The sequence below is a fragment of the Staphylococcus gallinarum genome, from assembly GCF_000875895.1.
Classification (GTDB): domain Bacteria; phylum Bacillota; class Bacilli; order Staphylococcales; family Staphylococcaceae; genus Staphylococcus; species Staphylococcus gallinarum.
In genome coordinates, this window is the sequence record NZ_JXCF01000026.1 from 112,532 (window position 1) to 170,202 (window position 57,671).

50 protein-coding genes and 1 pseudogene (2 of these 51 running past the window's edge) are annotated in these 57,671 nt (G+C 33.2%); 33 read left to right on the plus strand and 18 right to left on the minus strand.

From position 1 onward, the window contains the following. The 3 genes in view from dltB to dltD are tightly spaced (at most 22 nt apart) and all read left to right on the plus strand, a layout consistent with a single transcriptional unit that may run on beyond the window. A protein-coding gene (gene dltB / locus SH09_RS11345; RefSeq protein WP_042739760.1) for a D-alanyl-lipoteichoic acid biosynthesis protein DltB crosses the window boundary here: on the plus strand, nucleotides 1–342 show its final stretch. The gene continues 873 nt to the left of window position 1, outside the view; 342 of the gene's 1,215 nt are visible here — the last part of the coding sequence; its start codon lies off the left edge, out of view; its stop codon occupies nucleotides 340–342. 22 nt (nucleotides 343–364) lie between these two features. Further along, nucleotides 365–601, plus strand: a complete 237-nt coding sequence (gene dltC, locus SH09_RS11350) for a D-alanine--poly(phosphoribitol) ligase subunit 2 (RefSeq protein WP_042739761.1) — start codon at nucleotides 365–367, stop codon at nucleotides 599–601. Continuing rightward, nucleotides 598–1,821 (plus strand): D-alanyl-lipoteichoic acid biosynthesis protein DltD, encoded by a 1,224-nt coding sequence (gene dltD / locus SH09_RS11355; RefSeq protein WP_042739762.1) that lies wholly within the window; start codon nucleotides 598–600, stop codon nucleotides 1,819–1,821. The genes dltC and dltD overlap by 4 nt, the downstream gene beginning before the upstream one ends. 192 nt (nucleotides 1,822–2,013) lie before the next feature. Here dltD and SH09_RS11360 read toward each other — a convergent pair whose 3' ends face one another. Next, entirely contained in the window at nucleotides 2,014–2,256 is a 243-nt protein-coding gene (locus tag SH09_RS11360) for a NifU family protein (protein ID WP_042739763.1), read from the minus strand. Nucleotides 2,257–2,364: 108 nt separating this feature from the next. Here SH09_RS11360 and SH09_RS11365 point away from each other — a divergent pair, with 108 nt between their 5' ends. Beyond that, nucleotides 2,365–2,679, plus strand: a complete 315-nt coding sequence (locus tag SH09_RS11365) for a YuzD family protein (protein ID WP_042739764.1) — start codon at nucleotides 2,365–2,367, stop codon at nucleotides 2,677–2,679. Between the two features lie 265 nt (nucleotides 2,680–2,944). Here SH09_RS11365 and SH09_RS11370 read toward each other — a convergent pair whose 3' ends face one another. Further along, nucleotides 2,945–4,009: an NAD(P)/FAD-dependent oxidoreductase gene (locus SH09_RS11370; protein ID WP_042739765.1), complete on the minus strand. Its 1,065-nt coding sequence runs from the start codon at nucleotides 4,007–4,009 to the stop codon at nucleotides 2,945–2,947. Between the two features lie 465 nt (nucleotides 4,010–4,474). Between SH09_RS11370 and SH09_RS11375 the strand changes: the two genes are divergently transcribed. From SH09_RS11375 to SH09_RS11400, 6 genes are all read left to right on the plus strand, one after another. Then, the gene (locus SH09_RS11375) at nucleotides 4,475–4,711 is read left to right on the plus strand and encodes a YuzB family protein (RefSeq protein ID WP_042739766.1); all 237 of its coding nucleotides are present in this window, start codon (nucleotides 4,475–4,477) and stop codon (nucleotides 4,709–4,711) included. A 13-nt stretch (nucleotides 4,712–4,724) separates the two neighbouring features. Further along, nucleotides 4,725–5,084 (plus strand): HesB/IscA family protein, encoded by a 360-nt coding sequence (locus tag SH09_RS11380; RefSeq protein WP_042739767.1) that lies wholly within the window; start codon nucleotides 4,725–4,727, stop codon nucleotides 5,082–5,084. Nucleotides 5,085–5,307: 223 nt separating this feature from the next. Continuing rightward, entirely contained in the window at nucleotides 5,308–6,516 is a 1,209-nt protein-coding gene (locus SH09_RS11385) for an NAD(P)/FAD-dependent oxidoreductase (RefSeq protein WP_042739768.1), read from the plus strand. Nucleotides 6,517–6,650: 134 nt separating this feature from the next. Next, entirely contained in the window at nucleotides 6,651–8,132 is a 1,482-nt protein-coding gene (locus tag SH09_RS11390) for a M17 family metallopeptidase (RefSeq protein WP_042739769.1), read from the plus strand. A gap of 203 nt (nucleotides 8,133–8,335) precedes the next feature. Then, the gene (locus SH09_RS11395; protein WP_042739770.1) at nucleotides 8,336–9,652 is read left to right on the plus strand and encodes a Na+/H+ antiporter family protein; all 1,317 of its coding nucleotides are present in this window, start codon (nucleotides 8,336–8,338) and stop codon (nucleotides 9,650–9,652) included. A gap of 30 nt (nucleotides 9,653–9,682) precedes the next feature. Further along, on the plus strand, nucleotides 9,683–10,057 hold the full coding sequence (locus tag SH09_RS11400) for a PaaI family thioesterase (protein ID WP_042739771.1): 375 nt from the start codon (nucleotides 9,683–9,685) through the stop codon (nucleotides 10,055–10,057). An 85-nt stretch (nucleotides 10,058–10,142) separates the two neighbouring features. Here SH09_RS11400 and SH09_RS11405 read toward each other — a convergent pair whose 3' ends face one another. From SH09_RS11405 to kapB, 9 genes are all read right to left on the minus strand, one after another. Further along, nucleotides 10,143–11,294, minus strand: a complete 1,152-nt coding sequence (locus SH09_RS11405; protein ID WP_042739772.1) for an NAD(P)-binding domain-containing protein — start codon at nucleotides 11,292–11,294, stop codon at nucleotides 10,143–10,145. Between the two features lie 692 nt (nucleotides 11,295–11,986). Then, on the minus strand, nucleotides 11,987–12,343 hold the full coding sequence (locus SH09_RS11410; protein ID WP_042739773.1) for a Na+/H+ antiporter subunit G1: 357 nt from the start codon (nucleotides 12,341–12,343) through the stop codon (nucleotides 11,987–11,989). Further along, the gene (gene mnhF1 / locus SH09_RS11415; protein ID WP_042739774.1) at nucleotides 12,321–12,617 is read right to left on the minus strand and encodes a Na+/H+ antiporter Mnh1 subunit F; all 297 of its coding nucleotides are present in this window, start codon (nucleotides 12,615–12,617) and stop codon (nucleotides 12,321–12,323) included. Before mnhF1 ends, SH09_RS11410 begins: the two co-directional genes overlap by 23 nt. Continuing rightward, nucleotides 12,617–13,093, minus strand: a complete 477-nt coding sequence (gene mnhE1, locus SH09_RS11420) for a Na+/H+ antiporter Mnh1 subunit E (RefSeq protein ID WP_042739775.1) — start codon at nucleotides 13,091–13,093, stop codon at nucleotides 12,617–12,619. Before mnhE1 ends, mnhF1 begins: the two co-directional genes overlap by 1 nt. A gap of 1 nt (nucleotide 13,094) precedes the next feature. After that, entirely contained in the window at nucleotides 13,095–14,591 is a 1,497-nt protein-coding gene (locus SH09_RS11425) for a Na+/H+ antiporter subunit D (RefSeq protein WP_042739776.1), read from the minus strand. Then, on the minus strand, nucleotides 14,578–14,925 hold the full coding sequence (gene mnhC1 / locus SH09_RS11430) for a Na+/H+ antiporter Mnh1 subunit C (protein WP_042739777.1): 348 nt from the start codon (nucleotides 14,923–14,925) through the stop codon (nucleotides 14,578–14,580). The genes SH09_RS11425 and mnhC1 overlap by 14 nt, the downstream gene beginning before the upstream one ends. After that, the gene (gene mnhB1, locus SH09_RS11435) at nucleotides 14,925–15,353 is read right to left on the minus strand and encodes a Na+/H+ antiporter Mnh1 subunit B (RefSeq protein WP_042739778.1); all 429 of its coding nucleotides are present in this window, start codon (nucleotides 15,351–15,353) and stop codon (nucleotides 14,925–14,927) included. Before mnhB1 ends, mnhC1 begins: the two co-directional genes overlap by 1 nt. Beyond that, entirely contained in the window at nucleotides 15,334–17,751 is a 2,418-nt protein-coding gene (locus SH09_RS11440) for a Na+/H+ antiporter subunit A (RefSeq protein ID WP_042739779.1), read from the minus strand. Before SH09_RS11440 ends, mnhB1 begins: the two co-directional genes overlap by 20 nt. Before the next feature lie 128 nt (nucleotides 17,752–17,879). Further along, nucleotides 17,880–18,260 (minus strand): sporulation phosphorelay system protein KapB, encoded by a 381-nt coding sequence (gene kapB, locus SH09_RS11445; RefSeq protein ID WP_042739780.1) that lies wholly within the window; start codon nucleotides 18,258–18,260, stop codon nucleotides 17,880–17,882. A 67-nt stretch (nucleotides 18,261–18,327) separates the two neighbouring features. Between kapB and SH09_RS11450 the strand changes: the two genes are divergently transcribed. The 6 genes from SH09_RS11450 (at nucleotide 18,328) to SH09_RS11470 (ending at nucleotide 24,263) form a co-directional block, all read left to right on the plus strand. Beyond that, on the plus strand, nucleotides 18,328–18,921 hold the full coding sequence (locus SH09_RS11450; RefSeq protein ID WP_042739781.1) for a peptidylprolyl isomerase: 594 nt from the start codon (nucleotides 18,328–18,330) through the stop codon (nucleotides 18,919–18,921). A 289-nt stretch (nucleotides 18,922–19,210) separates the two neighbouring features. Continuing rightward, nucleotides 19,211–19,591, plus strand: coding sequence for a S1 domain-containing post-transcriptional regulator Ygs (gene ygs / locus SH09_RS11455; protein WP_042739782.1), 381 nt, complete (start codon nucleotides 19,211–19,213; stop codon nucleotides 19,589–19,591). Between the two features lie 280 nt (nucleotides 19,592–19,871). Continuing rightward, nucleotides 19,872–21,005 (plus strand): NADH-dependent flavin oxidoreductase, encoded by a 1,134-nt coding sequence (locus tag SH09_RS11460; RefSeq protein ID WP_042739783.1) that lies wholly within the window; start codon nucleotides 19,872–19,874, stop codon nucleotides 21,003–21,005. A 246-nt stretch (nucleotides 21,006–21,251) separates the two neighbouring features. Beyond that, nucleotides 21,252–21,380 carry a hypothetical protein gene (locus tag SH09_RS17260; RefSeq protein WP_257211149.1) on the plus strand — a complete coding sequence of 43 codons (129 nt, stop codon included), beginning with the start codon at nucleotides 21,252–21,254 and terminating at the stop codon, nucleotides 21,378–21,380. Nucleotides 21,381–21,719: 339 nt separating this feature from the next. Continuing rightward, nucleotides 21,720–22,910, plus strand: coding sequence for an ornithine--oxo-acid transaminase (locus SH09_RS11465; RefSeq protein ID WP_042739784.1), 1,191 nt, complete (start codon nucleotides 21,720–21,722; stop codon nucleotides 22,908–22,910). Nucleotides 22,911–23,018: 108 nt separating this feature from the next. Next, nucleotides 23,019–24,263, plus strand: a complete 1,245-nt coding sequence (locus tag SH09_RS11470) for a Glu/Leu/Phe/Val family dehydrogenase (protein ID WP_042739785.1) — start codon at nucleotides 23,019–23,021, stop codon at nucleotides 24,261–24,263. A gap of 249 nt (nucleotides 24,264–24,512) precedes the next feature. Here the strand turns inward: SH09_RS11470 and SH09_RS11475 are convergent. From SH09_RS11475 to SH09_RS11485, 3 genes and pseudogenes are all read right to left on the minus strand, one after another. Then, a pseudogene (locus SH09_RS11475) lies at nucleotides 24,513–25,478 on the minus strand (glycerophosphodiester phosphodiesterase); the annotation flags it as partial. 883 nt (nucleotides 25,479–26,361) lie between these two features. Beyond that, nucleotides 26,362–27,741, minus strand: a complete 1,380-nt coding sequence (gene argH, locus SH09_RS11480) for an argininosuccinate lyase (protein ID WP_042739786.1) — start codon at nucleotides 27,739–27,741, stop codon at nucleotides 26,362–26,364. Then, entirely contained in the window at nucleotides 27,731–28,936 is a 1,206-nt protein-coding gene (locus SH09_RS11485) for an argininosuccinate synthase (RefSeq protein ID WP_042739787.1), read from the minus strand. The genes argH and SH09_RS11485 overlap by 11 nt, the downstream gene beginning before the upstream one ends. Nucleotides 28,937–29,284: 348 nt before the next feature. On the opposite strand from SH09_RS11485, the gene SH09_RS11490 reads away from it, so the two are divergent. The 9 genes from SH09_RS11490 (at nucleotide 29,285) to SH09_RS11530 (ending at nucleotide 43,334) form a co-directional block, all read left to right on the plus strand. Beyond that, entirely contained in the window at nucleotides 29,285–30,616 is a 1,332-nt protein-coding gene (locus SH09_RS11490; RefSeq protein WP_042739788.1) for a glucose-6-phosphate isomerase, read from the plus strand. Nucleotides 30,617–30,908: 292 nt separating this feature from the next. Then, nucleotides 30,909–31,484 carry a TVP38/TMEM64 family protein gene (locus SH09_RS11495; protein ID WP_042739789.1) on the plus strand — a complete coding sequence of 192 codons (576 nt, stop codon included), beginning with the start codon at nucleotides 30,909–30,911 and terminating at the stop codon, nucleotides 31,482–31,484. 4 nt (nucleotides 31,485–31,488) lie between these two features. After that, nucleotides 31,489–32,010, plus strand: a complete 522-nt coding sequence (gene lepB / locus SH09_RS11500; RefSeq protein WP_042739790.1) for a signal peptidase I — start codon at nucleotides 31,489–31,491, stop codon at nucleotides 32,008–32,010. 18 nt (nucleotides 32,011–32,028) lie between these two features. Then, entirely contained in the window at nucleotides 32,029–32,604 is a 576-nt protein-coding gene (lepB, locus tag SH09_RS11505; RefSeq protein WP_042739791.1) for a signal peptidase I, read from the plus strand. A gap of 386 nt (nucleotides 32,605–32,990) precedes the next feature. Continuing rightward, nucleotides 32,991–36,455, plus strand: a complete 3,465-nt coding sequence (gene addB / locus SH09_RS11510) for a helicase-exonuclease AddAB subunit AddB (protein ID WP_042739792.1) — start codon at nucleotides 32,991–32,993, stop codon at nucleotides 36,453–36,455. Beyond that, nucleotides 36,452–40,105 (plus strand): helicase-exonuclease AddAB subunit AddA, encoded by a 3,654-nt coding sequence (addA, locus tag SH09_RS11515; protein WP_042739793.1) that lies wholly within the window; start codon nucleotides 36,452–36,454, stop codon nucleotides 40,103–40,105. Before addB ends, addA begins: the two co-directional genes overlap by 4 nt. 22 nt (nucleotides 40,106–40,127) lie before the next feature. Next, the gene (locus SH09_RS11520; RefSeq protein WP_232154868.1) at nucleotides 40,128–41,276 is read left to right on the plus strand and encodes a DUF418 domain-containing protein; all 1,149 of its coding nucleotides are present in this window, start codon (nucleotides 40,128–40,130) and stop codon (nucleotides 41,274–41,276) included. Nucleotides 41,277–41,393: 117 nt separating this feature from the next. Further along, entirely contained in the window at nucleotides 41,394–42,296 is a 903-nt protein-coding gene (locus SH09_RS11525) for a fumarylacetoacetate hydrolase family protein (protein ID WP_042739795.1), read from the plus strand. Nucleotides 42,297–42,944: 648 nt separating this feature from the next. Then, a complete protein-coding gene (locus SH09_RS11530; RefSeq protein ID WP_042739796.1) occupies nucleotides 42,945–43,334 on the plus strand; it encodes a YisL family protein in 390 nt (129 codons plus the stop codon). 265 nt (nucleotides 43,335–43,599) lie between these two features. On the opposite strand, the gene SH09_RS11535 is transcribed toward SH09_RS11530, so the two are convergent. Then, nucleotides 43,600–44,922, minus strand: a complete 1,323-nt coding sequence (locus SH09_RS11535) for a CoA-disulfide reductase (RefSeq protein WP_042739797.1) — start codon at nucleotides 44,920–44,922, stop codon at nucleotides 43,600–43,602. Between the two features lie 33 nt (nucleotides 44,923–44,955). Continuing rightward, nucleotides 44,956–45,798 carry a Cof-type HAD-IIB family hydrolase gene (locus SH09_RS11540; RefSeq protein ID WP_042739798.1) on the minus strand — a complete coding sequence of 281 codons (843 nt, stop codon included), beginning with the start codon at nucleotides 45,796–45,798 and terminating at the stop codon, nucleotides 44,956–44,958. Nucleotides 45,799–45,910: 112 nt separating this feature from the next. On the opposite strand from SH09_RS11540, the gene SH09_RS11545 reads away from it, so the two are divergent. The 3 genes from SH09_RS11545 (at nucleotide 45,911) to clpB (ending at nucleotide 51,468) form a co-directional block, all read left to right on the plus strand. Next, nucleotides 45,911–46,219 carry a metal-sulfur cluster assembly factor gene (locus SH09_RS11545; RefSeq protein WP_042739799.1) on the plus strand — a complete coding sequence of 103 codons (309 nt, stop codon included), beginning with the start codon at nucleotides 45,911–45,913 and terminating at the stop codon, nucleotides 46,217–46,219. 350 nt (nucleotides 46,220–46,569) lie between these two features. Next, entirely contained in the window at nucleotides 46,570–48,375 is a 1,806-nt protein-coding gene (locus SH09_RS11550) for an acyltransferase family protein (protein ID WP_042739800.1), read from the plus strand. Nucleotides 48,376–48,855: 480 nt separating this feature from the next. Beyond that, nucleotides 48,856–51,468 (plus strand): ATP-dependent chaperone ClpB, encoded by a 2,613-nt coding sequence (gene clpB / locus SH09_RS11555; protein ID WP_042739801.1) that lies wholly within the window; start codon nucleotides 48,856–48,858, stop codon nucleotides 51,466–51,468. 575 nt (nucleotides 51,469–52,043) lie between these two features. Here clpB and SH09_RS11560 read toward each other — a convergent pair. Then, nucleotides 52,044–52,235, minus strand: coding sequence for a YjzD family protein (locus SH09_RS11560; protein ID WP_042739802.1), 192 nt, complete (start codon nucleotides 52,233–52,235; stop codon nucleotides 52,044–52,046). Nucleotides 52,236–52,464: 229 nt separating this feature from the next. On the opposite strand from SH09_RS11560, the gene SH09_RS11565 reads away from it, so the two are divergent. After that, entirely contained in the window at nucleotides 52,465–53,406 is a 942-nt protein-coding gene (locus tag SH09_RS11565; protein WP_042739803.1) for a beta-ketoacyl-ACP synthase III, read from the plus strand. Nucleotides 53,407–53,417: 11 nt separating this feature from the next. Further along, nucleotides 53,418–54,662, plus strand: a complete 1,245-nt coding sequence (gene fabF, locus SH09_RS11570) for a beta-ketoacyl-ACP synthase II (protein ID WP_042739804.1) — start codon at nucleotides 53,418–53,420, stop codon at nucleotides 54,660–54,662. Between the two features lie 46 nt (nucleotides 54,663–54,708). Here fabF and SH09_RS11575 read toward each other — a convergent pair whose 3' ends face one another. Then, a complete protein-coding gene (locus SH09_RS11575; RefSeq protein WP_042739805.1) occupies nucleotides 54,709–55,083 on the minus strand; it encodes a DUF3899 domain-containing protein in 375 nt (124 codons plus the stop codon). A gap of 245 nt (nucleotides 55,084–55,328) precedes the next feature. Here SH09_RS11575 and opp3b point away from each other — a divergent pair, with 245 nt between their 5' ends. The 3 genes in view from opp3b to SH09_RS11590 are tightly spaced (at most 17 nt apart) and all read left to right on the plus strand, a layout consistent with a single transcriptional unit that may run on beyond the window. Beyond that, a complete protein-coding gene (gene opp3b / locus SH09_RS11580) occupies nucleotides 55,329–56,255 on the plus strand; it encodes an oligopeptide ABC transporter permease (protein WP_042739806.1) in 927 nt (308 codons plus the stop codon). Continuing rightward, nucleotides 56,255–57,322 carry an oligopeptide ABC transporter permease gene (gene opp3C, locus SH09_RS11585; RefSeq protein WP_042739807.1) on the plus strand — a complete coding sequence of 356 codons (1,068 nt, stop codon included), beginning with the start codon at nucleotides 56,255–56,257 and terminating at the stop codon, nucleotides 57,320–57,322. The genes opp3b and opp3C overlap by 1 nt, the downstream gene beginning before the upstream one ends. 17 nt (nucleotides 57,323–57,339) lie before the next feature. Then, nucleotides 57,340–57,671 carry the start of an ABC transporter ATP-binding protein gene (locus SH09_RS11590; protein WP_042739808.1) on the plus strand. 754 nt of this gene lie beyond the right edge of the window, so the window shows 332 of its 1,086 coding nt (coding positions 1–332); its start codon is at nucleotides 57,340–57,342; its stop codon lies beyond the right edge, outside the window.

Sequence of the window (57,671 nt, forward strand, 5' to 3'; positions counted from 1 at the left end):
AGATGGCATATGTCATTATCATTTTGGTTTAGAGATTGTATTTATATGAGAGCATTATTCTTTATGTCTAAGAAAAGATTATTAAAGAGTCAATTTGCGATGTCTAATATCGCATTTTCTTTAAATTTTATTATCATGGGAATTTGGCATGGTATCGAAAGCTATTATATTTTGTATGGCATGTATCATGCTGCATTATTTATAGGTTATGGTTATTACGAAAGATGGCGTAAACAACATCCACCACGTTGGCAAAATCAATTTACAACTGTAATGAGTATTATCATAACGTTCCATTTCGTAGCATTTGGATTTTTAATCTTTTCAGGGAAACTGTATTAAAACATAGGAGGAATTTAAAAGTATGGAATTTAAAACACAAGTATTAGATTTATTAGAGGAAGTTACTGAAAATAACATTGTAAAGGAAAATCCCGATATTGCGCTGTTTGAAGAAGGTATTATTGATTCATTCCAAACTGTTGGTTTATTATTAGAAATTCAAAATAAATTAGATATTGAAGTTTCAATTATGGATTTTGATAGAGATGAATGGGCAACACCGAATAAGATTATTACGGTATTAGAAACATTAAGATGAAGTTAAAAGCATTTATTCCTATCATTGTAAGTCTCATTCTATTTGGTGTATTTCTTATATTACCAGCTAGTTGGTTTACAGGTTTAATCAATAATAAAACACTTCAAGAACAACGACTAAATATAACTGATCAAGTGCTAAAGGGTACACAAATACAAGATAAAATGTATAAATCTGATAAATACTATCCTATATACGGTTCAAGTGAACTTGGAAAAGATGATCCGTTTAATCCAGGTTTATTGTTAGATGATAAGAAAAAGGCGCCAATGCAACCGTTTCTAATTGGAACAGGAGGTTCTACTGATCTTGTCAATGCAGTTGAAGCCGCATCACAATTTCAGAATTTAAAAGGGAAAAAGATGGCATTTATTATATCACCTCAATGGTTTACAAATAATGGTTTAACAAATGTAAACTTTAAAGCGCGTATTTCAGATGCTCAAGTGAACCAATTATTTCAACAATCTGGGATGAGCGATAAATTGAAACAACGATATGCGGATCGATTATCCAAATTTAAAGATGTCAAGAATAAGTACTATTTAAAGGAAATGAAGAAACATCCTAACAAGGTTAAGGATAATTATTTATCATCATTTAAAGCACAACAATTAATGAAGATAGAAGCGATTAAGTCAATCTTTCCAGCAAAACCATCTCCTTTGTCACAAGTTAAGCCTATAGATAGTAAAAATAAATCATGGAAAGATTTATCTAAAGAAGCGGAAAAGCTTGGAAAAGACAGTACTAAAACTAATAAATACGGAATTAGAGATGAATATTGGAAGTTGATCAATAGTCATAAGAGAAAAATTAATCGTGATTACGAATTTAATGTAAATTCTCCAGAGTTTCAAGATTTAGCACTCTTTGTGGATACAATGAATGAAGCAGGTGCAGATGTGCAGTACATTATTTTACCATCAAATGGTAAGTGGTATGATCGTATCGGTATTAAGCAAGACCGCCGGCAAAAGGTGTACGATAAGATTAATAACACAATCACACAACGAGGTGGTAGTGTTTATAATATGACCGATAAAGATTATGAACCATATGTAATAAGCGATGCTGTTCATGTAGGCTGGAAAGGTTGGGTCTATATTAGCGAACAAATTGCACATCATATGAAAGGTGAAACGCATCATCATAAACATCATAAACCAGACGATAATGCACCAGTTCAGCATAACAATAAAGCACCAAGTGTAAGCTAAATATTATTTAATAAATCAAAGTAAAAGACAATCCATTTTTATTGAATGGTTGTCTTTTTTTCTATAAAAAAACTGCTATCCATTGTCGGATAACAGTCTTTGTCATAAATTATCATGAGATAATTCTAGATGATAGAAAACAAACTCATGTCTATTATTGATGTGCATGTGATGGTCTTAACATATATGTTGTTAGAAAACTTGTTCTACTTCGATAACGCCAGGTACCTCTTCGTGTAAAGCACGCTCAATACCCGCTTTTAATGTGATTGTAGAACTAGGGCATGTACCACAAGCACCATGTAATTGTAACTTAACAATTCCATCTTCTACATCTACGAGTGAGCAGTCACCACCATCACGTAGTAAGAATGGACGCAATCTTTCGATAACCTCTGCTACTTGATCAAACATCGTTGCGTTTTCAGTTGGCATGGAAATGCCTCCCTTCCAAGTAAATAATTTCATGTTATACTTATCTTTTTATTATAATAGAAATGTGTTGAAAAATCTATAAATGAAAACAAAAGGGGATAGTAAAATATGAATAAAGCGAGTGTAGTTGTTTATGGCGCCGATATCGTGTGTGCAAGTTGTGTTAATGCACCGACTTCTCGTAATACGTTTGACTGGTTACAACCATTGTTAAAAAGAAAGTATCCAGAAATTTCGTTTGAATTTACTTATATTGATATAGAAAAAGATACCGAAAATTTAACTGACCATGATCAACAATTTATAGAACGTATTCAAGAGGATGAATTGTTTTATCCTTTAGTGACAATCAACGATGAATACGTTGCAGATGGTTATATTCAATTGAATACGTTAACAAAGTTTATGGATCAATTTGGGTAAGAGGTATGTAACATTACTATTTTTAACAAAAGGCTAAGATACATTTAAGAAAGACTGAGCCACCAATATGAAAAACCAGTAAATGACGATTATCATCATTTACTGGTTTTTTACTTGGATTTTAGTCCTACTAAATGCTATAACAATAAAAACATATCTATGGAAAGTCTATCATTATTGATAGCTTCACAGCTATGTTTAGTATATTTCAATAGGAATTATAGTACATCTCAATTAATACCATTGATACGGCTCCTTGAAATGATTAGCCGTTGTGATATTTGTATAACCAAAGTACTCCGGATTTCAAGATTGATGCTAAGCGGCCTGTCACAGTTCTGTCCATGATATAGGCGAAACCTTTCTTATCACCTAATGAGCCTAAGAAACCTTGAATTTTAATTTCAGGCATTTTTTCTGGTAGAGGTTTATTTTGCCATTGTAATTTCATGACATCGGCAATTTGATCACCCTGTGCTTCAGCGAGTTGTGCACTAGGTGCATGTGGTAATTCAGCACAATCACCCACGACATAGACATTTGGATATGTTGGAACTTGATGATATTGATTCAAGATAACTCGACCACTCTTACTAATATCAATAGGTAAGTTTCTCACTAATTCAACTGGTTGAATACCAGCAGTCCAAACGATTGAGTCTAATTCTTCTGGTACATCGTTGTTGTAAATACGCCCAGGCTCTACACGATTGACATCTGAATTAGGGATAACCTTTACGTTATTCTTTTTGAACCATTTTTCAATATAAGTACTTAATTTTTCAGGGAAACGACTTAGGATGCGTTCACCTCTGTCATATAAGTAGATTTCTAAGTCTTCACGACTTTCACGTAATTCACTAGCAAGCTCAATGCCACTTAAGCCAGCGCCAACAATACCGACCTTCGCTCCATTTGGAAGTTCGCTAATGTGATGGAATGTTTCTCGAGATTTCGACAATGTCTGAATACTGTGTGTATACTCTTCAGCACCAGGCACATTGTGATATTTATCTTCACAACCAAGACCGATAACTAGTTCATCGTAGTCTACTTTTGTATTCCCAACTGAAACAATTTGATCGTCGAGATTAATATCATTAATTTCTCCGTAAACATTGTTTAAACGGTCAGAGTTTGGAAAGTTCATACGAATATCTTTATCAGATTTCGTACCTGCAGCTAACTCATAGAACTCTGGTTTTAACCCATGATAAGGCATACGATCGATTAGTGTAATGTTATAATTTTCCGGAAGCGCATTTGGTAAAATGTGTGACATAATGCGCATATTTCCGTATCCGCCACCTAAAAGAACTAAATTTTTCATTATTAGATACCCCTCTAGTAAAAATTGTATTGAACATTTGATAAAACGTTGCGAGTTGAGCTGTGAAAAGCATTGTATTTTTATCAATTATGCATCAATGTAAGTTATTAAATATAATGTGGTTAAATCATATTTCGCTTATATTGATATACCAATTTTCTATAAACAGCTTACTTAAATACATTATATGCTTTTTTGTATCGTTCTACAAATAAGTTATGGTAATAAAGGGTTATCATGAAATCGTTTTAACAATCAATTAAAGTAGTAAGTAAACCTAACTATTGGCTAAGTAATGCATAGTTCATAGATTTTTATATAAGGATGTTAAATTACACAAAAAAATTTATTGTAAAAAGACGATTAAATTTAAAATGATACTTTCTTAAATATAAGCACGTATGTGTTAAAACATAGTTGTGTTTGTTATAATTATATGACTGATAATTAATGAGAGGGTGTATTATGAATCCAATAGTAGAGTTCTGCATTTCGAATTTAGCGAAAGGTGGAGACTATGTATACAATCAACTGGAGAATGATCCTGGTATAGATGTATTAGAATACGGTTGTTTACAAAATTGTGGCTTATGTTCTAGTGGCTTGTATGCATTAGTGAATGGTGATATTGTTGAGGGTGAATCGCCAGATGATTTATTACAAAATATTTATGCGCATATAGAAGAAACGTGGATTTTTTAGGGAGGTAATCATAATGGCAGTAATTAACGTTACAGAAGCGGCAGCATATGAAGTTAAAGATATGTTAGAGCAAAATGAAATGGCAGATGGCTATTTAAAGGTCAAGGTTAACGGTGGTGGATGTACTGGTTTAACTTATGGTATGTCTGCTGAAGCTGAGCCTGGTGACAATGATGAAGTGTATGAATTTCACGGTCTTAAGGTATTAGTAGATAAAATGGATGTACCAGTACTACAAGGTACAACAATAGATTTTAAACAATCTCTTATGGGTGGCGGATTCCAAATAGACAATCCAAATGCGATTGCATCATGTGGTTGTGGAAGCTCATTTAGAACTGCAAAGGTGGCAGGAACACCTGAAGATTGTTAATAAATAAAAGGTTATAGTTTTATCGATTGAATGATAAACTATAGCCTTTTAATAGTTTATGTGAAAAAATAAACAATATGTGCGTTAGCGCTTGAAAATCAAGCATAAAAACTATAAAATTAGTATTGGATGAAAAATGTCTTTTTTGTGACTTACATATGTATAATTAGGGTATAAAAAAGACTTATGCAACAAATAATATATGAAAGCTTAGGTGAATGAAATGGCTCAAGATCGTAAAAAGGTATTAGTTTTAGGCGCTGGTTACGCAGGTTTACAAACTATTACAAAATTACAAAAGCAAATTTCAGCAGATGAAGCTGAAATTACGTTAATTAATAAAAATGATTACCACTATGAAGCTACATGGTTACATGAAGCATCAGCAGGTACAATTAGCTATGAAGATTTACTATATCCAGTTGAAAGTGTTTTAAATAAAGACAAAGTAAACTTTGTTAAAGCTGAGGTTACTAAAATTGACCGTAATGCTAAAAAAGTTGAAACTGACGCTGGAATCTTTGATTTTGATATCTTAGTTGTAGCATTAGGCTTTGAAAGCGAAACATTTGGTATTAAAGGTATGAAAGAACATGCTTTCCAAATTGAAAATGTATTAACTGCTCGTAAATTATCTCGTCACATCGAAGATAAATTTGCAAACTATGCATCTTCTAAAGAAAAAGACGACAATGACTTAGCTATCTTAGTTGGTGGCGCAGGTTTCACTGGTGTTGAATTCTTAGGTGAATTAGCTGATCGAATTCCAGAATTATGTAACAAATATGGCGTAGAACAAAGTAAAGTTAAAGTTACTTGTGTTGAAGCTGCTCCTAAAATGTTACCACAATTCTCTGATGAATTAGTTAACCATGCAGTTAGCTACTTAGAAAGTAAAGGTGTAGAATTCAAGATTGCTACGCCAATCGTTGCTGCTAACGAAAAAGGTTTCGTTGTTAAAGTTAACGATGAAGAACAACAATTAGAAGCAAACACTGCTGTTTGGGCAGCTGGTGTACGCGGTAGCCAATTAATGGAAGCTTCATTCGAAGGCGTTAAACGTGGTCGTATCGTAACTAAACAAGATTTAACTATCGAAGGTTATGACAACATTTTCGTAATCGGTGATGTTTCAGCATTTATTCCTGCTGGTGAAGAGCGTCCATTACCAACAACTGCTCAAATCGCTATGCAAGAAGGTGAACATACAGCTAAAAACATTAAAAACATTTTAGAAGGTCAACCAACTCAAGAGTTCACATACGTTGATCGTGGAACAGTATGTTCATTAGGTTCTGGAGACGGTGTTGGTGTTGTTTACGGTAAAGATATCCAAGGTAAAAAAGCTGCTTTCATGAAGAAAGTTATTGATACACGTGCTGTATTCAAACTTGGTGGTATCGGATTAGCATTCAAAAAAGGTAAATTTTAAGATTTAAATTAATAAATCACATAGGCGTTATGCATGTGAATCATTAAGCAAAAAGACCTGTCTTTCAATAAGATAGGTCTTTTTCTTAAATCTAAATGATTAAATTATTTCAATACCAAAGTGAGGGATTTTAAATGAAAGCATTGTTACAATCTACTGATAAATTATTATTTGAAACATTAATCATAGGGATACCGGATCATTTAAATCAGTTGGAAGACATAAAGATAAACGGTGAAGTTATTAATGAAAATCTAGCATCATTAAAAAAGGCACATATTATTAGTAGTAATGTTGGTAAAGTAACTGCTACACATTTTACAGTAGATAATCAACTCATAAAGTTAATTGCTGTTGGTCTAGGTAATTTGAAGTCAACGACACAATTACAGTATTTATCTGTGTTTGGCTCATTATTCCAATATTTGAAGCAAGAGCGAATCGTAGAAGGGGACATATATTTCGAGAGCTTTAAAGCGAAAGATTTTGATCTCTTAAATATTGCTACATTACTAGGGCAACAAAGTGAAGCGTCTGTCTACCAATTTGACGGATATAAGACAAATAAAGGTGCGCCATATGAATTAACATTGAATCTACATACGATACAAGATCAAACTCAAATAAATGCAGCAATCGATAAGGGGATAGCGTTAGCTCGTGCCATCAATTTAGCACGAGATTATAGTAATATCCCACCCAATATATTAACGCCGGCTTATTATGCAGAATTGATTACTAATCACTTTAAAGGAAGTTCAGTATCTGTAGATGTGAAAGACGGAGAGACATTACAGCGTGAAGGTTTTGGATTAATACACGCTGTAGGTAAAGGGTCTAAGTATACACCACGATTAATTACTTTAACTTATCAAGGTGCTAATAAAGACAAAGCGCCGATAGCACTTGTAGGTAAAGGGATTACCTATGATTCAGGTGGCTATTCAATAAAATCAAAAACAGGTATGCAAACTATGAAGTTTGATATGTGTGGCTCAGCTAATGTAATTGCTATGATAGAAGCTGCGAGACAGCTAAACCTTAACATTAATATTGTGGGTGTAATTGCTGCTGCAGAAAATATGGTTAATGAATTAGCAATGAAACCTGATGATGTTTATACGGCACTCAGCGGTGAGTCTGTAGAAGTCTTGAACACTGATGCAGAAGGTCGTTTAGTCCTAGGTGATGCTGTATTCTATGCAAGACAATTTCAACCGGAACTGATTTTAGATTTTGCCACTTTAACAGGGGCAGCAATTGTTGCATTAGGTGAGGATAAAGCTGCAGTATTCAATAATCATGCTTCGACACAACTTGCAGATATACTGTCAATTGCCGAACGACAAGGAGAATATGTATTTGAATTACCTATGACAGATACAGAAAGAAAGTTAATTAGAAAAAGTGATGTGGCAGATCTTGTCAATCATACAAATGGACAAGGTAAAGCATTATTTGCAGCTACCTTTATAAATCACTTTGCAGGTGATGTACCACATATGCATTTTGATATAGCTGGTCCAGCAACTACGAATCATGCTAGTTATAAAGGACCTAAAGGACCAACAGCATTTTTAGTAACGACTATTGTTGAATGGTTATCAAATCAATAATCAATAAATATATGCGTGAGTTGGAATTGTATAACTCGCGCATAAATTATATAGTTTAAGTAAACGGAAATGTTAGATGATATAGTTTAACCTCATGGATGATACATTTAAGCTGTAACATAGCATTGACATTTATAATTGAAATTGTTACGATTATTCTCGTGATACTTTAGTTCGATAATGTGATAAAGGAGTTATGTTTTGTGATTAATGCAGTTGTTATAGCAGTTGTGCTGATGATTATACTTTGCTTATGTAGACTTAATGTAGTAATCAGTTTATTTGTCAGTGCATTAGTAGGCGGGCTGGTTGCAGGTATGAGTATACCTGAAATCGTGTCTGTGTTTGGTAAGAATATTGTCGATGGTGCAGAAGTTGCACTAAGTTATGCCTTATTGGGAGGCTTTGCGGCACTGATTTCATATAGTGGAATTACGGATTATTTAGTAAATAAGATTATTAACAGTATCCACGCTGAAAATAGCAAGATGTCTCGAGTAAAGGTAAAAGTAATTATTATCATTGCTTTATTAGTATTAAGTATAATGAGTCAAAACTTAATTCCGGTTCATATTGCATTTATACCAATTGTTATACCACCTTTAATTAGTTTATTTAATGACTTGAAGATAGATCGTAGACAAATTGGTATTATTATTGGATTTGGTCTTTGTTGGCCATATGTTCTTTTACCATTTGGTTTTGGTCAAATTTTCCACCAAATTATTGATAATGGTTTCACCAAAGCACATCACCCAATAGAGATGAGCATGATTTGGAAAGCTATGATTATTCCTTCTTTAGGGTATATTGTTGGATTGATTTTGGGTGTGTTCTATTACAGAAAGCCTAGAGAATATAATGATCGAAATGAAGATAGAAATAATGAAACTATTGAACTCAAACCTTATGTCTTAGTTGTAACAATCGTATCGATTATCGCAACATTTGTCGTACAGACATTAACTGATTCAATGATTTTCGGTGCACTTGCCGGAGTCTTGATTTTCTTTGTTTCAAGAGCATTTAAATGGACTGAGTTGGATAAGAACTTCGTTGAAGGTATTAAGATTATGTCATTTATTGGTGTAGTGATATTATCTGCAAATGGCTTTGCTGGCGTAATGAATGAAACGGGAGATATTACTAAATTAGTACATAGTTTAAGTGGTGTTACAGGGGATAATAAACTCATTAGTATTATTGTTATGTACATTATTGGACTTATTGTTACTTTGGGTATTGGATCTTCTTTTGCAACAATTCCTATTATCGCAACTTTATTCATTCCATTAGGAGAGTCATTAGGATTAGATACAATGGCATTAATCGCTTTAATTGGTACTGCGAGTGCCTTAGGTGATTCTGGTTCACCAGCTAGTGACTCTACATTAGGACCTACAGCTGGTTTGGATGTGGATGGTCAGCACGATCATATCAGAGACACGTGTATTCCAAACTTTATATTTTATAATATTCCGTTAATCATTTTTGGTACAATTGCCGCTATGGTATTATAGTAATACTAAGTAGTGAATGAGGTGTCGAAAATGACAAATATGATAGAGACTTTAGAAATGAAAGTAGAAAGTGAAGCACACGGTAAGATTGTAATGTCGATGCCTGTTACAGATAAGGTGAAACAACCTTTTGGTTATTTACATGGTGGTGCAAATCTTGCTTTGGGTGAAACAGCTTGCTCAATTGGTGCGGCACACATCATTGATACTGAAAAATTTATTCCATTAGGTTTAGAAATGAATGCTAACCATATTAGCTCAACGACTGAAGGTACAGTTTATGCTACTGCTACTATCGTACACGAAGGTAAAACAACACAAGTTTGGAACATTGAAATAAAAGATGATGTTGATAGATTGATTAGCATCATGAGAGGTACAATTGCGATTAAACCACGCAAATAATAAACACGCTTGATACTCAGACGCATTTCGGCGTTTCTATAGAGTATTGAGCGTGTTTTTGTATGTTCATCATAATGTATTTTACTTATATACTTGATACCATAGTTTCTTTTGAAAAAGCATTCGAGATTCTTGTGGCAGCTTCTCTACCACCCATGATATTTCTTGCAAAGGGCCCTAATTCTAAATCTGCTAAGCCTCCAGCAACATATAAATGTGGTAACCACTCCAATTCTGTTGAAATATTTGGTAAACCACAACTACATAGTGGGGCATGATGTTGGTGGATTAATTGTTTAATAATTGGTTGTTTCATTATCGTTTCTTCAAATCCAGTTGCTAAAATAATATGATCATAGGTTATTGCCTTATGTTCTGTAATGATTTGATGATTTGAAATGGCTTGTAATTCGTTTGTATGTATTACTAATTTACCTTGCTTTACATATTTTTTCAGCCTTAATTCTAATTCTTTTGGCATTGAGCCTTTGTGTCTTTCATTCAGAATAACTTGTTGCTTTTCCTCAGTAGTTGTAATTTGCTTAAAGCGTGTCATATATTTAGGACCGAGCCAACCTGGATCAGCATCAAAATCATGCACTGCTAAGGGTTTATTTGTCCATAAATGAATTTGTTGTGGATTATGTTTAATCAACTTAAGTGTTAAGTGAGCTGCAGAAATACCACTACCTATCACATGTGACGATTGAGAATATGATTTGTATGAACCATCAAAGATGTGTGTGACATCGGGTTGATTTTTATATGCTTTTGGAAAGTTAATTTGATGGTTACATCCAAAGGCAATGATAAGGTTTTCGGTCGAAAATGCTTCTGAATTATTACATTGAACAAACCATAGATTATCTTGTTTAGTGATAGAAGTTGCGCTAGCTTGCACATGACTATGATTTAAATTTAATTCATGTATTAACATATGCGTATGAGCCATAAACATCTCTCTATTAGGTCTTTGATATCGTCCGTAAGAAGCATTGGTATATTGTCTATGTTTTGCAAATTGCTTAAGATGAAAAGGATCTGGATGAACATGATGAACACAAGGTGAACGTAAGTAGGGCATATCGATAGTGGATGTATATCTATTAAATTGTTCGCATAAGCTAGTATGAGGATCTATTATACACAAATCATTTGTAGCTAATCCTTGTGTGCGTAGTTTAAGTGCAATTGTAACTGCCTGGATACCTCCACCAATAATTGTCCATTTAAACATAATATTACCTCCTTAAATCGTAATAATTACGATTTAATATAACATGATTGCTGAAGTAATACAAATGATTAAAGGTGTATTGTCTTTTGAAAAATATGACTTTATACCATACGTCATTTCAGTCTATAAATACTTATTTTCGACTATAATTAAATACTAACAATCGACGGACGGTAAGACTTATGATAAAGCTAAAAAGAGTAATCAGTAATAAACAGTCTAGTCCATTACCCTTGCAGACTAAAATAAAATCAATGAATTTTACTATGAAATGTAAAGAACATTGATTTGAGTTGATAAATGATTTGTGATTTTATTTAATGCTTCATCACTTAACTCGTTATTCATTTCTTTATTTATCTCATGGATCAGTGCTGTTTCAATTCATTCATTATTAGGTGTCTTATTTTTTGTAGTAATAACATATAAGAAATGTGTACTGTTTGCGAGACACCTGAGGGAGTAGGATGCGTGTCGAGACCGAGGCTCGACCCAGGCACCCCTAGGTAAACGAGCAATAACAATATGCAGTATTGATACAAATAACAAGCCCATCAAAGATCAAAAATCTTTGATGGGCTTAATGCTAGGTATTTATGTCCAAGACTCGATTTAGGGTTTGTACCTTTTTTTTATTAATTATAAGAAATTGGAATCCTCACATGTTACAAACAAATTGCGCATGATGCTAATTAAAGTTTAGTATCCTTTAAATCTTTTTTAATATCGTCTAATTTAGTTCGTTTGGAAGCAGGGGTATTTAAATTATAGGCTGCCTTTATGATTAAGTGACTGGAAAGTGGTCCAGTAATGAGAATAAATAATATACCAATTACTAATTGCATATTTACGTAACCATCTCGACCTATAAAGAATAGGAAGACACCACTTAAAAGTAGCATTGCCCCTAACGTTGCTGCCTTTCCTGCTGCATGAGAGCGCGCATATACATCATCTAATCGAACTAGTCCAATTGCAGCTAATGCACTAATAATTGATCCTAGGACAACAAGTATTAAGGCAATACTAATGATTATCGTTCCGGTCATGCTCAATCACCTTACCTTTATCCATATATTTCGCAAATACTGCAGTGCCTAAAAATGCCAAAATACCTATCATTAAGATTGCAACAATTAAGTATTTGGTACCTAAAAAGATACTGAATAAGGCGATGATAGCCATTAACTGTATCCCCATTGCATCTAAAGCTACGACACGATCAGCTAGTGAAGGTCCAATAATTACACGGATTAACATGGCCAACATTGATAGGGCAACAATAATTAGCGCAATGATAAGAATTATATTGTAATTTACCATTATTCGCCCACCTCTCTCACAACTTTTTCTAGAGATGACTTTATACCCTCAGTTTCCTCTTTTTTAGTACTAAAATCAATTGCATGAATATAAATTTTAGTTCGGTCATCGCTAATTCCAAGTACAATTGTACCTGGTGTTAGGGTAATCAGATTAGATAATAAGACGATTTGCCAGTCCTTTTTTAAATCTGTCTGATAAATAAAAAACGCAGGTTCATTCTTAATTGTTGGTTTAATAATGATTCTAATTACATCTATATTAGCTTTAATTAACTCAATGATGAAGACTACCAAGAGTTTGATGATCTTATAGACAGTAATCATATAAAATCGACCCGGTAACACACCACGCATTAAGTAGACTAATAATAAAGCGAACAGGTAACCTAAAATAAAGTTATTAAATGTATAGCTTCCAGTAACAAATAACCAAAATACTGCGAGAAGTAAATTAACGAGTATTTGAACTGCCATATTATTGTCCCCCCAATACACTTTCGATATAAACATTAGGATTATAGAATGGTTCTGCAGCATCTTTGATTATTGGATGTAAGATATCTGCTGATAATCCAAATATGACTGAAAGTACTACAGCGATAATGGCCACGACTAACAAGCCTTTATATCTTAATTTATGATTTACAGTAAATCCTCGAGTTTCGCCAAAGAATCCTAACAGGAATATTCGAATAACCGAGTAAAGGACAATCAAACTAGATAACAGTATAACAATACCGCTAATATAGAATCCTTTTTCAAATGTTGCCTGAACGATATAAAACTTTCCATAAAATCCACTAAATGGCGGTATACCAGCTAAACTAAGTGCTGCTATAAAGAATGTCCATCCAAGCACAGGGTAATGCTTGATTAAACCGCCATATTTGCGTAAATCATGTGTCTTTGTAATCTTATACATGATTCCAATTAAGAAAAATAATGCTGCCTTAATTAACATATCATGTAAAGTGTAATAAATAGCGCCCATCATACCACTTTGGTTCATCATTGCTACACCAACTAATATGACACCAATTGCAATCATAATATTATAGATAATAATCTTTTTCGTATCATAATAACTAACAGCTCCGACACAACCAAATATAATTGTTAGAAGTGCTAAGAATAAAATGGTGTAAAAAGAAAAATTACCTGTATCTCTGAAGAATAAGCTAGCCGTTCTAGCTATTGCATAAACGCCGACCTTTGTTAATAAAGCACCAAAGAAAGCGATGATTGCTACAGGAGGTGCGTAATATGCACCTGGTAACCATATATACATAGGGAATACGCCAGCCTTCGTTGCAAAGACAAAGATGAACATGATAAAGATGATACTTACCATGCCTTTGTCATGTGCTGACAATTCACTTAATTTCTGACTGATATCTGCTAAATTAAGCGTACCAACTACTGAATAAAGCATGGCTACTGCAATAACGAAAAATGCAGAAGAAGTCACATTAACTAAGACATACTTTATCGTTTCGCTTAGTTGAACCTTTGTACCACCAATAACCAGTAATATATATGAAGACATTAAGAAGACTTCGAAAAATACAAACAAGTTAAAGATATCACCAGTTATAAAGGAACCAATAACACCAGTCAGCATAAACATAATTGAAAAATAGTAATAATATGTTTCACGTTCTAGTCCAACTGATTGATATGAGTATAAGATAACTAGCATAGTAACAATCAATGTTGTGATTACGAGTAATACACTAAAAATATCTAGTACAAAAACAATACTGTATGGCGCAGCCCAAGAACCTAATTCTAATTTGATTGGTCCATCTTTCAGTACATTGTGCAAATTAATAAATGCAAATATCAATGTAATTGAGGTACCAATTAACGCAACATAGCGTTTGATAGTAGGGCGCTTCCCAATAAATACTAATATAATTGCTGTTAGCATAGGAATGATTAATAAAGAAACGATAAGGTTACTCTCTATCATCTTCAATCACTCCCTTCATACTTTCTACATTATCAGTACCTAGCTCTTTATAACTTCTAAATGCGAGTACTAAGAAGAAAGCAGTTACTGAAAAAGATATTACAATAGCTGTTAATATCAATGCTTGAGGAATAGGGTCAACGTAGGATGCTATTCCTTTTTCATATATAGGTACATCGCCTTTTTTCAGGCCACCCATTGTGATTAAAAATAAATTTGCCGTATGTGTTTGTAAAGTAGTCCCAATAATGATTCGTATCAAACTTTTAGAAAGAATGAGATAGACGCTCATTGCTGTGAGAATACCACAAACAAAAATCATCACTATTTCCATTACTCATTCTCTCCAATCGATAAAATTATAGTCATTACTGTGCCTACAACTGCAAATAACACGCCTAAATCGAAGAATGTTGCAGTGTGTAATTCCATCGGCTTTAGTATGATTAAAGGTATTTCAAAAGGTTTGTGCGTGAAGAAATTTTTACCATAAAACCAACTCGCCATTGGTGTAGCTAAACAAAATGTTAAGCCAATGCCAATTAATATCTTGAAGTCCCATGGAAATATCTTCCGCATTGTCTTTATATCAAAGGCAACTGCAATAATAACCAGTGCACTAGATAGTAATAAACCACCTACGAAACCACCACCAGGTGTATAGTGACCAGCTAAAAATAATGATAGTCCGAACATCACAATGAGGAAAAAGATGATGACTGCAGAATATTGAAAGATCAGATTATTCTTTTGTCTGTTCAATGTCATGACCTCCCTTATTTTTAGCTTTGTTATTGTAACGTAATTTAATCATGGTATAGACACCTAAGCCTGCAATACCTAATACAGATGATTCGAATAATGTATCGGTACCACGGAAATCAACAAGAATGACGTTAACCATATTTGTACCGTGTGCTAAATCGTATACGTGTGTTTTATAAAATGAACCAATAGATCCAAAGTGTCTATTTCCATATGCAATTAAGCCAAGTATAGTAACAACTGCACCAGCCCCAATAGATATGATGACATTGATCCATTTGAAAGGTTGCGTTTCTTGGTGTCTATTTAAATTAGGTAAATGATAGAAACAAAGTAAAAATAGTGCCGTTGAAATTGACTCAACAACAAATTGTGTAAGTGCTAAATCTGGAGCACCAAAGAAAATGAAGAAAATTGCTACACAATAGCCTACAGCACTTGCCATAATGATGCTAAATAATCTTGAATGTGCAAATATAATCATTGATGCTGCCGTTATGATAAGCACGACAATAATTAATTCAAACGGTCTGATTTCACTGACATCTTTAAAGTTAATACTGAAAGGTGTCACGATGAGTGTCACAACCGTAATTGCAATCAGTGAGATAAAAATAATCACCAAGTTGTTACGTGTAAATCCAGTGACATATGAATTTGTTATATGTTTAGAAATATCAGGTGTAACGTTACCTAATTTGTCATACCAATAGTTAATAGTTAACTTAGTTGGGTGTGATTTTAGTAACTTAATCCAATAACTAAAACTTAAAATTAAAATAATACCGACACCATAAATAAATAGTGTTGATAAAAAGGCTGGCGTGAAACCATGGAACATATGAAACTCAATATGAGTTGTTTGCGTTGAACTCATTGCATTTACAGCCGGTTCGATAATTGAATCGGTAAGCATTGCTGGAAACAAACCGAAAGTAATTACTAAGATAGCCAATATAATAGGTGCAATTAACATTAATGGAGATGCTTCATGTGGCTTTTTAGGTAAGGCATCAGGTTTATAGCTACCTAAAAAGACCTGACCAATCAAACGCACTGCATATACAAATGTAAATACACTACCTAAAATCGCAACTATCGGTATCAGTATACCTAGTGAATTTAAATTAAAGACATTAGCATGTGTAACGTCAATCATACTTTCTAAAAACTTTTCCTTTGATAAGAAACCGTTGAAAGGTGGAACACCAGCCATACTTAACGAACTTATAATTGTAATTGTAAATGAAATGGGCATTATCGTTAGTAAGCCACCTAGCTTATGAACATCACGTGTACCCGTAGCATGATCTACAGCACCTGTAATCATGAATAATGCTGCTTTAAATGTTGCATGGTTAATCAAATGAAAGACAGCTGCCATAAAGGCTGCAACATACAGTTGACTGTCTGACCCTTCAAAATGATAACTTACAGCGCCTATACCAAGCATTGCCATAATCATCCCTAATTGTGAGACAGTAGAAAATGCTAAAATGCCCTTTAAATCTTGCTGCTTTGTCGCATTTAATGATGCCCAAAATAGGGTGATTAAACCAACAGCCGTTACAGTCCAAATCCACCCCTGAGACACTGCGAAAATTGGTGTCATACGAGCGACTAAGTAAAGTCCGGCTTTAACCATTGTAGCTGAATGCAAGTATGCACTTACTGGAGTAGGGGCTTCCATTGCATCTGGTAACCAAATGTAAAATGGAAACTGGGCAGATTTAGTCATTGCGCCAACTAATACCAGTACCATGGCTAAAATAAAGAATGGACTTGTTTGAATTTCGTCTACATGTTTAATGATTTGTTGAACACTTGTAGTGCCACTAGCTAAGATTAAGAGGATGAGTCCTCCTAACAGCGATAGACCACCAAACACTGTGACGAGCATAGATTTCTGTGCGCCATATAGTGATGCTGGCTTTTCTCTCCAAAATGAAATAAGTAAAAAACTAGAAAATGAAGTTAATTCCCAAAATAAGTATAAGATAATTAAATTATCTGATAATACAACCCCTAACATTGCACCCATAAAGAGCAGTAAATAACAATAAAAGTTTCCCAACTGCTCTTGTCGACTTAAATAACTAATAGAATACAGGACAATAAGACTACCAATACCTGTGATCAGTAAGCTAAATAACAGTCCTAGACCATCAATATATAAATTGAAATTCATACCAAAATGAGGCATCCATTTCAAAGTTCGCATTACTGTATCGCCCGACATTGTTGTCGGAATATATGACAGGAAGTATATAAATAAGACGACAGGGATGGGTATGACAAACCATCCGATATGTATACGCTTATGAATGCGATATACAAATGGAATAATGAGTGCAAATATTAACGGGAGGAGTACCGCTAAATGTAACCAGCTCATTATTTTATCCTCCTTTTACATTTAAGTATAAGTTTATTATACATGAATTAGACTATTCTGAAAAACGTCCCAGCCCTTGAAATAACTATGCTGAATGTCCTTGTTAAATAAGAAGAAACAAGGTATTTTTATTCAAAATTTTGTTTATATTGAAGGCTGTAATCCTTCTTTAAACGTTGTAAATTGTCTAATGACATTTGTGAATGCAAATTATCTTGTTTAGCCAATTTTTGTTCTAACTCTGTGATAGCTAGTTGTAAAGAAGCTGTATACGTCATGGGTTCAACATTAAATGGTCTAAGTTGAGAACGAGATGCATAACGTTTTTCAAATTGACTCAATGCTTTACGCTCATGAAAAAAGACATTTTCTGTTGACGTTGGATTATGTAAATCACCTTGTTTAGGATGCTTAATTACTTGTTCCACTTGTACTAAGACTTGATTGTCATTCTCTTCAACTATGGATACACTATAACTTCCAGTTTTATGTGCAAATCGATATAACATAATTCATTTCACCCTTTCAAATATGTTAGAATACATATATCATCTTAACATGAAATGGAGAATTTAAATGACGAACTATCCTCAATTAAACACAGAAATTAATGGTAATGAAATTAAATTAGTTATGCACACAAATAAAGGTGACATGACTTTTAAATTATTCCCTGATATCGCACCAAAGACTGTAGAAAATTTTGTGACACATGCAAAAAATGGTTACTACAATGGTGTAACGTTCCATCGCGTTATCAATGACTTTATGGTACAAGGTGGAGACCCTACTGCAAGTGGTATGGGCGGTGAAAGTATTTATGGTGGACCATTTGAAGATGAATTCTCTTTAGAAGCGTTTAATCTTTACGGTGCACTTTCAATGGCGAATTCAGGACCAAACACAAACGGTTCACAATTCTTTGTAGTACAAATGAAAGAGGTTCCAGAGTCAATGTTAAGTCAATTGGCTGATGGAGGCTGGCCAGAGCCAATCGTAAAAGCTTATGGTGAAAAGGGTGGAACACCATGGTTAGATCAAAAACATACAGTATTTGGTCAATTAATCGAAGGTGAAAGTACATTAGAAGATATCGCAGCTACTAAAGTCGGTGCACAAGATAAGCCAGTGCATGACATTACAATTGATTCAATTGATGTTGAAGGATAATAATTAAGCAATATTAAGTGTGTTGATAAAGTTAGATTTTATGTTTTTCAATTCAACACTTCATAATAGACGTGTGAAGAACAGGTTGAGACATGATAGATGTCCAACCTGTTTTTTTGATCATTATTCATGCCATGGGTTACTTTATGCAAAGTATATAGGGTTGTGAACTTACTTTTAGATACTTAAATCAACAAATCGTGAAATTTTTCTATATTAATGTTAGTGCCTGTAAGTATTTTATGCTATTATAATAGTGTTAAGTAATACGAAATAAGGGGTTATCACGTTGAATAATCACTATAAAGTAGGTCAACATGTAAAAGTTCGTGTGACTGGTATTCAACCGTATGGCGCTTTTGTAGAAACCCCTGATAATACTGAAGGTTTAATCCATATTTCTGAAATCATGGATGATTACGTCCATAATTTGAAAAAGTTTTTATCAGAAGGTCAAATTGTAAGAGCTAAGGTAATTTCAATTGATGAAGAGGGGAAGATTAACTTCTCTTTAAAGGATAATGATTATTTTAAAAATTATGAACGTAAAAAGGAAAAGCAATCAGTATTAGATGAAATTAAAGAAACCGAAAAATATGGGTTTCAAACAATTAAAGAACGCTTACCGGTTTGGATTAAACAGTCCAAAAACGCGATTAAAGATGAGTAATCATCTTCAGAACGCTAACACTTGAATGAGTGTTTAGCGTTTTTTTATGTAGTGTTGAAGGTTAATGAATTAAGTTGAATGTTAAAGCTTAAAGCTAAGCTATAAAATTTATTGATGCAAACGGTATATAAACCTAATGTACAGGGATTGATAAATAATTAAATTTAAATATATACATGCGCAAGCATATTGTTTTCATTTGAGGTTGAAAATAGTTAGAATTAGGTAGTATTAAAAAAGAGTTATTATATTTAATAACATATTAGGAGGATTTTTAAGAATGGAATCAAAATTTCAACCTTTATTTGAGTCATTAACTTTACCAAATAAAGTAGAATTAAAAAATAGATTTGTATTAGCACCGTTAACACATGTTTCTTCGAATGATGATGGTACAATTTCTGAAGAAGAATTAGTTTATATGGAACAGCGTTCAAAAGATGTAGGTTTAGCTATTTCAGCGGCTAGTAATGTTACAGACTTGGGTAAAGCATTCCCAGGGCAACCATCAGTAGCACATGATTCAGATTTAGAAGGTTTGAAACGTTTAGCTAAAGTAATGAAGAAGAATGGTGCGAAAGCGGTCGTGCAAATTCATCATGGTGGTGCGCAAGCATTACCTAATTTAACACCGAATGGTGATGTTGCTGCACCAAGTCCTATTTCCATGAAAAGCTTTGGTGAACAAGAGGCACATGATGCTCGAGAAATTACAGTTGAAGAAATTCATGAATCTATTAAAGCATTTGGCGAAGCAACTCGACGTGTTATTGAAGCAGGTTTTGATGGTGTGGAAATACATGGCGCCAATCACTATTTAATTCATCAATTTGTTTCACCTTACTATAATCGACGTGAAGATGAGTGGGGACAAGATCGACTTAAATTTGCTTTATCCGTAGTAGATGAAGTTACTTCTACTGTAAAGACACATGCGGATGAATCATTTATTGTGGGATATCGTTTTTCTCCTGAAGAAGCAGAATCTCCTGGTATCAGCATGGAAATCACGGAAGAATTAGTGAAGCATTTAATTGATAAACCATTAGACTATCTACACGTTTCATTGATGGATATTTACTCAACGACACGTGAAGGTAAATATAAAGATCAACAACGAGTTGAATTATTACATGAATGGATTGATGGACGTATGCCATTAATTGGTATAGGATCAATCTTTACAGCACAACAAGCATTAGATGCAATTGAAAATACAGATGCAGATCTTATTGCTTTAGGCCGTGAAATATTACTTGATCACAATTTTGTAAGTAAGATAGTAGAAGGTAAGGAAGATGAAATCATTTCACAATTTGATGGTACAAGAGCGGATAAACATGAATTACCTATTAAATTATGGACTCAATTTAATAATGCATTTTATCCTTTACCAAGAACAGATGGGAAATAATATGAATTAATATCATAGCTATTCAATATTTATAATAAGACAGGTGCAGTATTTATAATTTTGACGATTTTTAAGCAGTGTTTCAATACTGTAGAAGAAACGTTAGTAGATTATGAATAGCTGCACCTGTTTTTAATATTGTTAACTAAAGTTGTAGCATATCATCCAACCATAGCTTGATGACAAAGTTCTGTAAAAGTATATAATCAAGCACAGTAAATTATAATGATGAGGTGTTGGAAGCATATGAAACAAGCATTATATACAAAGACAGTTGTAACATTGATTCATAAACGACATAAGTTATATCAAGGTATAAAACATAAAAATGAATACAAGCAATTACTTAATCAATGGAAATTAGTATTTAAATAAATTTTAAGTTTAATAATCATTAGAATTTACTATTATTTGAATGATTAATAATGCAATAAATTGCAATAAAAGTAAGTGGAAAATTTATTTGAGAATTTAATATTATGGTCTTGTGTTAAGTGTAAAGGTTGTGTCATTATATATGTAAGGGCTTTCACTGAATTGAACTGATTACAACAGTACTTGTCAAAGCTTTTTCCTAAATATTCATCTAGCGAACTGTGATGCAATAACTCTTTTTGAAAATAGTTTCAGTTTACGTTTAAATACGTTATGCTAGGAGTAAGTATTGTTAAAGAGTCAAAAAAGGCTCTTAAATTTAAACTAAGGGGAGATATCATGTCAAGATCAGAAGAAATCATTGAGTTAACAAACCATTATGGAGCATCAAACTATGTGCCACTTCCAATCGTTATTTCGGAAGCTGAAGGCGTATGGGTTAAAGATCCTGAAGGTAACAAGTATATGGATATGTTATCAGCATATTCAGCTGTAAACCAAGGTCATAGACACCCAAAGATTATTCAAGCGTTAAAAGATCAAGCAGATAAAGTTACTTTAGTTTCTCGTGCGTTTCATAGTGATAATTTAGGTGAATGGTACGAAAAAATTTGTAAGCTTTCTGGTAAAGAAAAGGCTTTACCAATGAACACTGGTGCAGAAGCTGTTGAAACAGCGTTAAAAGCTGCACGTCGTTGGGCTTATGATGTGAAAAACATTGAACCTAATAAAGCAGAAATCATTGCATTCAATGGTAACTTCCATGGTCGTACAATGGCGCCAGTATCATTGTCTTCGGAAGCAGAGTATCAAAGAGGATATGGTCCTTTATTGGATGGATTTAGAAAGGTTGATTTCGGTGATATTGAAGCAATTAAAGCTGCTGTAAATGAAAATACTGCCGCTATTTTAATTGAACCAATTCAAGGGGAAGCAGGAATTAACGTTCCACCAGAAGGATACTTAAAAGCGATTAGAGAGTTATGTGATGAGTATAATATTTTATTTATAGCCGATGAAATTCAAGCAGGATTAGGTCGTTCAGGTAAATTGTTCGCAACAGATTGGGATAATGTAAAACCAGATGTTTACATTTTAGGTAAAGCATTAGGTGGTGGCGTATTGCCAATTTCAGTTGTATTAGCAGATGAAGAAGTATTAGGCGTGTTTACACCTGGTTCACACGGTTCTACATTTGGTGGAAATCCACTTGCTTGTGCCGTTTCAAATGCTGCTTTGGATGTAATCGTAGATGAGGACTTACCAGGTCGTTCATTAGAGTTAGGTGAATACTTCAAATCAGAATTACAAAAGATAAATCATCCATCTATCAAAGAAGTACGTGGTAAAGGATTATTTATCGGAATTGAATTAACTGAAAATGCTAGACCATATTGTGAAGCATTAAAGGAAAAAGGTTTATTGTGTAAAGAGACACATGATACGGTAATAAGATTTGCGCCACCATTGATAATATCTAAGGAAGAATTGGACTTTGCACTAGAAAAAGTGAGAAGTGTATTCGAATAATTAGCGTTATGTAATATAAGTATTTAAAACACTTTAAAAAGAAAAATCTTATGTTACAATTAGCATGAAAGCGAAATCATTAGTAACGAAAAAGAGGCGAAATGGATCATGACTGAGAATAATAATTTAGTTACTTCTACGCAACAAATTATTAAAGAAGCATTGCATAAATTAGGTTTTGACGATGGCATGTATGATTTAGTAAAGGAACCATTAAGATTCTTACAAGTAAGAATTCCAGTACGTATGGACGATGGTACAGTTAAGACCTTTACGGGTTATCGTGCACAACACAATGATGCTGTAGGACCAACAAAAGGTGGCGTCAGATTCCACCCTGATGTTGATGAAGAAGAAGTTAAAGCATTGTCAATGTGGATGACATTGAAATGTGGCATTGTGGACTTACCATATGGTGGTGGTAAAGGTGGTATTATTTGTGACCCACGTCAAATGAGTATTCACGAGGTAGAGCGTCTTTCTAGAGGCTATGTTCGTGCAATTTCTCAATTTGTTGGACCAACAAAGGATATTCCTGCACCAGATGTTTTCACAAACTCTCAAATTATGGCATGGATGATGGACGAATATAGTTCATTGGATAAATTTAACTCTCCAGGTTTTATCACTGGTAAACCGATTGTATTAGGAGGCTCACAAGGACGTGACCGTTCTACTGCATTAGGTGTAGTTATTGCGATTGAGCAAGCTGCTAAACGTAGAGGTTTAGAAATCAAAGGTTCACGTATTGTAATCCAAGGTTTCGGTAACGCTGGTAGTTTCTTAGCGAAATTCTTATTTGATATGGGTGCTAAAATTGTCGGTATTTCTGATGCTTATGGTGCGTTACACGATCCTGAAGGCTTAGATATCGATTACTTATTAGATAGAAGAGACAGTTTCGGTACAGTAACTAACCTATTTGAAGATACGATTTCAAATAAAGAATTATTCGAAATTGATTGTGATGTATTAGTACCTGCAGCAATTGCTAACCAAATTACTGCAGATAATGCACATGATATTAAAGCAGATGTAGTTGTTGAAGCAGCTAACGGACCAACAACACCAGAAGGTACACGTATTTTAACTGAACGCGGTATCTTATTAGTACCTGATGTATTAGCAAGTGCTGGTGGTGTAACAGTTTCTTACTTCGAATGGGTACAAAATAACCAAGGTTATTATTGGACTGAAGAAGAGGTTAATACGAAACTTCGTGAAAAGCTTACAACAGCTTTTGATACAATTTATGAATTATCACAAAACCGTAAGATTGACATGCGTTTAGCTGCGTATATTGTAGGTATCAAACGTACTGCAGAGGCTGCACGTTATCGTGGTTGGGCTTAATCATTATCTCGGTATGATTAGCTGTAAAGATAATTTAGACTAAAGTACAGTCATAAATATTTGTAATTAAAGCAAGGGACAATTTCTATTGTAATTTAATAGAAGTTGTTCCTTTTTTATATCAAAATTCAGCACTGAATTTTTCTAATTGTATAGTTTAATATGTAATCTAAAAAGCCAACCTAAAAGATTACATTAATCTCATAGATTGGCAGATTGGCAATAGTGATCGTATTGTTATTGAATTATTTATTTACTTTCATCTACAACTTGTTTGTATACATCTGCATAGTTAGTGAAAACACCGTCTACACCATAGCTATTAAGACGCTCCATATCGGCTTTATTGTTTACTGTAAATGGATGAACTAAGAATCCCATTTCCTTTAAGTGTTGTACGTTATCTTTAGTTAAGTCAGAATATTCGGGACCTACACCAATTGCTGTGTTTTTAATACTTTCTAAATCTTGATCTGTAAGATTAGGTAATTCACCTTTGTCTAATAATCTTACAAGTGGTACGTCAGAATTTAGATTATGCATTTTTTCTAGACTTGCTTGTGAAAATGATTGAATCATAACATGTCCATTTTTTAAAGATTGATTTGTTAACATGTGATGTTTATCTAAAGTATCTAATAATTTTTCTTCCATACCAGGATACACATCAGGTGATTTTGTTTCGATATAATAGTTTGCATCTGTACCATATCTGTCTAAAATTTCATCTAGTGTTGGCACTTCTGCACCTTTATATTGCTCATCTGCGTATTCAGGATGTTGCTCATTGAATTTACTGCCAGCGTCTAATTTTTTCAGTTCCTCTAATGTATAAGAGTCAACTCGACCTGTACCATTAGTCGTTCTATCGACTGTTTCATCATGCATTGCTACAAGGTGTCCGTCTTTTGTCATTTGTAAATCAATTTCGATGTAAGATGCACCTAATTCATTATGACTCTTATCATAAGAATATAAAGTGTGTTCAGGTGCATAGCCACTAGCGCCTCTATGGGCGATTGTTGTAAACTTTTCTCCTGTTAAATTATGTATTTCCTTGTTTTTTGCACTTTTTTCTGTTGCTTCTGAAAGTGGTCTCGCAGAAGTTGAACTATTTTCATTTTTATTAGTAGTTGTGTTATTTTGAGGTGATTTATTTACTTTGTCTTGTGGTGTGGGTGTATTTTGTTCTTGGTTATCAGATTCTGAATGGTTTTGATTCGCATGTTGTGATTTCTGTTGTGATTGATTGTCAGTTTGTTGCTTGGTATTAGCATTTGTGTCTGATTGTTCAGGGGATGGATTAGTAGTTTCTGTAGTTGAATTGGTAGCACTTTGTGTTTGTTCTTGAGTGTTGTCTTGTGTTTGCTGTGTAGAATCATTAGGTGATTGTATTGTATTTTGCTTTTGTGTTGAATCCGTATTTTCATCTGCTTTAGCCATTGCTGTAGAAGCTAGTAAAGATAAAGATAAAGCTGTCATACTGGTTACCATAATTCTTTTTGCATTTTTCATAAGTGCTTCACTCCTTAAAATGAACTGTACACTGTTCTTACCTTAGAATTTAATTGTTTAAACACTATTTACATTTTCTTTATTTTAAATATAAAAAATTAATTATAGTTTAATAAATTAAATGTTTAAGAATAAAAGTGGTGTATTTAGGGTGATGAGGCACAATTTATAAATAGGAAATAGTAATATTTAGTATCAATAGAATGAAAATAATAAGGATAATGCTAGAACATAAATCCCCAGCATTAAGCCCATCAAAGATCAAAAATCTTTGATGGGCTTGTTATTTATATCAATACTACATATTGTTATTGCTCGCTTAACTAGAGGCTGGATCGAGCCTTGGTCTCGACACGCATCCTACTCCCATAGGTATTTCGTAAACAAAACGCAGTTCTTAAATGTTATTACTCCAATAAATAAGACACTTTATAATAAATTAATTGAAACAGCAATTATCTCTGAGATACAACAAGAAATGAATAACGAATTAAGTGACGAATATTTAAATAAAATCGCAAATTATCCATTTTATTTAAGTCTAGAAGACTAATGTCCCAGAGTTATCCTTAATTGTATAGTGTTATTCTTTATTTTTACTTTTTATAACTTTAAGTTGCTCTTTAACCGCTGCTTGACCAGTCGAGCCATAACTAATTCGACGGCTCACACAATTTTCAGGTTTAAGATAATCATAAATATCAGCTTCTATACTTGGGTGTGCTTGTTGATATTCAGTTAACGGTACATCTAGGAGGTATACATTATTTTGTATAGACCATAGCACAATTTTACCGACAATTTCATGCGCATTTCTGAATGGTACACCTTTGTTTACTAAATAATCTGCTAGTTCAGTTGCATTAGAGAAATCATTGTAGACAGTTGATTGTAACTGTTCAACATTAATAGTCATCGTATCAACCATACCTTCAAATATTCTTAACGAACCTTTAAGCGTATGCACTGCATCAAATAGACCTTCTTTATCCTCTTGCATATCTTTATTGTATGCTAACGGTAAGCCCTTCAAAGTCATCAACATGCTCATTAAATGACCAGTAGTTCTACCTACTTTACCTCTAATCAATTCAGCCATATCTGGATTTTTCTTTTGTGGCATAATTGATGATCCAGTTGAGAATGCATCTGATAAGGTAATAAAATTGGCTTCTGCAGAAGACCAGAAGATGATTTCCTCTGCAAAACGTGATAAGTGAACCATTGTTAACGAAATATTATGCAATGTTTCAACAATGTAATCTCTATCACTAACAGCATCCATACTATTTTCATATAAAGAACCAAAGTCTAATAATGATTGTGTTTCATGGCGATCGATAGGGTATGTCGTACCACTTAAAGCTGCTGCGCCTAATGGTGAAATATCAATACGCTTAATACTATCTTGGAAACGTGATTTATCACGCTCTAACATCCAATAATAAGTTAAGATGTGATGCGCAAATGAGATAGGTTGTGCTCTTTGTAAGTGTGTATAACCTGGCATGATTGTATCAATATTATCCTCTGCTACAGAAACGATGGTTGCTTGAAATGATTCAATTAAAGCGATTAGTTCAGTTACTTCTGATTTCGTATATAAGTGCATATCCGTCGCAACTTGATCATTTCTACTACGACCAGTATGCAATCTACCACCAGCGTCACCAATACGTTTGATGAGTTCATGTTCAATATTAAGGTGAATGTCTTCTAATGAAACATCTAAATCTAATTTATTTTGTTTATAATCAGCGAGTATATCGTTTAATCCTTGTTTAATTTGCTCACAATCCGAATTAGAAATAATACCTTGATTTGCTAACATAGTGGCATGAGCAATACTTCCTTGCACATCGTATTCAATTAATGCTTTATCGAAGTGGATGGAAGCATTGAATTCATCGACCCATGCTTCCGGTTGTTCACTAAATCTACCACCCCAAGCTTTATTGCTCATCGTGATAACCACCATGTAACATTGAATTTACTTGTGTAGGTAAGCCAAAGATATCGATAAAGCCGACTGCTGATTCTTGGTTGAATGCATCTTCCTTAGTATACGTCGCTAATTTTTCATTGTATAAAGTATGAGGTGATTTTCTACCATTTACAATTGCATTACCTTTATATAATTTGACACGTACTTCACCAGAAACATACTTTTGTGTACTGTCGACAAATAATTTTAAACTGTCAGTTAAAGGTGAGAACCATAAGCCGTTATAAATTTGTTCTGCAAATTGCTTTTCAATAATTGGTTTAAAATGAGCAACATCTTTCGTCAATGTAATCGTTTCTAATGATTTATGTGCATTAACAATAACTTCTGCAGCTGGTGTTTCATATACTTCTCTTGATTTAATACCAACTAATCTATTTTCAACATGGTCGATTCTGCCGATTCCATGCTTACCAGCTAATTTATTTAAATATAAAATTAATTCACTTAATTTATAAGATTTGCCGTCTAACGCAGTAGGGATACCTTGTTCAAAAGTTAAGACAATTTCATCAGCTTCATCAGGTGCATCTTCTAATTCTTGAGTTAAATCATATGCATCCTTTGGAGGCGCAGCATAAGGATCTTCTAAGATTCCGCATTCGTTACTTCTACCCCATAAATTTTGGTCAATTGAATATGGAGAGTCATGTTGAATAGGTACTGGAATGTTATGTTTAATAGCGTAATCAATTTCTTCTTCACGACTCCATGCCCATTCTCTAACTGGAGCAAATACTTTTAATTCAGGATCTAATGCTTTGATTGCCACTTCGAAACGTACTTGGTCATTACCTTTACCAGTACAACCATGTGCAATACCTACAGCATTTGTTTTATCTGCAATTTCAACTAATTTTTTTGAAATTAGAGGTCTTGATAATGCTGACACAAGAGGGTAAGTGCCTTCATACATTAAATTACCTTTGATTGCATATGAAACGAAATCTTCACTGAACTCTTCAGTTGCATCAATGATATGACATTCGATTGCACCCATGTCTAATGCTTTTTGGTGTACTAATTCTAAATCTTTACCTTCACCAACATCTAAACAACATGCTACAACATCATAACCTTTGTCGATTAACCATTTCACTGCAACACTTGTATCTAATCCACCTGAATATGCTAATACTATTTTTTCCTTCATTATTTCCACCTCGGTTTAAAATTTGCTAATTATTTTTTAACTTTGTTTATTTGATAAAATCAGTATAACAGAAAGATAATGAAAATAAAACCACTTTTATACATAAATATACATTTTTATGAAAATTGTGAGTAGAAACTTTTATATCATATGACCTTTAATAATAAAGTATATCGCTTTTTATAGATATAATTGTAAATGTATATAAATGTGAATATAATGATATGGGAATTATTGCTTAGATGAATTAATTGTCACAATTATCGCAATAAATAGGCTAGTTGTTTGAATAGTAAAAATAAACTTAGTAAAATGATTTTGAAATCAAAAACACTGGAGGCAAAATAAATGACTCATATTCAATTAGATTATGGCAAGACTTTAGAATTTTTTGGCGAGCATGAATTAGAACAACAAAAAGATATTGTTAAAACAATTCATAAAACAATACATGAAGGTACAGGTGCTGGCAGTGATTTCTTAGGTTGGATTGACCTACCTGTTAATTATGATAAAGAGGAATTCTCACGAATTTTAGAAGCTTCAAAACGTGTTAAAGCAAACTCAGATGTATTAGTAGTAATCGGAATTGGTGGATCTTATTTAGGTGCACGTGCTGCGATTGAAATGCTAACATCATCTTTCAGAAATAATAATGATTATCCTGAAATCGTATTCGTAGGTAATCACTTATCTTCATCTTATACTCAAGAATTAATTGATTATTTAGATGGAAAGGACTATTCAGTAAACGTAATTTCTAAGTCTGGTACTACTACTGAACCAGCAGTAGCATTTAGATTATTTAAACAGTTGTTAGAAGACAAATATGGTAAAGAAGAAGCGAAGCAACGTATTTTTGCAACAACTGATAAAGAAAAGGGTGCCCTAAAACAACTTGCTACAAATGAAGGTTATGAAACATTTGTCGTTCCAGATGATGTAGGTGGCCGCTATTCTGTATTAACTGCTGTAGGTTTATTACCAATTGCAGCTGCAGGAATTGATATTGAAGCAATGATGAATGGTGCTGCTAAAGCAAGAGAAGAATTATCTTCAGATAATTTAGAAGATAACATTGCATACCAATATGCAACAATTAGAAATATTCTATATGCCAAAGGTTATGACACAGAAATGTTAATTAACTATGAACCATCTATGCAATATTTCAATGAGTGGTGGAAACAATTATTTGGTGAATCTGAAGGTAAAGATTTCAAAGGTATTTATCCTTCAAGCGCTAACTATACAACAGACTTACACTCATTAGGTCAATATGTACAAGAAGGACGTCGTTTCTTATTTGAAACTGTAGTTAAAGTAAATAATCCAAAACACAACATTACAATCGAAGCGGATCCAGATGACTTAGATGGTTTAAACTATTTAGCTGGTAAAACAATCGACGAAGTTAATACGAAAGCATTCGAAGGTACATTATTAGCTCATACTGACGGTGGTGTTCCAAATGTAGTTGTTAATATTCCACGTCTAGACGAAGAAACTTTCGGCTATGTTGTATACTTCTTTGAATTAGCTTGTGCAATGAGTGGATATCAATTAGGCGTTAATCCATTTAACCAACCTGGTGTTGAAGCTTATAAACAAAACATGTTTGCGTTATTAGGTAAACCAGGTTTTGAAGATAAGAAAAAAGAATTAGAAGAACGCCTATAATAGTAGAATACTGTTTGGTGAATCAATATCTTATAGAAAATTAAATAACTTTAAATCATAAGACAGGCAATTTCTATTTACGTTAGATAGAAATTGCCTTTTTTTGCCAATATCATTATTCGAAAGATTGTAAATCGTGTGTTACACATTATGAATGATACTAGCTTTTATAATATTAAAAAATTTATAGTACTTGAGACTGATTTATTGTAAAAAGGGGACATAATTGTTTTAAAAAACAGCATATAAACTTATAATTATTAAGTACAGTAAACTTTAGGGAATGGTGGTCATGACACAAGAGCAAGTCCAACATTGGTTTGATCTATTTGGGGATTTAGGTTATATTGTCGGATTTTTATTACCTTTTATAGAAGCATTTATACCAATTTTACCGATTATCGTGTTTGTAATTGTGAATGTAAATGCTTATGGTTTATTAATTGGTACGTTATTAGCTTGGTTAGGTACTGTGATTGGGAGTTATATTGTCTTTTTAATATTCAGAAGGTTAACGCATACAAAATATATGCAAAAAATACAAAATCGTAAATCGGTACAGCGCTTAATTCATTTTATAGATAGACATGGTGTGATACCCATATTTATATTATTATGCTTTCCATTTACGCCGAGTGCGCTTGTCAATATTGTTGCTAGCTTGTCGCATATAAAAGCACATGTGTATTTATATGTGTTATTTGCATCTAAGTTAATCATGATAGGACTTATTGGGTGGTTAGGTAGCGATATTACCACACTGTTTACGAATCCATTTAGATTAATTATTGTAATCTTAATCATTGTACTGATGTGGTTTATAGGTCATCGTATTGAGAAACATTTTATGCATTCGTCAGAGGAGTGACAACATGCAACGGATACTAAAACATTTGATTTTAATTATCATTGCGATTATGATTGTAATATTAATCCAAGCGTTACTTGTTACAGGCTTTGTTGTAAAGGATAATCGGATGTCTCCGAATTTAAACAAAGGTGATAGAATTATTGTAAATAAGATTAAAAGCACTTTTAATTTATTAGAAAATAATGATATTATTATGTACCGTAACGGAAATCATATAGAAATAAGTAGAATTATTGGAAAGCCTGGTCAATCTATTGCTTATAAAAATGAAACGTTATATAGAGATGATAGAAAAGTAAATGAATCTTATAGTAAAGGGCAGCAGATAGAATCCTTATCATTAAGGCATATAAAACATTCAGAAGGTGATATTGTACCGCCGAATGCTTACTTTGTCCTAAATGATCAAAGAACAGATAAACAAGATTCACGAACATATGGCTTGATATCAAGCAAAGATATTATTGGAAATGTGAGTTTGAGGTTTTATCCTTTTAATAAATTCACAGTAGATTTTAACTAAATGGATGAGGTGTAAACATTGAGAAAAGAGATAATGGAATGGTTCGTATCGATTGTCGTTGCAGTAGCATTAGTATTGCTTATCATGAACTTTGTTGCGAAACCATATACTGTTAAGGGTGATTCTATGGACCCGACGCTTAAAGATGGTGAGCGTGTCGTAGTAAACTTATTCGGATATAAGTTTGGCGATATTAAAAAAGGTAATGTCGTTGTATTCCATGCAACAAAAGATAGTGATTATGTAAAACGTGTAATTGGTACAGCTGGTGATAACGTTGAGTATAAGAAAGATAAATTATACGTAAATGGTAAAAAAGTGGATGAACCATATTTAGACTACAATGAAAAGCATAAGCAATATAACTATATTACAGGTTCATTTAAAACTAAAGATTTAAATCAAGTTAACCAGAAAAATACCATTCCAAAAGATAAATTACTTGTCTTAGGTGATAACAGAGAAGTAAGTAAAGATAGTCGTTCATTTGGTTTAATTGATAAAGACCAAGTGGTAGGAAAGGTTTCATTTAGTTTCTGGCCATTAAATGAAATGAAATTTGGATTTGATCCAGATACAAATTATGATAAATAATGTGAAGAGGCAATTTCTATTGAATTTAGATAGAAATTGTCTTTTTCTATCTCTACAAATGTAAAAGTGATTGTCATATGTTGCTAACTTTATAATTCAAGGCACTGTTATTTTACACATTGATAATCAAACTGTTACATACAAGTACCTAGCAAATGCTTGTCCTTTCATTCAATATTTATTTGAGAGAAACTTTGAAGTTTAAATTAGTAAGTTAAATTATGATTGTTGAATGACTGATCATATAATGAACTTTGTTCTATAGATAATGGTTATTAACTTATAGCTTCAAATTAAACGTTATAGCAATTGGAGTAATTATTAAAAAGATAAACGATACACAATATATTATATGTTAAAATATGGTCAAAGGAGTGGGATATGTCATGGAATTTAATGCCTTTATTGGAAGAGCGGGAACGGGAAAATCATATAAAATGTTAGAAGAAATTCGCCAAGAGATGAAAGAACGTCCACTAGGTGATCCAATTGTATTAATTGCACCAACACAAAATACCTTCCAACTTGAACAAGCCTTTGTAAATGATCCAGAACTTAATGGTAGTTTGAGAACTGAAGTATTGCACTTTGAAAGATTAAGTTATCGTGTGTTCCAAGAAGTTGGGGGACTAATGGAACAACAATTAACAAAAACTGGTACTGAAATGATGATTTATGACATTATTCAACAGCATCAGGCAGAATTGAAATTATATCGTTCACAGGTTAAGTATTATGGCTTTAGTGAAAAGTTATATGAACAAATTCAAGACTTTAAAAAATATAGCGTCTCACCTGTACAACTTGAAACATACATCTCAGAAAATACATTACAAACACGAACGCGACATAAATTAGAAGATATAGCGTTAATCTATAAACATTTAGAAGATAGAATTAGCGGTGAATTTGTCTCAACTGAGGACTGTTTAAATCGATTTATAACATTAATGGATCAGTCTGAAAGGTTGAAACGTACTGAAATATACATAGATGGGTTCCATAACTTTTCCACTTTAGAATATCAAATTATTAAAGGGTTAGTTAAGCATGCTAAAAAGGTAACCGTATTATTAACAACTGATGGTGATAAAGATCCATTTAGTTTATTTAGAAAGCCATCGGAATCCTTGACGCATCTTGAAGATATAGCAAACGAACTTAATATACCTTTAAATATTCAACGCTTCACGCAACAACATCGTTTTCAAAATGAAGACTTAGCGCATTTAGAGCACCATTTTAATGCTTTGCAATTCGAACCTAAAAATGTAGCGGATAATGTTGAAATATTAGAAGCGTCAATTATGCGAGAAGAAATTAATGAAATTGCAAGAAGCATATTAAAGGAAACTAGAGAAGAAGGACTTCGCTTTCAAGATATAGCCATACTTTATAGAGATGATAGTTATGCTTATTTATTGGAATCTATTCTACCGCAATTTGATATTCCATTTAATATTGATATTAAACCGTCAATGACGCATCACCCAATTATGGAAATGATTCGTTCACTCATTGAAGTCATTCAAACGAATTGGAATTTTGAGCCGATTATGCGTTTGCTAAAAACAAATGTATTAACAAAGCAATATAAAGATAGTAGTTATCTTATTGATATATTGGAAAATTTCGTACTTGAACGAGGAATTTATGGAAAACGTTGGATGGATGATAGTTATTTCCAAGTTGATCAATTTAGGAAAATGGGATTGAAACGTCAACCATTGACTGATAGTGAACGAGAGACATTTGAACGTGTGATTCAATTAAAATCTTATGTAATGGATAAAATTCTATTGTTTGAGCAACGTTTAAGCCAGGCGAACACAGCGCTAGAGTTTGCAACTGCATTTTATGAAGCAATGGAAGCATTTGATTTACCGAGTGATTTAATGACTGAGAGAGATCAGTTTGACGCGAACGAGGAACATAGAAAGGCAGAAGAAATTGATCAACTATGGAATGGGTTGATTCAGACGTTAGATGATTTAGTCACAGTATTTGGTGATAATACGTTGACACAATCACGCTTTTTAGAATTATTGGATGTCGGTTTAGATCAATTGGAGTTTGTGATGATACCTCAAACGATTGATCAAGTTAGTATAGGAACAATGGACTTAGCAAAAGTAGATAATAAGGCACATGTCTATATGGTCGGTGTAAATGATGGGACTATGCCACAAACTGTAGCATCATCAAGTCTGATCACTGATGATGAGAAGAAGTATTTTCAAGCACAGTCTAATCTAGAATTAAGTCCTACAGCTGACATTTTACAAATGGATGAAGCATTTGTTTGTTATATTGCCATGACGAGAAGTAGAGCGAAAATCACATTTTCTTATGCCTTGATGGGAGCAAGTGGAGATCAAAAGGAACGAAGCCCGTTTATCAATCAAATCATGGAGTTATACCATAATTTAGAAGTGACAAATATTCATCACATGCATCAAGCCCAACCGTTAACATTAATGGAACATCCGCATCAAACTAAAATTGCCTTGTTTGAATCACTAAAGGCTTGGCTAGATGATGAAATTGTCGCTGATACTTGGTTAGATACATATCAAGTTATGAGGGATGATGAACGACTCAATGATGGACTAGCCTACTTAGTTTCGGCACTCACCTTTGATAATGAAACAGTGCAACTCAATCAGCAACAAGCTAAAGCTTTGTATGGAAAGCAAATTAATGCGAGTGTATCTAGATTTGAAGGTTATCAAGCATGTCCATTTAAACACTTCACATCACATGGTTTAAGACTAAATGAACGTACAAAATACAAATTAGAAAACTTTGATTTAGGTGATATTTTCCATCAAGTATTAAAGCTCATATCTGAGAAAATTAATGGAGATTTTAAGAATTTAAATTTAACACAAATTAGAAAGTTAACACATGATGCTTTGACTGAAATACTGCCTGCGGTACAGTTCAATCTTTTAAATTCAACCGCATATTATCGTTATCTATCACAAAGAATAGGCGCTATTGTTGAAACAACGTTAACTGCACTTAAATATCAAGGTAGTTACAGTGAATTCAAGCCTCAAAGGTTTGAAGCGAGCTTTAGAAAGAATCCTAGAAATCCGGAAGATTTACAAGCGATGCCATTAATTACGGAGCAAGGCATTCCAATCAATATTCGTGGGCAAATTGATCGTATTGATACGTATAATCACGATAATGAAAGTTTTGTAAACATTATTGATTATAAGTCATCTAAGTATAGTGGTACTTTGGATTTGACGAAAGTATACTATGGCATGCAAATGCAAATGATGACATATATGGATATTGTATTACAAAATAAACAACGCTTAGGTTTAAATCCTCTGACACAACCAGGGGGATTGCTATATTTCCACGTGCACGAACCGCGTCTCCAATTAGCATGGAATGAATTAGATGAAGATAAACGCAATGAAAAGTTTATCAACTCATTTAAATTAAGTGGTTTAGTAAATAACGACACTTCTGTAATAGAAGCATTCGATAATCGAATGGAACCAAACTATTCTTCAGATATTATTCCTGTTGCAATGAAAAAGGATGGCGGATATAGAAGCGGTAGTAAAGTAGCGGATTCCGATACAATTTATAAGTTAATCAAGCATAATAAAGCTAATTTTGTTAAAACAGCAACTGACATCATGGACGGTCATACCGAAGTAGCGCCACTTAAGTATAATCAAACATTACCTTGTGACTTCTGTAATTATAAGTCTGTGTGTCATGTGGATGGCATGATTGATAGTAAACGTTATAGAACTGTTGACGAAACGATAAATCCATTAGAAGAAGTGCAAAATGTTGAACTAGAAGAAGGTGAGTTTGAATGAATCCAATCCCAGTAAAACCAGCGGAGTCGCGTTGGACTGATAATCAATGGAAAAGTATCTATGCCAAAGGTCAAGATATTTTGATTGCTGCCGCTGCAGGATCTGGAAAGACTGCAGTGTTAGTAGAACGTATCATACAGCGAATATTAAATGACAATATTGATGTTGATAAATTATTAGTTGTGACATTTACAAATGCCAGTGCAAGAGAAATGAAGCAACGTGTGGATCAACGTATCCAAGAAGCATCGCTTGAGGATCCGAATAATAGTCATTTAAAAAACCAAAGAATTAAAATTCATCAAGCTCAAATTTCAACACTACATAGTTTTTGTCTGAAATTAATTCAAAATCATTATGATGTACTTGATATTGATCCAAACTTCAGAACAAGTAGTGAAGCAGAAAACATTTTATTATTAGAGCAAACGATTGATGAAGTGCTAGAGCAACATTATGATGTGTTGAATCCTAGTTTTGTTGATTTAACTGAACAATTATCTTCCGACAGAAATGATGATCAATTGCGCCAAACAATTAAAGATATGTACTTTTTTAGTGTAGCTAACCCCAATCCTTTTGAGTGGTTACAAAATTTATCTGAACCATACGAGAATAAGAATGAACAAGAAAAGTTATTAGAACTTTTAAACCATGTGGCAATGATATTTATGAAATCAGCATTAGAAGCGCTAAATAAAAGTTATGATCTATTTTCAATGTTAGAGGAAGTGGATAAACAAGTTGATATTATTGAGAGAGAACGTAAATTTATGTCTGCAGCGATAGAAGGCGGCTTATTAAATACAGAAGTAATCAGTAACCATCAATTTGAGCCACGTTTCCCATCGAAAACAAAGAAAGTTAAAGAAGCAAATGAAATGATGTTAGATGCTTATGACGACGGTAAGAAGCATTATGATCATTATAAAGAATTAGTTTCTAAGGTGAAATTAGACTACTATACGAGAACTGCAGATGAGTTAATGTATGATATGCAACAATTAGCGCCAAGAGTGGCTTATTTAGCAGAAGTGACCGCAGATGTTATCGAGCAATTTAATGCGAAAAAGCGTAGTAGAAATTTACTTGATTTCTCTGATTATGAACATTTTGCATTGAAAATATTGTTAACTGAAGATGGCACGCCTTCTGAAATAGCAGAAATGTATCGCCAACAATTTGAGGAAATATTGGTGGATGAATATCAAGATACGAACCGAGTACAAGAAAAAATTATTTCTTGTATCAAACGTGGCAATGAAGCCGATGGGAATTTATTTATGGTTGGTGATGTAAAGCAATCGATTTACAAATTTAGACAGGCAGATCCAAGTCTATTTATCGATAAATACAATCGCTTTACGGTTGATGGTTCGGAACATGGTTTGCGCGTAGATTTATCTCAAAATTTCCGTTCTCGTAAAGAAGTGCTAACAACGACGAATTATTTATTCAAACATATGATGGATGAAGCGGTAGGGGAAATCGTTTATGATGATGCTGCACAACTTTATTATGGAGCACCATTTGATGAGACTTCACATCATATACAAATGAATATGTTAATTGAAGATAAAGGGTCAGATTTAAGTGCAGCTGAACAAGAAGCGGAATATATTGTGCAACAAGTTGAAAATATAATGACTGAACAAGAGATATATGATATAAAAACTGGACGTTATCGCAAGCCAAATTATAAAGATATTGTTATTTTAGAACGATCTTATGGACAAGCACGAAAAATTCAACAAGCATTTAAAGATCACAATATCCCATTCCATGTAAACAGTAAGGAAGGTTATTTCGAACAATCTGAAGTCCAACTCATTTTGTCATTTTTAAGAACTGTAGACAATCCATTACAGGATATCTATTTGGTTGGTTTAATGCGGTCAGTCATATATCAATTTACTGAAGATGAATTAGCCAATATTCGTATTGAAAGTCCGAACGATGACTATTTTTATCAATCTATACAACAATATCTTAATAGTGAGCAGGCGGATAGTAAATTAGTAGAAAAACTAAATGCATTTTTAGCAGATTTAGCAATGTATCAAAACTATAGCCAACACCATCCGGTATATCAATTAATTGATAAATTTTATAATGACCATTATGTTATTCAGTATTTTAGTGGAATGATTGGTGGTAAAGGTAGAAGAGCGAATTTACATGGTTTATTTAATAAAGCAGTAGAATTTGAAAATTCAAGTTTTCGAGGTTTATACCAATTCATTCGCTTTATTGATGAATTGATCGACAGAGGAAAAGACTTTGGTGAGGAAAATGTCATCGGACCTAATGATGACGTAGTTAGAATGATGACGATTCATAGTAGTAAAGGTTTAGAATTTCCATTTGTTATTTATTCCGGATTATCACGAAAATTCACGCGAAAGGATTTACAGAAGGCTACAATTTTAAATCAAAGCTATGGCTTGGGGATGAGTTATTATGATGTACAACAACACATTGCGTACCCATCTTTATCTTCAGTGACATATAAGGCCATTGCTGAAAAGGAATTAATATCAGAAGAAATGCGTTTGATTTACGTTGCTTTAACACGTGCTAAAGAACAACTATATTTAATCGGTCGCGTAAAGGATGAAAAGGATATTACGAAATACGAAGAAGTTTCTGTTTCTGGTAGTCATCTACCTGTTAGTTATAGACTTACTGCACAAAAACCACTTGATTTAATTTATCCAATTTTAGCAAAATATCAATCTACATCATTACCAAAAGATTTACGCTTTGAGGCGAATATTGATGATGTGGATGAGGCTATGAAACCGTATGTCCAATTAAATACGGAATTCTATGAAGATATTGCATCTGAAATTGTTGAAGATGTTACTGAACAGCGAACGGTTACTGATATTTATCAAATGAACAATAATTATACCGGTTTACAAGATCAAATAAGACATCAAATGACATATGAATATGCACACCCACATGCAGTTCATAAACCATCTAAGCAGTCTGTATCTGAATTGAAACGTCAATTAGAAACAGAGCAAACAGATACCAATTATGATCGAGTGAGACAATATAAGATAGGCTCATTATCATATGAACGTCCTGCATTTTTAAGTCATAATAAAAAGCGTAAAGCAAATGAAATTGGTACCTTAATGCATACAGTGATGCAACATCTTCCATTTCAACAAGAAGGCCTAGATGAAACAGCATTAAATGACTATATCGATAGTTTGATTGCTAAAAATATCATTCCTGAAGATGCTAAAAAAGATATTCAAATGGCTGACATTTTGCACTTTATCAACAGTGATTTATATTGCATGATAACAAATAGTGATGCCATATATAGAGAATTACCATTTGTAGTTAATCAACGCGAGGTTGACCATGAACAAATAAGAGATGAGGATGCATCGATTATCCAAGGGATGATTGATTTGATTTTTGAAAAGGATGGTCAATATTATTTCGTGGATTACAAGACTGATGCGTTTAATAGACGACGTAGTATGTCAGATGAGGAAATTGGTGAACAATTAAAGTCTCGTTATAAAGTACAAATGACGTATTATCGAAATACTTTGGAAACAATATTGAATACTAATGTAAAAGGCTACCTATATTTCTTCAAATTTGGTCAGCTTTCAATCGACTAATGATAATAACTTAAAGGAGCTTATGAAATTGTCATCACGTAAAAGATTATTTGAATTAGATGCTCTCAGAGGCTTTAGTTTATTAGGTATTATATTGATGAATATTTTAAGTTTTAGCTTACCTTATGAACAAGCATTTTTACCAGATATCATTAATAAAGGCCTAGATGAATGGATTTTGAGATTGATTACCTTAGTTGTAATCAGCTCGTTTTATCCTATTTTTACATTTTTATTTGGTTATGGTTTAGCAATAATGTATGCCAATAGTGAAACAAAAGATTTAAGATATTACCCATTTATTTATCGGCGTTTGTCATTTTTACTTATATTAGGTTTAGTTCATGGTTTGTTTATATTTTCAGGTGACATATTATTTGGATATGCATTTACTGGAATGATAGCTGTATTATTCATAAAATGGCGTCCAAGAAAATTGGTTAAGTTAGCTATTATTCTATTTAGCTTAAAGGTCATCTTATTGGTTATTCCATTTTCATTAATAACTTGGTTTACAGATCCTTATGGGGTAACTAATTTTACTGGTAAGACATTAGGACAATTAATAAATATACGCCAAAGTGGTGGTTATTCTGCATTTTTAGGTATTAATATTAAAGAATATATTTTCCGTATATTAGATGTGGTTACCACTTCATCTTACTTTGAGTTTTTACCGTATATTTTATTGGGTATTGCAGCACAAAAGTCGGATTTAATAGCTAAAGTAAGGCAAAATAAATCAAAAATGGTTTACAGAGCAAGTATTTTGGTTGTTTGTGGCTATTTAATTAAGTTACCACATGCAATCGACTATGGGAATAATGCACTAATTAATGTGAGTTCTATGGTTGGTGGACCTATCGTAGCAGCCGGTTATATCTTAATCTTTATTGTACTATGTCAATATGGTCGTTCAGCACAAATTTTAAGTGTCTTTAAATATCCGGGCAGACTCAGTCTGTCGGTATATTTAAGTCAAAGTATTATCTTTACTTTAATTTATATGGGATTTGGACTGGGATTATTTAATAAATTAGCACTTTATCAGTCCTATCTCATAGTTGTCGTTGTTTATGCGATACAACTTATTATGTGCTATTTCTACCTTAAGCAGTATAAGCAGGGCCCAATCGAATGGTTATGGCGAAAGGTAACATATTTAAAGTAAAGGTTGCATAAATGTAAGCGTACTGATTTTTTTTACAAGAACTGGGTATTTATTTGTTATTAAGAGGTAAATATAGTTATAATATGTAATAAGATAAAGATGAGGAGCTGATATTGAATGAAATTCCTATCATTCAGACATAATGAACAGACATCTTATGGTGTGAAAGTAAAGCGTGAAGAAGCGGCATGGGATTTAAAGAAAGTCTTTGCTGATTTTGCTGAAGGAGAGTTTCATCCTAAAACATTATTAAATGGCTTACAACAAAACCAAGTCGTAGATTTCCAAGAACAAGTACGTAAAGCTGTAGTGGCTGCGGAAGACAGTGGAAATGGTGATGCATATAAAGTAAAATTTTCAGATATAGAGTTCTTGCCACCAGTTACACCAACGAACAATGTCATTGCATTTGGACGCAATTATCAAGCACATGCTAATGAATTAAACCATGAAGTACAGCGTTTATATGTATTTACAAAAGCGGCATCGTCATTGACAGGAGATAACAGCACAATACCAAATCACCAAGACATTACAGATCAACTAGATTACGAAGGTGAACTTGGTATCGTTATTGGTAAATCAGGTGAAAAGATACCTAAAGGTTTAGCATTAGATTATGTATATGGTTATACAATTATCAATGATATTACAGATCGTAAAGCGCAAAACGCGCAAGACCAAGCATTCCTATCTAAGAGTTTAACAGGTGGTTGCCCAATTGGACCATACATTGTTACGAAAGATGAATTGCCAACACCTGAAGACGTGAATATTGTGACTAAAGTAAACAATGAAATTCGTCAAGATGGAAATACGGGTCAAATGATTCTTAAAATAGACGAACTTATAGAAGAAATTTCAAAATACGTGGCATTACACCCAGGGGATATTATTGCAACTGGTACGCCAGCTGGTGTTGGTGCAGGTATGAATCCGCCACAATTCTTACAACCAGGGGATGAAGTCAAAGTTACAATCGATAATATTGGTACATTAACGAACTTTATCGCTAAATAATTTAGTAAGCATTTTAGATATAAATTCCAGAAATATAGAGTCTGGAGATTAGTCTTTCAGACTAAAATAGAATCGATGATTTTTACTATGAAATAGTAGAAATCATCGATTTTTCTATTATTATCAAATTGATTAGCACTTAAGTGCTGTTATTTTCTTATATTGATAGCCATTAATGCTAGTCCAAGTTCATGTTTTGACCTTGTTATTCCTCGAAGTGATATGCGAGTGAATCCTAAAATAGCCTTCAAGCATCCCAAAACAAGTTCTTTATCAATTTTTCACTGATTATAGCATTAATGTGTTTCTGAAATTTATAAAATGTGACTTGATCAATTGCTTCATAATTGGGTTCACTCTAAAGCGATTAATGGTTCTATAAGAAAGCGTCTGATTTTGTGCTAACCATATCATACGAATACTATCTCTTAATCTGTATAATTGCGTCTATGTTGATAGTGAATTTAGTAAAGTTTATTTTTAAAATTATTGTACAACGAAATTACCTTTTGAAATATACATCTGTATTGCGTATGATATAGATAGCATATTTTTGTTTACTGAACAAATTGATGCAGTGATTTTTAATATAAAAAAGTTCACTGTTGCATGATATGAATCAAATTAAATCACATGTGGGGGGATTTTATGTTACATATTCATATTACATCATGGGTACTTGCTATTATCTTGTTTTTTGCAGCATATTTTAATTTTTCAGAGAAGCAAGGTCCAACGCCTTATTTTAAACCGATTCATATGTTCTTGAGATTGATTATGGTATTTGTTTTAATTTCAGGATTTTGGATTTGGATTCAAGCATTTGGTGCAGACAACGCAGGTGGCCATATGTTACTTACTTTAAAAATGTTATGTGGTGTTGCTGTTGTGGCACTAATGGAAGTAACAATTGCCAAAAGGAAAAAAGGACAACCAAGTCATGGTATGATGTGGACAACGATTGTATTAATCATTATTACTATGGTGATTGGAGTCATTTTACCTCAAGGTCCTATTACTAAAATGTTTGGACTTTAAATTAATCGCATTATAAGTAGAGTAACCTAATGCAATTGATTTAACATAACCTAAACAAAAAAGTACTTATCCATTGATTATGAGCAAGCCAATACGTCTCAGTTACACTGACTGTCGTTGTAAGGAGTTGCTTAAATAATCGATTAGGATGAGTACTTTTTAGTATGACTTATTCAATTTTTCTTAAGGTCCATGGTTATATAAAAAATGATGTGGTAGTTGAACCATGCTACGAGTGATTTAAGTACAAATGACGAACAATAAATTATAGATTACGTGCTTTATAACCAATCATATTGATAATATCTTTCGGTCTACTATATGGTGGGGCATATGCCACTTCAAAATCTGTTAAATCATCTATAGTAGACTGATGCATCATTGCCATAGACAAGACATCGATTCGTTTGTCTACGCCACTTTTACCTACTGCAGCAGCTCTCAATATTTGTCGAGTATTACTATCAAAGTAAACACGTAAATGTAATTTATGGTTATTAGGATAGTAACCGGCGTGGTCATTTTGATAAACTTCTACCATTTTATAATTAAAGTGAGTTAATTCAGATGGTGAAACACCAACACTTGCAAAGGTATAGTCAAAAAATTTAACAATATTTGAACCTAAATAGCCTTTGAATAGTATCTTCTTATTACCAGCTAGTTGTTCGGCGATGATACTTGCAGCTCGATGTGCTCCCCATGCTAAAGGCACATGTGCAGGTAAGTCCACATGGCGATAATGTGAAGTAATAATATCACCCAAAGCATAAACGTTAGGAATATTAGTTTCGAATTTATTATTAACTGGAATGTAACCATGTTCATCTAAGTGAATTGAAGATGATTGTAAAAATGCTGAATTTGGCTTAACCCCAACACCTTCAATAATTAAATCAAACGTTTTTACAGCACCTGATTTAAAATGTACTTCGTTACCTTCGACTTTTACGACTTCTTCATTTAAACGGTATGGAATACCGCGTCTATCCATTTCTTCAATAATCGGTTCATTCATGTCGGAATCCATTAATTTATTAATATGTTCAGAACGATGAATTAACATCGGTTGAATATTGCGTTCGTATAAATTATCTAATATCTCTAAACTGATGTAACCAGCACCAATAACTAATGCATTTTGTACTTGATGATGTTCAATAAATTGGTAAATAGCATCAGTATCCTCCATATTACGTAAAGTAAAGGCAATTGGACTATTTAAATTGAGATGATTAGCACTGCAACCAGGACTTAATACGAGCTTATCATATTCAACTGTATAGGATTGTTCAGCCTTTTTATCGTAAACAATGACTTTATTTTCAGCTGTATCTACTGCAGTGACTTCGTGATAGGGTTTTACCGTGATTTGCTTACTATCATAAAATTGTTCAGGTGTTGCTTCTAAAACGAGGTCTCTTGAAGTGACAACATTACCAATATAATACGGCAATGCGCAATTAGCGAAACTCATGTCTCTATCTTTTTCAAAGACAATGATTTCACTTTCTTTATCTAATCTTCTTATTTGACTTGCGACCGTCGCGCCTCCAGCTACAGCACCTACAACGACTATTTTAGACACAGTCAACAACCTCCTTTAAGCAAAAATAATGCATTATATTTTAGATTTAATTGTTGCTTCGTACGGGATATTTAATTCAAAGAATGTATTAAGGTATCTACCGATGCCATCTTCATTGTTAGAATAAGTAACTTCATTGGCAACATGCTTTAGTTCATCAAGGCCATTGTCCATTGCAATGCCATATTTCGCATATTTAATCATTTCTAAATCATTATCCTCATCGCCAAAGGCAATAATTTGATTACGATCTATGTCTAGATGATGTTTTACATAGTCAATACCTTTTGCCTTGCTGATACCTTGTTTGACAATTTCAATAACTGGGAACGGTGATCCCCAACGACGGTGCTCGATATTCTCTGCATAGAATCTTGTTAACATTTGTTTAACACGTGGAATCATTACTTCTTCTGCTTCCACAAGTATTGATGTAGGTGATTCAGTTAATGCTGTTAGTAAATCGCCTGTTTCTACTTTTGGTGTTCCCATAGAGAAGCCATCGAATAATTTTTGATCAAAGTTATTAATAAATACATGATCTTTAACTTCAGCAATAATATTAGATACACCATAGTCATTTAGAGATTGGATAATGCTCTTAGACAAGTCCAAATCTAATACCTCGTGTACTGTTTTAAAGTTATTATCTTTAGGGTGATGGACGAAAGCACCATTAAAATTAACGACAGGTGTATCCATATTAAGTTCATGATAATAAATTTGACTAGCTCGATATGGACGACCGGTAGCTATCATAAGCTTATGTCCTTGCGCTTGTAACGTTTTTAGTACTTCCTTTGTATAAGGTGAAATTTCTTTATCATCATTTAACAATGTGCCATCTAAGTCTAAACATATTAAAAAAGGTTTCATTAAAATCTCCTTAAGTTATAATAATAGTGTATGAATATCATAGCATTTTATTGGCGTTTTGTAAGATATTTGATATATTGTTAATATCATTAATAACGAAGAGGTGAGACGAATGGATGAAGGATTAAAGGATAGCATACTTAATGCACTCGAAATGGTAATTGACCCTGAGTTAGGAATTGATATTGTAAACTTAGGTTTAGTATATAATGTCGACGTGGATGATGACGGTTTATGTACGGTTGAAATGACATTGACTTCAATGGGATGTCCTCTAGGACCGCAAATTATGAACCAAGTTAAAATGGTATTAGCTGAAATACCTGAGATTTCAGATACAGAGGTTAATATTGTTTGGAGTCCACCATGGGACAAAGATATGATGTCTCGCTACGCTAAAATTGCGTTAGGCATTGGCTAATAAAGAAGTGAATAAATATCTTGTTTGAGACTAATTAACACATCTTAGATTTTTAAAGGTGTGTTAGTTGGTCTTTTTTTATTCTATTTAGTGGGGTGAGTAGTTTGAGTTAAGTATATTTCGTAGTGAATATAGTTACGATTTGCCACTGTTCAGTGAAAGAATGAAAATGTTTGAGTTTATTTAAAATGCGAATTATAATCTATAACTACAAAAATATTAAATATTATTATCGTGCAAAATTATTAAATTAATTGCAGTTACATTACAAAAGTATTACAATAACTTAGTAAAATGGATGAAATATGCATAAATAGATTTAAAATTTGAGTATGAAGGTTTGATTTTAAATGAATAGAGATTCAAATTTGGGAATGAACAAACACCGTCATACACGTTATATGCCTGGCCTTGATGGTTTAAGAGCAATTGCGGTCTTAGCAATTATTATTTACCATCTTAATAAACAGTGGCTAACGGGTGGTTTTTTAGGTGTAGATACTTTCTTTGTTATTTCTGGTTATTTAATTACTAGTCTATTACTGAAAGAGTTTGAAGAAACTGGAAGTATCAATTTAAAGCAATTCTGGTTACGTAGAATGAAACGACTCATACCTGCCGTTTTTGTGTTGGTAGGCGTAGTATCTATGATGACACTGATTTTAAAACCAGATCAAATCGTAAATATTAAGCATGATGCATTTGCAGCAATATTTTATGTATCCAATTGGTGGTATATTATGACTGATGTAAACTACTTTGAACAGTTTGCATTTATGCCATTAAAACATTTGTGGTCACTAGCGATAGAAGAGCAGTTTTACATAATTTTTCCAATAGTCCTGATCACATTACTATTAACAGTTAAGAAATATAGAAATATAACCTTGATTTTTTGGATTGTTTCATTAGTTTCATTGTTGTTAATGGTATTAATTTCTGAACCTCATATGGAACATTCTAGAGTATACTTCGGTACTGATACTAGACTACAAACGATGTTGCTTGGTGTCCTACTCGCATTTTTATGGCCACCATTTAAATTGAAAGCTAATCCACCTCGTATCTTGTCACATACAATTGATGGATTAGGAATTGTCAGTACAGTGGTTATTATCATGTTATTTATTTTTGTTGATGACAATAGTGATTGGATTTACAACGGTGGATTCTATGTTATATCAGTGTTGACTCTTTTTGTGATATTGAGTGTTGTCCACCCATCAGCATATTTTGCAAAGGTAATTGGTAATCCGCTATTTGTATATATTGGCAAACGTTCTTATAGTTTATATTTATGGCATTTTCCGGTAATAAGCTTTATCCATTCCTATTATGTGGAAGGGCAAATACCAATTTATGTGTATGTATTGGATATCATAACTACATTAATCTTGGCAGAATTATCATATAGATACATCGAGACACCATTTAGAAAATATAGCTTTAAAGCTTTCTCACTCAATCGATTTAAACGGGTGTCCTTTGTTAGGACAGTCGCATTATCTATTATTTTAGTACCAACAGTGTTTATATTTGCTGGTGCATTTGATCAATTAGGGAAGGATCAACAACAACACAAACCAACAAGCTTTTCTTCACAAAAAAAGGACGGCAAAAGTAAAACAGCAAATAACAGTAAAGATGATGCGAAACATAAAGAAGATAGTACATCTAACAAAGTCTATAAAGATATCAAGCCATTGCTTATTGGTGATTCTGTTATGGTAGATATCGGAGAGTATTTTACAGAGCGTGTACCAAATGCAGAAATTGATGGTAAAGTTGGTCGTAATTTATACGAAGCAACGCCATTGATTCAACAAAAATATGAAAGTTACAATAAAGCTGGTAATAAAGTTGTATTAGAATTGGGAACTAATGGTGACTTTTCTAAAGCACAATTAAATGAATTAATAAGTCAATTTGATAAGGCAGATATTTATCTCGTCAATACACGTGTTCCGAGAGGTTATGAATCACATGTAAATAAATTGATTGCAGACGCAGCAAAAGAACATAAAAATGTGAAGGTTGTTGATTGGTATAAACGTTCGAAAGGACATACTGAATACTTTGCTTCTGATGGCATTCATTTACAACCATCAGGAGTCAGAGCCTTATCAGATGAAATTACGAAACAAATAACTCAATAATATCTATTAAATGATGGTAATTCTTTGTTAAATATCTAACAAGGATTACCATTATTTTTTGTGGCGTCATAGTTCGATATAAGTTGAATATAATTACAATAAGTTGCTGATATGTGAGCGTAAGTTTGCTGAACCGATAGACAGTTTTATAAATAGATCATTTATTAATGACAGTGTTATAACTTGCTACGATAAGTTTAAACAAATAAGTATTGGTAATATAAAAAATATGTATAAAATATTGTTAAAAGGATAATGACATAATTCTAATTAACATTTGGCATGAAAACGATAAACGTTTGATTGAGCAATTTATTTTGAGCGTATTATTTTCTATAAACGCTTAAAAAATTATGATTAAAATAAATCATAATGGTTGATAAATCATGAAAGAGGGACTATAATTAAATTAAGGTCAAAGAAAGTCAAAGTCAAATTAACTTTGGTTTGATCAAACACTCAATGGTGAGGTGAATCATATTGGATATTAATCAAATGACCTATAAAGTTCAATCAGCCTTACAAAAGGCAATGGAATTAGCTAAAACATATGAAAATCAAAATATAGAAATTGAAGCAATATTAGCCGCTGCATTAAATGAAGATGAAAGTTTATTTAATAGTGTACTTGAACGTGCCAATATTGATACAAACGAATTATTAACAACTTATAATAATAAATTAAAACAATATCCAACTGTTCAAGGTGACAACGTTCAATACGGGCAGTATATAAGTGCAAAAGCAAATGAATTATTTACTAAAGCTGAAGATTATATGAAATCATATGAAGATGAATTTATATCAATGGAACACTTAATATTATCAGCAATAGACATAGATACAACGACAGCACAATTTGTCGGCAATAAAAAAGAAGTAATAACGGAAATAATTAAAAAAATAAGAGGAGGAAATCATGTGACATCACAAAACCCTGAAGTTAATTATGAGGCGTTAGAGAAATATGGTCGTGATTTAGTAGAGGAAGTACGTCAAGGTAATATGGATCCAGTCATTGGACGTGACGAAGAAATTCGTAATGCGATTCGAATTTTAAGTAGAAAGACAAAAAATAATCCTGTGCTAATTGGTGAACCGGGTGTAGGTAAAACAGCAATCGTAGAAGGATTAGCACAAAGAATTGTGAAAAAGGACGTGCCAGAGTCATTATTAGATAAAACAATATTCGAGCTTGATTTAAGTGCACTTGTTGCAGGTGCGAAATACCGTGGCGAGTTTGAAGAACGCTTAAAAGCCGTATTGAAAGAAGTTAAAGAGTCAGATGGAAAAATCATTTTATTTATTGATGAAATCCATATGTTAGTAGGCGCAGGTAAAACTGAGGGCGCAATGGATGCAGGAAACATGTTGAAACCCATGTTAGCACGTGGTGAATTACATTGTATTGGTGCAACAACACTTAATGAATATAGGGAATATATTGAAAAAGATTCTGCATTAGAACGTCGTTTCCAGAAAGTAAATGTATCAGAGCCTGATGTAGAAGATACAATTTCTATTTTACGTGGTTTAAAAGAACGCTATGAGGTATATCATGGTGTTAGAATTCAAGATAGAGCACTTGTTGCAGCTGCAGAATTATCAAATCGCTATATTACGGATCGATTCTTACCTGATAAAGCAATAGATTTAGTCGACCAAGCTTGTGCTACGATTAGAACAGAAATGGGTTCAAATCCAACTGAATTAGATCAAGTTAATAGAAGAGTAATGCAGTTAGAAATTGAAGAGTCTGCATTGAAGAATGAATCAGATAATGCAAGTAAACAACGTCTACAAGAGTTACAAGAAGAATTATCTAATGAAAAAGAAAAGCAAAATGCAATTCAATCACGTGTTGAAGAAGAAAAAGGTAAAATTGCTAAGCTTCAAGAGAAACGCACTGAATTAGATGAAAGTAGAAAAGCATTAGAAGATGCTGAGAACAACTATAACTTAGAAAAAGCAGCAGAATTACAACATGGTAAAATACCAGAACTTGAAAAAGAATTACAAGAAATGGAAGCTGCATTCCAATATGAGCAAAATGGAGATAGCGACCGTATTATCAGAGAAATTGTTACAGATGAAGAAATAGGTGATATCGTTAGCTCATGGACAGGTATTCCTGTTTCTAAATTAGTAGAAACTGAAAGAGAAAAATTACTAAATCTTGCAGATATACTACATGAACGTGTCGTAGGCCAAGATAAAGCAGTAGATTTAGTAGCTGATGCTGTAGTAAGAGCAAGAGCAGGGATTAAAGATCCTAACAGACCAATAGGCAGTTTCTTATTCTTAGGTCCAACTGGTGTAGGTAAGACAGAGCTAGCTAAATCGTTAGCGTCTACTTTATTTGACTCTGAAAAACATATGATTCGAATTGATATGAGCGAATATATGGAGAAACATTCCGTTTCAAGATTAATTGGTGCACCTCCAGGTTATGTTGGTCATGATGAGGGTGGTCAACTCACAGAAGCGGTTAGACGTAATCCATATTCAGTTATTCTGTTAGATGAAATCGAAAAAGCACATTCTGATGTATTTAATGTGTTGCTGCAAATACTAGAAGAAGGACGTTTAACTGATTCTAAAGGTAGAGCAGTAGACTTTAAAAATACAATTATTATCATGACTAGTAACATTGGTTCTCAGATCTTACTTGAAAATGTTAAAGACGCCGGTGTGATTACAGAGAATACTGAAAAAGCAGTTATGAATAATTTAAATCAATATTTCAAACCAGAAATCATTAATCGTATGGATGATATTGTCTTATTCAAACCATTAACAGTTAATGATATGAGTTTAATCGTAGACAAAATTTTAACACACTTAAACATTCGTTTGATGGAACAACGTATTTCAATAGAAGTGTCAGATGTAGCAAAACAATGGTTAGGCGAAGAAGCATACGAACCACAATTCGGTGCAAGACCATTGAAACGATTTGTACAACGTCAAATTGAAACACCATTAGCACGAAAAATGATACGAGAAAACTTCCCAGAAGGTACAACAATCAGCATTGATTTATCTGAAGATGGTTTAACATTCGAAGAACACAAACCACAAACAATACAATAATCATAGGAATACAGTCTGGGATCTAAATACCCAGCATTAAGCCCATCAAAGATCAAAAATCTTTGATGGGCTTGTTATTTCTATCAATACTGCGTATTGTTATTACTTGCTTACCAAGGGGGCTGGGTCGAGCATTTATCGCGCCACGCATCTTACTCCCTCAGTTGTCTCGCAAACAATACGCAGTTCTTATATGTTAGCACTACAAAAAATTAGACACTTTATAATGAATTAATTGAAACAGAAATTATCCCTGAGGTAAAACAAGAAATGAATAACAGGTTAAGAGACGAAGATTTAAATAAAATCACAAATCAGCTATTTTAGTCTGAAAGAATAATGTCTCAGACCCTATGTTGTTATTAAATGAAATTTTCAGGTATTGACCACACATGATAAATGTAGTTGTTATGTCTTGTTAAGAAAGACTGTGCATCATACAAAATATAAATGCTACAAAAAATATTCACCACATTAACATCCAACTTATTGATACATATGATGCATATGATTAGCTTAATTAATCATGCAATAACAAAAAAAGACAAGCCTTTGTACTGGCTTGTCAAAATACTTTATGATTCTTTAGATTGTTTGGTAGAAGGTTTTACAACCAAATCAAATAATGCAATCAGAATTGTAAATACGACTGCTGCAATGATTGGTGTAATTAAATTTAATGCACCGCCACCATCTAAACTGTTTAATACAAAATTAACCATCTCTAATAATAGAACAGCCCAAAATAACACTGCGAGGTATTTCATTATGTAATGCCTCCAATTTAATATATATAGTTACATTATAAATAAGAAAGCGCTATTTGTATAGTATTTATCAGCAGAATATATTCATTTGCATTGTACAAAGATTTTCTTTAATTTATAATAAAATAGGTATTTCACCTACATATTAGTCATAGTTCTTGTATTTCAAATGTGTATTATGTTAAATTAATACCTGGTATTAAAATTATAATTAAGAAGGTGTTCAACTATGAACGTGGGTATTAAAGGTTTCGGTGCATACGCTCCAGAAAATGTTGTAGATAATGCCTATTTTGAAACATTTTTAGAAACATCCGATGAATGGATTTCAAAAATGACAGGAATTAAAGAAAGACGATGGGCTAGTGAAGATGAAGAAACATCGGATTTAGCTTATAAAGCAAGTTTAAAAGCAATTGAGGATGCAGGTATTGAAGCATCTGATATTGATATGATTTTAGTGGCAACATCGACAGGAGACTATCCGTTTCCAACAGTTGCCAATATGTTACAAGAAAAATTAGGTACCGGAAAAGTAGCATCAATGGATCAATTAGCAGCATGTAGTGGATTTATGTATTCAATGATCAATGCAAAGCAATTTGTACAATCCGGTGATTATAAAAACGTATTAGTTGTCGGTGTCGACAAATTATCAAAAATTACAGATTTAACTGATCGTTCGACTGCTATTTTATTTGGTGATGGCGCAGGCGCTGCTATTATTGGTGAAGTATCGGAAGGGCGAGGTATTTTAAGCTATGAACTTGGTTCAGATGGTTCTGGCGGAAAATATTTATACTTAAATCCTGAAAACAGCAAAATCTTTATGAATGGTCGTGAAGTATTTAAATTTGCTGTAAGAATTATGGGCGAAGCTTCTACAAATGCAGTTGCTAAAGCAAATCTTCAACCAGAAGATGTTGATATGTTTGTACCACATCAAGCAAATATTCGAATCATGGAATCTGCACGAGAACGCTTAGGTATTCCAAAGGAAAAAATGAGTGTGTCAGTTGATAAGTATGGTAATACTTCAGCTGCTTCAATTCCTTTGAGTATTGCTCAAGAATTAGAAAATGGAAAGATTAAAGACGATGATGTCTTAGTGTTAGTTGGATTTGGTGGCGGCCTAACATGGGGTGCTGTCACACTAAGATGGGGAAAATAGGAGGATAAAATATGAGCAAAGAACAACGTGTAGTGATTACAGGAGTTGGCGCATTATCACCTCTAGGAAACGATGCAAAAACTAGTTGGGACAATGCGTTAAACGGAGTAAATGGTATTGATACAATTACTAGAATAGATACTAAAGATTACAATGTTCATTTAGCTGGAGAATTAAAAGATTTTAATATAGAAGACCATATTGATAAAAAAGAAGCACGCCGTATGGATAGATTCACACAATATGCAGTTGTAGCAGCTCGTGAAGCAGTCAAAGATGCTAAATTAGATATCAACGAAGACAATGCGAATAACATTGGTGTGTGGATTGGTTCAGGTATTGGTGGCATGGAAACATTTGAAATTGCACATACCCAATTATTAGAACGTGGACCAAGACGTGTTAGCCCATTTTTCGTACCTATGTTAATTGCTGATATGGCAACTGGCCAAGTATCAATAGATTTAGGTGCAAAAGGTCCTAACGGTGCCACAGTTACTGCTTGTGCAACAGGTACAAACTCAATCGGTGATGCATTTAAAATTATCCAACGTGGTGATGCAGACGCTATGATTACAGGTGGTTCTGAAGCTCCAATTGCACATATGGCCATTGCTGGATTTAGCGCTAGTCGTGCATTGTCTACAAACGACGATAAAGAAACTGCATGTCGACCATTCCAAACTGGTAGAGATGGATTTGTTATGGGTGAAGGTGCTGGTATTGTCGTACTTGAATCATTAGAATCGGCACAAGCACGTGGTGCAGAAATTTATGCAGAAGTTGTTGGATATGGTTCAACAGGAGATGCACACCACATTACTGCGCCAGCTCCAGAAGGAGAAGGTGGTGCACGTGCGATGCAAACAGCATTGGATGATGCTGGTATTGAACCTAGTGATATTCAATATATTAACGTACATGGTACAAGTACGCCTGTAGGTGATTTGACTGAAATTCAAGCGATTAAAAATACATTCGGTGAAGCAGCACAATCACTTAAACTAAGTTCAACTAAATCTATGACAGGTCACTTACTTGGTGCCACTGGTGGTATAGAAGCAATCTTCTCTGCATTATCAATCAGAGATAGTAAAGTTGCACCAACAATTCACGCTGAAAGTCCAGATCCAGAATGTGATCTTGATATTGTACCAAACAAAGCAATCGATTTAGATATTACTTATGCAATGAGTAATAGTTTAGGCTTTGGTGGTCATAACGCAGTGTTAATATTCAAAAAGTTTACTGATTAATAAATAATATAAAAGAGGATGTATCCGTTAAAGGATGCATCCTCTTTTATATTGTAAATGCGAGTATAATACTGAGAATAAAATAGATTAAATTAATGATAAAACCGCTAATAACCCACGTTTTAACGATATATTGTTCTCTCTTTACCTGTTTTGGTTTAAAGAATTCATCTTCATCTAATGCTTGTCGTTTCTTTTTATTTGAAAGTTGATATTTTAATCTACGAAAGCCATAACTCGTTGGGTCTAATATACCTTCCTGAACAATTATTAACACAAATAGAATAATGGTTAAGATAGTAGCAATATAAAAAAGTATATTAACAAAATGAGTAAAATGATGTGTACCAAAAAGCCATAAAATGAGTGAAATCAAAGGTGTTAATAGTAACCATATTAGTAAAGTTTGCTTTTGTCTCATTTGATTGCCTCCATTATTTATTAAATTAATTGTAACTTAATAGAACTAAAAAATGAATAATTAAAATTAATTAACCTTTTATATCAAAGGATTAATGGGATTATAAATAGATTTGTTTAACAATTCTTTATTAATGTAAAGCAAAACAATATTGCGCAATAGATGAAGGGAATATATAATAGTTATTAAATATTTCTGAAAATTTAGAAAGAAATGTTTATTCTGTTACTAAAGGGGGATTAGTTATGCTTAAATATGTATTAAAACGATTAGGATACATGGTTTTATCGTTATTCATCATTATCTCGATAACATTTTTCCTAATGAAATTAATGCCAGGATCACCATTTAATGATGAGAAATTAAGTCCTGAACAAAAACACATCTTAAATGAAAAATATGGCTTGAATGATCCGGTACCTGTACAATATGTAAGTTATTTGAAAAATGTCGTTACAGGTGATTTTGGGAACTCGTTCCAATACGATAATCAACCTGTCTGGGAATTGATAAAACCGAGGTTGATTCCATCACTAGAAATGGGACTAACAGCGATGGTTATTGGAGTTATATTAGGACTAATATTGGGAGTTATTGCAGCAGTACGGCAAAATAGTTGGGTTGATTATACAGCAACTGTTATATCAGTAATTGCAGTTTCAGTGCCATCATTTGTACTGGCAGTATTATTACAATATGTATTTTCTGTCAGATTACAATGGTTTCCAGTAGCTGGTTGGGAGGGCATAGATACAGCTGTATTACCTTCATTGGCTCTGTCTGCAGCTGTTTTAGCAACTGTAACAAGATACATAAGGGCGGAAATGATAGAAGTGTTAAGTTCGGATTACATCTTGCTAGCTAGAGCAAAGGGTAATTCAACGATGCGTGTGTTATTTGGACATGCATTACGAAATGCATTAATACCAGTAATCACTATTATAGTACCAATGTTAGCAAGTATCTTAACGGGAACATTAACAATTGAAAATATCTTTGGTGTTCCAGGTCTCGGGGATCAATTTGTGAGATCTATTACAACAAACGACTTTCCTGTGATTATGGCAACTACAATACTATTTAGTACGTTATTCATTGTTTCTATATTCCTTGTAGATATTTTATATGGCATTATTGATCCACGTATTCGTGTACAAGGAGGTAAGAAATAATGGCTGATAAAAGAGATGAAAAATTAAATGGTGATTATTCTAATGCAGTAATGACTCATACATCGGATGCAATTGCAGCTTCTGATTTTGTTGCAGCAAAGCAAGATATTGAAAAAGAACCAGAAATGCAACGTGAAAGTAAAAACTTTTGGCAAGATGCATGGACTCAATTAAAAAGAAATAAACTTGCAATTGTCGGAATGATAGGACTTATTATCATCATTATTCTTGCTTTAATTGGACCTGTCGTTACAAAACATGACTATGCAGAGCAAAATGTTGAAGAACGTAATTTACCTGCAAAAATACCTGTACTTGATAAAATACCATTCTTACCTTTCGATGGTGAGGGCGTTGATGGCAAGAGTGCTTATAAAGAAGCTGGCGCTGATGATAATTATTGGTTTGGGACAGATCAATTAGGCCGCGACTTGTGGTCTAGAACTTGGCAAGGTGCTCAGGTATCATTATTTATTGGTGTTGTAGCAGCATTACTAGATATCTTTATCGGTGTTGTTTATGGTGCGATATCTGGGTTCTTCGGAGGTAGAGTTGATAATATCATGCAACGTATTATTGAAATTATTGCCTCGATTCCAAATTTAATTGTTGTTATTTTATTTGTACTAATATTTGAACCATCTATTTGGACAATTATTCTAGCTATGGCGATTACTGGATGGATAGGCATGAGTCGTGTCGTACGTGGTGAATTTTTAAAATTGAAAAATCAAGAATTTGTAATGGCATCGAGAACATTAGGTGCTTCGAAATTTAAGTTGATATTCAAACATATTCTACCTAATACATTAGGTCCTATCGTAGTTACATCTATGTTCACTGTACCTAATGCAATATTCTTCGAAGCGTTCTTAAGCTTTATCGGTATAGGAGTACCAGCACCTAAAACATCTTTAGGTTCACTTGTGAATGATGGTAGAGCGATGTTATTAATCCATCCACACGAATTATTTATTCCAGCGATAGTATTAAGCTTATTAATATTATTCTTCTATTTATTTAGTGATGGATTACGTGATGCATTTGATCCGAAAATGCGTAGATAATAAAAGGGGGCAACATTATGTCAGAAAGAATATTAGAAGTAAACGATTTGCATGTTTCCTTTGATATCGACGCAGGGGAAGTGCAAGCAGTAAGAGGTGTTGATTTTTATTTGAATAAGGGAGAGACTTTGGCGATTGTAGGTGAGTCTGGATCTGGGAAATCCGTTACCACTAAAGCGATAACAAAGTTATTCCAAGGTGACACTGGCAGAATTAAACAGGGCGAAATCATCTTCTTAGGAGAAGATTTGTCTAAGAAGTCAGAAAAGGAATTAATAAAATTAAGAGGTAGAGATATCTCAATGATATTCCAAGATCCCATGACATCTCTAAATCCAACAATGAAAAT

Bases quoted from the DNA above. Each gene is read 5' to 3' on its own strand.
- dltC (WP_042739761.1), top strand. From the start codon at position 365: ATGGAATTTAAAACACAAGTATTAGATTTATTAGAGGAAGTTACTGAA.
- dltD (WP_042739762.1), top strand. From the start codon at position 598: ATGAAGTTAAAAGCATTTATTCCTATCATTGTAAGTCTCATTCTATTT.
- SH09_RS11360 (WP_042739763.1), bottom strand. From the start codon at position 2,256: ATGCCAACTGAAAACGCAACGATGTTTGATCAAGTAGCAGAGGTTATC.
- SH09_RS11365 (WP_042739764.1), top strand. From the start codon at position 2,365: ATGAATAAAGCGAGTGTAGTTGTTTATGGCGCCGATATCGTGTGTGCA.
- SH09_RS11370 (WP_042739765.1), bottom strand. From the start codon at position 4,009: ATGAAAAATTTAGTTCTTTTAGGTGGCGGATACGGAAATATGCGCATT.
- SH09_RS11375 (WP_042739766.1), top strand. From the start codon at position 4,475: ATGAATCCAATAGTAGAGTTCTGCATTTCGAATTTAGCGAAAGGTGGA.
- SH09_RS11380 (WP_042739767.1), top strand. From the start codon at position 4,725: ATGGCAGTAATTAACGTTACAGAAGCGGCAGCATATGAAGTTAAAGAT.
- SH09_RS11385 (WP_042739768.1), top strand. From the start codon at position 5,308: ATGGCTCAAGATCGTAAAAAGGTATTAGTTTTAGGCGCTGGTTACGCA.
- SH09_RS11390 (WP_042739769.1), top strand. From the start codon at position 6,651: ATGAAAGCATTGTTACAATCTACTGATAAATTATTATTTGAAACATTA.
- SH09_RS11400 (WP_042739771.1), top strand. From the start codon at position 9,683: ATGACAAATATGATAGAGACTTTAGAAATGAAAGTAGAAAGTGAAGCA.
- SH09_RS11405 (WP_042739772.1), bottom strand. From the start codon at position 11,294: ATGTTTAAATGGACAATTATTGGTGGAGGTATCCAGGCAGTTACAATT.
- SH09_RS11410 (WP_042739773.1), bottom strand. From the start codon at position 12,343: ATGACCGGAACGATAATCATTAGTATTGCCTTAATACTTGTTGTCCTA.
- mnhF1 (WP_042739774.1), bottom strand. From the start codon at position 12,617: ATGGTAAATTACAATATAATTCTTATCATTGCGCTAATTATTGTTGCC.
- mnhE1 (WP_042739775.1), bottom strand. From the start codon at position 13,093: ATGGCAGTTCAAATACTCGTTAATTTACTTCTCGCAGTATTTTGGTTA.
- SH09_RS11425 (WP_042739776.1), bottom strand. From the start codon at position 14,591: ATGATAGAGAGTAACCTTATCGTTTCTTTATTAATCATTCCTATGCTA.
- mnhC1 (WP_042739777.1), bottom strand. From the start codon at position 14,925: ATGGAAATAGTGATGATTTTTGTTTGTGGTATTCTCACAGCAATGAGC.
- SH09_RS11440 (WP_042739779.1), bottom strand. From the start codon at position 17,751: ATGAGCTGGTTACATTTAGCGGTACTCCTCCCGTTAATATTTGCACTC.
- kapB (WP_042739780.1), bottom strand. From the start codon at position 18,260: ATGTTATATCGATTTGCACATAAAACTGGAAGTTATAGTGTATCCATA.
- SH09_RS11450 (WP_042739781.1), top strand. From the start codon at position 18,328: ATGACGAACTATCCTCAATTAAACACAGAAATTAATGGTAATGAAATT.
- SH09_RS11460 (WP_042739783.1), top strand. From the start codon at position 19,872: ATGGAATCAAAATTTCAACCTTTATTTGAGTCATTAACTTTACCAAAT.
- SH09_RS17260 (WP_257211149.1), top strand. From the start codon at position 21,252: ATGAAACAAGCATTATATACAAAGACAGTTGTAACATTGATTCATAAA.
- SH09_RS11465 (WP_042739784.1), top strand. From the start codon at position 21,720: ATGTCAAGATCAGAAGAAATCATTGAGTTAACAAACCATTATGGAGCA.
- SH09_RS11470 (WP_042739785.1), top strand. From the start codon at position 23,019: ATGACTGAGAATAATAATTTAGTTACTTCTACGCAACAAATTATTAAA.
- argH (WP_042739786.1), bottom strand. From the start codon at position 27,741: ATGAGCAATAAAGCTTGGGGTGGTAGATTTAGTGAACAACCGGAAGCA.
- SH09_RS11485 (WP_042739787.1), bottom strand. From the start codon at position 28,936: ATGAAGGAAAAAATAGTATTAGCATATTCAGGTGGATTAGATACAAGT.
- SH09_RS11490 (WP_042739788.1), top strand. From the start codon at position 29,285: ATGACTCATATTCAATTAGATTATGGCAAGACTTTAGAATTTTTTGGC.
- SH09_RS11495 (WP_042739789.1), top strand. From the start codon at position 30,909: ATGACACAAGAGCAAGTCCAACATTGGTTTGATCTATTTGGGGATTTA.
- lepB (WP_042739790.1), top strand. From the start codon at position 31,489: ATGCAACGGATACTAAAACATTTGATTTTAATTATCATTGCGATTATG.
- addB (WP_042739792.1), top strand. From the start codon at position 32,991: ATGGAATTTAATGCCTTTATTGGAAGAGCGGGAACGGGAAAATCATAT.
- addA (WP_042739793.1), top strand. From the start codon at position 36,452: ATGAATCCAATCCCAGTAAAACCAGCGGAGTCGCGTTGGACTGATAAT.
- SH09_RS11520 (WP_232154868.1), top strand. From the start codon at position 40,128: ATGAAATTGTCATCACGTAAAAGATTATTTGAATTAGATGCTCTCAGA.
- SH09_RS11525 (WP_042739795.1), top strand. From the start codon at position 41,394: ATGAAATTCCTATCATTCAGACATAATGAACAGACATCTTATGGTGTG.
- SH09_RS11530 (WP_042739796.1), top strand. From the start codon at position 42,945: ATGTTACATATTCATATTACATCATGGGTACTTGCTATTATCTTGTTT.
- SH09_RS11540 (WP_042739798.1), bottom strand. From the start codon at position 45,798: ATGAAACCTTTTTTAATATGTTTAGACTTAGATGGCACATTGTTAAAT.
- SH09_RS11545 (WP_042739799.1), top strand. From the start codon at position 45,911: ATGGATGAAGGATTAAAGGATAGCATACTTAATGCACTCGAAATGGTA.
- SH09_RS11550 (WP_042739800.1), top strand. From the start codon at position 46,570: ATGAATAGAGATTCAAATTTGGGAATGAACAAACACCGTCATACACGT.
- SH09_RS11560 (WP_042739802.1), bottom strand. From the start codon at position 52,235: ATGAAATACCTCGCAGTGTTATTTTGGGCTGTTCTATTATTAGAGATG.
- SH09_RS11565 (WP_042739803.1), top strand. From the start codon at position 52,465: ATGAACGTGGGTATTAAAGGTTTCGGTGCATACGCTCCAGAAAATGTT.
- fabF (WP_042739804.1), top strand. From the start codon at position 53,418: ATGAGCAAAGAACAACGTGTAGTGATTACAGGAGTTGGCGCATTATCA.
- SH09_RS11575 (WP_042739805.1), bottom strand. From the start codon at position 55,083: ATGAGACAAAAGCAAACTTTACTAATATGGTTACTATTAACACCTTTG.
- opp3b (WP_042739806.1), top strand. From the start codon at position 55,329: ATGCTTAAATATGTATTAAAACGATTAGGATACATGGTTTTATCGTTA.
- opp3C (WP_042739807.1), top strand. From the start codon at position 56,255: ATGGCTGATAAAAGAGATGAAAAATTAAATGGTGATTATTCTAATGCA.